At 58.1% G+C, this 57,671-nt stretch carries 45 protein-coding genes, 6 tRNA genes, 3 rRNA genes and 1 pseudogene (2 of these 55 only partly in view); 11 read left to right on the plus strand and 44 right to left on the minus strand.

Features of this window, described 5'->3' with window-relative positions; translation table 11 throughout:
* From rpoC to AC6I7Z_RS18060, 13 genes are all read right to left on the minus strand, one after another.
* Positions 1–2,414, minus strand: the 5' portion of a protein-coding gene (rpoC, locus tag AC6I7Z_RS18000; protein ID WP_497815207.1) for a DNA-directed RNA polymerase subunit beta'. The gene continues 1,810 nt to the left of window position 1, outside the view; 2,414 of the gene's 4,224 nt are visible here — the first part of the coding sequence; the start codon lies at positions 2,412–2,414; its stop codon lies off the left edge, out of view.
* Positions 2,415–2,493: 79 nt separating this feature from the next.
* Entirely contained in the window at positions 2,494–6,522 is a 4,029-nt protein-coding gene (gene rpoB / locus AC6I7Z_RS18005; RefSeq protein ID WP_048786719.1) for a DNA-directed RNA polymerase subunit beta, read from the minus strand.
* 328 nt (positions 6,523–6,850) lie between these two features.
* Positions 6,851–7,213 (minus strand): 50S ribosomal protein L7/L12, encoded by a 363-nt coding sequence (rplL, locus tag AC6I7Z_RS18010; RefSeq protein WP_033755825.1) that lies wholly within the window; start codon positions 7,211–7,213, stop codon positions 6,851–6,853.
* Positions 7,214–7,279: 66 nt separating this feature from the next.
* The gene (rplJ, locus tag AC6I7Z_RS18015) at positions 7,280–7,777 is read right to left on the minus strand and encodes a 50S ribosomal protein L10 (RefSeq protein ID WP_011091858.1); all 498 of its coding nucleotides are present in this window, start codon (positions 7,775–7,777) and stop codon (positions 7,280–7,282) included.
* 352 nt (positions 7,778–8,129) lie between these two features.
* Positions 8,130–8,834, minus strand: coding sequence for a 50S ribosomal protein L1 (gene rplA, locus AC6I7Z_RS18020; protein WP_033755823.1), 705 nt, complete (start codon positions 8,832–8,834; stop codon positions 8,130–8,132).
* Between the two features lie 3 nt (positions 8,835–8,837).
* Positions 8,838–9,266, minus strand: coding sequence for a 50S ribosomal protein L11 (gene rplK / locus AC6I7Z_RS18025; RefSeq protein ID WP_013507401.1), 429 nt, complete (start codon positions 9,264–9,266; stop codon positions 8,838–8,840).
* Between the two features lie 147 nt (positions 9,267–9,413).
* A complete protein-coding gene (gene nusG / locus AC6I7Z_RS18030; RefSeq protein ID WP_012439920.1) occupies positions 9,414–9,959 on the minus strand; it encodes a transcription termination/antitermination protein NusG in 546 nt (181 codons plus the stop codon).
* A gap of 1 nt (position 9,960) precedes the next feature.
* Positions 9,961–10,344: a preprotein translocase subunit SecE gene (gene secE / locus AC6I7Z_RS18035; protein ID WP_033755817.1), complete on the minus strand. Its 384-nt coding sequence runs from the start codon at positions 10,342–10,344 to the stop codon at positions 9,961–9,963.
* A gap of 227 nt (positions 10,345–10,571) precedes the next feature.
* A complete protein-coding gene (tuf, locus tag AC6I7Z_RS18040) occupies positions 10,572–11,756 on the minus strand; it encodes an elongation factor Tu (protein ID WP_033752981.1) in 1,185 nt (394 codons plus the stop codon).
* A 107-nt stretch (positions 11,757–11,863) separates the two neighbouring features.
* Positions 11,864–11,939: transfer RNA gene (locus tag AC6I7Z_RS18045), tRNA-Thr, on the minus strand.
* A gap of 5 nt (positions 11,940–11,944) precedes the next feature.
* A tRNA-Gly gene (locus tag AC6I7Z_RS18050) sits at positions 11,945–12,019 on the minus strand.
* Between the two features lie 192 nt (positions 12,020–12,211).
* Positions 12,212–12,296 (minus strand) — tRNA-Tyr (locus AC6I7Z_RS18055).
* 7 nt (positions 12,297–12,303) lie between these two features.
* Positions 12,304–12,379: transfer RNA gene (locus AC6I7Z_RS18060), tRNA-Thr, on the minus strand.
* A 535-nt stretch (positions 12,380–12,914) separates the two neighbouring features.
* Between AC6I7Z_RS18060 and coaA the strand changes: the two genes are divergently transcribed.
* Complete coding sequence (gene coaA / locus AC6I7Z_RS18065; protein WP_033756003.1) at positions 12,915–13,865, plus strand: type I pantothenate kinase; 951 nt, start codon at positions 12,915–12,917, stop codon at positions 13,863–13,865.
* Between the two features lie 37 nt (positions 13,866–13,902).
* Here coaA and birA read toward each other — a convergent pair whose 3' ends face one another.
* The 11 genes from birA to pepQ all read right to left on the minus strand — a co-directional run bounded on the left by birA (position 13,903) and on the right by pepQ (position 25,655).
* Positions 13,903–14,862, minus strand: a complete 960-nt coding sequence (birA, locus tag AC6I7Z_RS18070) for a bifunctional biotin--[acetyl-CoA-carboxylase] ligase/biotin operon repressor BirA (protein ID WP_497815208.1) — start codon at positions 14,860–14,862, stop codon at positions 13,903–13,905.
* Positions 14,859–15,896, minus strand: a complete 1,038-nt coding sequence (gene murB / locus AC6I7Z_RS18075; RefSeq protein ID WP_497815209.1) for a UDP-N-acetylmuramate dehydrogenase — start codon at positions 15,894–15,896, stop codon at positions 14,859–14,861. Before murB ends, birA begins: the two co-directional genes overlap by 4 nt.
* Positions 15,897–16,054: 158 nt before the next feature.
* Positions 16,055–16,170: ribosomal RNA gene (gene rrf, locus AC6I7Z_RS18080) — 5S ribosomal RNA — on the minus strand.
* A 92-nt stretch (positions 16,171–16,262) separates the two neighbouring features.
* A 23S ribosomal RNA gene (locus AC6I7Z_RS18085) occupies positions 16,263–19,165 on the minus strand.
* 194 nt (positions 19,166–19,359) lie between these two features.
* A tRNA-Ala gene (locus tag AC6I7Z_RS18090) sits at positions 19,360–19,435 on the minus strand.
* Positions 19,436–19,577: 142 nt separating this feature from the next.
* Positions 19,578–19,654, minus strand: a tRNA-Ile gene (locus AC6I7Z_RS18095).
* Positions 19,655–19,725: 71 nt separating this feature from the next.
* Positions 19,726–21,267 (minus strand): 16S ribosomal RNA (locus AC6I7Z_RS18100).
* The 16S, 23S and 5S rRNA genes sit together here with 2 tRNA genes alongside, the layout of an rRNA operon.
* A 407-nt stretch (positions 21,268–21,674) precedes the next feature.
* The gene (hemG, locus tag AC6I7Z_RS18105; RefSeq protein ID WP_497815210.1) at positions 21,675–22,211 is read right to left on the minus strand and encodes a menaquinone-dependent protoporphyrinogen IX dehydrogenase; all 537 of its coding nucleotides are present in this window, start codon (positions 22,209–22,211) and stop codon (positions 21,675–21,677) included.
* 18 nt (positions 22,212–22,229) lie between these two features.
* Positions 22,230–23,681, minus strand: coding sequence for a Trk system potassium transporter TrkH (trkH, locus tag AC6I7Z_RS18110; protein WP_033754677.1), 1,452 nt, complete (start codon positions 23,679–23,681; stop codon positions 22,230–22,232).
* Positions 23,682–23,706: 25 nt separating this feature from the next.
* Positions 23,707–24,324 carry an IMPACT family protein gene (locus AC6I7Z_RS18115; RefSeq protein ID WP_497815211.1) on the minus strand — a complete coding sequence of 206 codons (618 nt, stop codon included), beginning with the start codon at positions 24,322–24,324 and terminating at the stop codon, positions 23,707–23,709.
* Positions 24,324–25,655 (minus strand): Xaa-Pro dipeptidase, encoded by a 1,332-nt coding sequence (pepQ, locus tag AC6I7Z_RS18120; RefSeq protein ID WP_497815212.1) that lies wholly within the window; start codon positions 25,653–25,655, stop codon positions 24,324–24,326. The genes AC6I7Z_RS18115 and pepQ overlap by 1 nt, the downstream gene beginning before the upstream one ends.
* 184 nt (positions 25,656–25,839) lie before the next feature.
* Here pepQ and fadB point away from each other — a divergent pair, with 184 nt between their 5' ends.
* Complete coding sequence (gene fadB, locus AC6I7Z_RS18125; RefSeq protein WP_497815213.1) at positions 25,840–28,023, plus strand: fatty acid oxidation complex subunit alpha FadB; 2,184 nt, start codon at positions 25,840–25,842, stop codon at positions 28,021–28,023.
* Between the two features lie 9 nt (positions 28,024–28,032).
* Complete coding sequence (gene fadA / locus AC6I7Z_RS18130; RefSeq protein ID WP_048786990.1) at positions 28,033–29,196, plus strand: acetyl-CoA C-acyltransferase FadA; 1,164 nt, start codon at positions 28,033–28,035, stop codon at positions 29,194–29,196.
* 71 nt (positions 29,197–29,267) lie between these two features.
* Here the strand turns inward: fadA and fre are convergent, their stop codons facing one another.
* The 3 genes from fre to pepE all read right to left on the minus strand — a co-directional run bounded on the left by fre (position 29,268) and on the right by pepE (position 32,300).
* Complete coding sequence (fre, locus tag AC6I7Z_RS18135) at positions 29,268–29,969, minus strand: NAD(P)H-flavin reductase (RefSeq protein WP_096072400.1); 702 nt, start codon at positions 29,967–29,969, stop codon at positions 29,268–29,270.
* A gap of 41 nt (positions 29,970–30,010) precedes the next feature.
* Entirely contained in the window at positions 30,011–31,495 is a 1,485-nt protein-coding gene (gene ubiD, locus AC6I7Z_RS18140) for a 4-hydroxy-3-polyprenylbenzoate decarboxylase (RefSeq protein ID WP_033754664.1), read from the minus strand.
* A gap of 79 nt (positions 31,496–31,574) precedes the next feature.
* Positions 31,575–32,300 carry a dipeptidase PepE gene (gene pepE, locus AC6I7Z_RS18145; protein WP_497815214.1) on the minus strand — a complete coding sequence of 242 codons (726 nt, stop codon included), beginning with the start codon at positions 32,298–32,300 and terminating at the stop codon, positions 31,575–31,577.
* A gap of 197 nt (positions 32,301–32,497) precedes the next feature.
* Between pepE and rfaH the strand changes: the two genes are divergently transcribed.
* Positions 32,498–32,986 (plus strand): transcription/translation regulatory transformer protein RfaH, encoded by a 489-nt coding sequence (gene rfaH, locus AC6I7Z_RS18150; protein ID WP_033754660.1) that lies wholly within the window; start codon positions 32,498–32,500, stop codon positions 32,984–32,986.
* Here the strand turns inward: rfaH and tatD are convergent.
* The 10 genes from tatD to udp form a co-directional block, all read right to left on the minus strand.
* Positions 32,983–33,765 (minus strand): 3'-5' ssDNA/RNA exonuclease TatD, encoded by a 783-nt coding sequence (gene tatD / locus AC6I7Z_RS18155; protein ID WP_497815215.1) that lies wholly within the window; start codon positions 33,763–33,765, stop codon positions 32,983–32,985. The genes rfaH and tatD overlap by 4 nt on opposite strands.
* A 96-nt stretch (positions 33,766–33,861) precedes the next feature.
* Positions 33,862–34,620: a Sec-independent protein translocase subunit TatC gene (tatC, locus tag AC6I7Z_RS18160; protein WP_033754655.1), complete on the minus strand. Its 759-nt coding sequence runs from the start codon at positions 34,618–34,620 to the stop codon at positions 33,862–33,864.
* A gap of 2 nt (positions 34,621–34,622) precedes the next feature.
* Positions 34,623–35,165 carry a Sec-independent protein translocase protein TatB gene (gene tatB, locus AC6I7Z_RS18165; protein ID WP_497815216.1) on the minus strand — a complete coding sequence of 181 codons (543 nt, stop codon included), beginning with the start codon at positions 35,163–35,165 and terminating at the stop codon, positions 34,623–34,625.
* A gap of 3 nt (positions 35,166–35,168) precedes the next feature.
* Positions 35,169–35,423 carry a Sec-independent protein translocase subunit TatA gene (gene tatA / locus AC6I7Z_RS18170; protein ID WP_033754649.1) on the minus strand — a complete coding sequence of 85 codons (255 nt, stop codon included), beginning with the start codon at positions 35,421–35,423 and terminating at the stop codon, positions 35,169–35,171.
* Positions 35,424–35,535: 112 nt separating this feature from the next.
* A complete protein-coding gene (gene ubiB / locus AC6I7Z_RS18175) occupies positions 35,536–37,173 on the minus strand; it encodes a ubiquinone biosynthesis regulatory protein kinase UbiB (protein WP_497815217.1) in 1,638 nt (545 codons plus the stop codon).
* On the minus strand, positions 37,170–37,775 hold the full coding sequence (gene ubiJ / locus AC6I7Z_RS18180; protein ID WP_033754644.1) for a ubiquinone biosynthesis protein UbiJ: 606 nt from the start codon (positions 37,773–37,775) through the stop codon (positions 37,170–37,172). Before ubiJ ends, ubiB begins: the two co-directional genes overlap by 4 nt.
* A gap of 12 nt (positions 37,776–37,787) precedes the next feature.
* Positions 37,788–38,546, minus strand: a complete 759-nt coding sequence (gene ubiE / locus AC6I7Z_RS18185; protein WP_033754641.1) for a bifunctional demethylmenaquinone methyltransferase/2-methoxy-6-polyprenyl-1,4-benzoquinol methylase UbiE — start codon at positions 38,544–38,546, stop codon at positions 37,788–37,790.
* Between the two features lie 75 nt (positions 38,547–38,621).
* Complete coding sequence (gene rmuC, locus AC6I7Z_RS18190) at positions 38,622–40,121, minus strand: DNA recombination protein RmuC (RefSeq protein WP_497815218.1); 1,500 nt, start codon at positions 40,119–40,121, stop codon at positions 38,622–38,624.
* A 95-nt stretch (positions 40,122–40,216) separates the two neighbouring features.
* Positions 40,217–41,485: a tetratricopeptide repeat protein gene (locus tag AC6I7Z_RS18195; protein ID WP_497815219.1), complete on the minus strand. Its 1,269-nt coding sequence runs from the start codon at positions 41,483–41,485 to the stop codon at positions 40,217–40,219.
* 63 nt (positions 41,486–41,548) lie between these two features.
* Positions 41,549–42,304, minus strand: a complete 756-nt coding sequence (udp, locus tag AC6I7Z_RS18200; RefSeq protein ID WP_033754632.1) for a uridine phosphorylase — start codon at positions 42,302–42,304, stop codon at positions 41,549–41,551.
* A 302-nt stretch (positions 42,305–42,606) separates the two neighbouring features.
* Between udp and AC6I7Z_RS18205 the strand changes: the two genes are divergently transcribed.
* On the plus strand, positions 42,607–43,434 hold the full coding sequence (locus AC6I7Z_RS18205; protein WP_497815220.1) for a dienelactone hydrolase family protein: 828 nt from the start codon (positions 42,607–42,609) through the stop codon (positions 43,432–43,434).
* Between the two features lie 63 nt (positions 43,435–43,497).
* Here the strand turns inward: AC6I7Z_RS18205 and metE are convergent, their stop codons facing one another.
* On the minus strand, positions 43,498–45,768 hold the full coding sequence (gene metE / locus AC6I7Z_RS18210) for a 5-methyltetrahydropteroyltriglutamate--homocysteine S-methyltransferase (RefSeq protein ID WP_497815221.1): 2,271 nt from the start codon (positions 45,766–45,768) through the stop codon (positions 43,498–43,500).
* Between the two features lie 142 nt (positions 45,769–45,910).
* Between metE and metR the strand changes: the two genes are divergently transcribed.
* Positions 45,911–46,837 (plus strand): HTH-type transcriptional regulator MetR, encoded by a 927-nt coding sequence (gene metR, locus AC6I7Z_RS18215; protein WP_048782037.1) that lies wholly within the window; start codon positions 45,911–45,913, stop codon positions 46,835–46,837.
* Between the two features lie 56 nt (positions 46,838–46,893).
* Positions 46,894–47,352 (plus strand): annotated as a pseudogene (locus tag AC6I7Z_RS18220) (YehS family protein); the annotation flags it as partial.
* Positions 47,353–47,544: 192 nt separating this feature from the next.
* Here AC6I7Z_RS18220 and AC6I7Z_RS18225 read toward each other — a convergent pair.
* Positions 47,545–48,399 (minus strand): carboxylate/amino acid/amine transporter, encoded by an 855-nt coding sequence (locus AC6I7Z_RS18225; protein WP_497815222.1) that lies wholly within the window; start codon positions 48,397–48,399, stop codon positions 47,545–47,547.
* A gap of 314 nt (positions 48,400–48,713) precedes the next feature.
* Here AC6I7Z_RS18225 and glpT point away from each other — a divergent pair, with 314 nt between their 5' ends.
* On the plus strand, positions 48,714–50,057 hold the full coding sequence (gene glpT, locus AC6I7Z_RS18230) for a glycerol-3-phosphate transporter (RefSeq protein ID WP_497815223.1): 1,344 nt from the start codon (positions 48,714–48,716) through the stop codon (positions 50,055–50,057).
* Positions 50,058–50,090: 33 nt separating this feature from the next.
* On the opposite strand, the gene yigL is transcribed toward glpT, so the two are convergent.
* Together yigL and pldB are read right to left on the minus strand one after the other, a co-directional pair.
* Positions 50,091–50,891 (minus strand): sugar/pyridoxal phosphate phosphatase YigL, encoded by an 801-nt coding sequence (yigL, locus tag AC6I7Z_RS18235; RefSeq protein ID WP_497815224.1) that lies wholly within the window; start codon positions 50,889–50,891, stop codon positions 50,091–50,093.
* A 51-nt stretch (positions 50,892–50,942) separates the two neighbouring features.
* Positions 50,943–51,926 (minus strand): lysophospholipase L2, encoded by a 984-nt coding sequence (pldB, locus tag AC6I7Z_RS18240; protein ID WP_497815225.1) that lies wholly within the window; start codon positions 51,924–51,926, stop codon positions 50,943–50,945.
* 115 nt (positions 51,927–52,041) lie between these two features.
* Here pldB and rhtB point away from each other — a divergent pair, with 115 nt between their 5' ends.
* Positions 52,042–52,665 (plus strand): homoserine/homoserine lactone efflux protein, encoded by a 624-nt coding sequence (gene rhtB, locus AC6I7Z_RS18245; protein WP_033754609.1) that lies wholly within the window; start codon positions 52,042–52,044, stop codon positions 52,663–52,665.
* Between the two features lie 134 nt (positions 52,666–52,799).
* Here the strand turns inward: rhtB and rhtC are convergent, their stop codons facing one another.
* From rhtC to pldA, 3 genes are read right to left on the minus strand one after another with little or no spacing between them, the layout of a single operon-like run.
* On the minus strand, positions 52,800–53,423 hold the full coding sequence (gene rhtC, locus AC6I7Z_RS18250; RefSeq protein WP_497815226.1) for a threonine export protein RhtC: 624 nt from the start codon (positions 53,421–53,423) through the stop codon (positions 52,800–52,802).
* A gap of 12 nt (positions 53,424–53,435) precedes the next feature.
* Positions 53,436–55,265 carry an ATP-dependent DNA helicase RecQ gene (gene recQ, locus AC6I7Z_RS18255; protein WP_033793114.1) on the minus strand — a complete coding sequence of 610 codons (1,830 nt, stop codon included), beginning with the start codon at positions 55,263–55,265 and terminating at the stop codon, positions 53,436–53,438.
* Positions 55,266–55,290: 25 nt separating this feature from the next.
* Positions 55,291–56,163, minus strand: a complete 873-nt coding sequence (gene pldA, locus AC6I7Z_RS18260) for a phospholipase A (RefSeq protein ID WP_497815227.1) — start codon at positions 56,161–56,163, stop codon at positions 55,291–55,293.
* 186 nt (positions 56,164–56,349) lie between these two features.
* Between pldA and AC6I7Z_RS18265 the strand changes: the two genes are divergently transcribed.
* Positions 56,350–56,820 (plus strand): thioesterase family protein, encoded by a 471-nt coding sequence (locus tag AC6I7Z_RS18265; protein ID WP_033793112.1) that lies wholly within the window; start codon positions 56,350–56,352, stop codon positions 56,818–56,820.
* Positions 56,821–56,865: 45 nt separating this feature from the next.
* Positions 56,866–57,671 carry the 5' portion of an EamA family transporter RarD gene (rarD, locus tag AC6I7Z_RS18270; RefSeq protein WP_497815228.1) on the plus strand. Its footprint extends 103 nt past the window's final position, so only the first 806 of its 909 coding nucleotides appear in the window; its start codon is at positions 56,866–56,868; its stop codon lies beyond the right edge, outside the window.

Raw genomic sequence — 57,671 nt, forward strand, 5'->3', positions numbered from 1 at the left:
TGCGCAACGTCAACCAGACGACGCGTCAGATAACCGGAGTTCGCGGTTTTCAGTGCGGTATCCGCAAGACCTTTACGCGCGCCGTGGGTCGAGATGAAGTACTGGAGTACGTTCAGACCTTCACGGAAGTTCGCGGTAATCGGCGTCTCGATGATGGAGCCGTCCGGCTTCGCCATCAGACCACGCATACCTGCCAGCTGACGAATCTGCGCCGCAGAACCACGCGCGCCGGAGTCAGCCATCATAAAGATGCTGTTAAAGGAAACCTGTTTCTCTTCTTCGCCGTCACGGTTAATCACGGTTTCAGTCGAGAGGTTTTCCATCATCGCCTTCGCTACGCGCTCGTTCGCCGCAGCCCAGATATCGATGACTTTGTTGTAACGCTCGCCCGCGGTAACCAGACCAGACTGGAACTGCTCCTGGATTTCAGCCACTTCCGCTTCCGCTTCGGTGATGATTTCCACTTTCTTCTCTGGGATAACCATGTCGTCGATGCCGACAGACGCGCCTGAACGGGCAGCGTAGGCGAAACCGGTGTACATGGTCTGGTCAGCAAAGATAACGGTCGGCTTCAGGCCCAAAATGCGGTAACAGGTGTTCAGCATTTTGGAGATAGCTTTTTTGCCCAGCGCCTGGTTAACGATAGAGAACGGCAGACCTTTCGGCACGATCATCCACAGGATGGCGCGGCCGATGGTGGTGTCGATGATGCTGGTTTTAGCAACCCACTCATCCTGCTCGTTTTTCTCGTGTTCGGTAATACGTACCTTCACGCGAGCGTGCAGCGATGCGAGGCCAGCGCGGTAAACACGCTCGGCTTCTTTCGGGCCGGTCAGCACCATGCCTTCGCCTTTGGCGTTAACACAGTCGCGGGTCATGTAGTACAGACCCAGTACAACGTCCTGAGACGGAACGATGATTGGCTCGCCGTTCGCAGGTGACAGGATGTTGTTGGTAGACATCATCAGCGCACGCGCTTCCAGCTGAGCTTCCAGCGTTAGCGGTACGTGAACTGCCATCTGGTCACCATCGAAGTCGGCGTTATAGGCCGCACACACCAGCGGGTGCAGCTGAATAGCTTTACCTTCGATCAGAACCGGTTCAAACGCCTGGATACCCAGACGGTGCAGCGTCGGCGCACGGTTCAGCAGAACCGGGTGCTCGCGGATAACTTCATCCAGGATATCCCAGACGACCGCTTCTTCGCGCTCAACCATTTTCTTCGCGGCTTTGATGGTGGTGGCCAGGCCACGCAGCTCCAGCTTGCCGTAGATGAACGGTTTGAACAGCTCCAGCGCCATTTTCTTCGGCAGGCCGCACTGATGCAGACGCAGGTATGGACCTACGGTGATAACAGAACGACCGGAGTAGTCAACGCGCTTACCGAGCAGGTTCTGACGGAAACGACCCTGCTTACCTTTGATCATATCGGCCAAAGATTTCAGCGGACGCTTGTTGGAACCGGTGATCGCACGACCGCGACGGCCGTTATCCAGCAGGGCGTCGACCGCTTCCTGCAGCATACGTTTTTCGTTGCGTACGATGATGTCCGGCGCAGCCAGATCCAGCAGACGCTTCAGACGGTTGTTACGGTTGATAACGCGACGATAGAGATCGTTCAGATCCGACGTAGCGAAACGACCGCCGTCCAGCGGAACCAGCGGACGCAGATCCGGCGGCAGCACCGGCAGCACGGTCAGGATCATCCACTCCGGCTTGTTGCCAGACTGGACGAACGCTTCCAGCAGCTTGATGCGCTTGGTCAGCTTCTTACGCTTGGTCTCGGAGTTGGTTTCGTTCAGCTCTTCACGCAGCTGCTCGCACTCTTGCTCCAGATCCATATTTTTCAGCAGAGCCTGGATCGCTTCGGCGCCCATTTTCGCGTCGAATTCGTCACCGAACTCTTCCAGCGCGTCAAGGTACTGCTCTTCGGTCAGAATCTGACGTTTTTCGAGGTTGGTCATGCCACCTTCGACAACAACGTATGATTCAAAGTAGAGCACGCGTTCGATATCGCGCAGCGGCATATCCAGCAGCAGGCCGATACGGGACGGCAGCGACTTCAGGAACCAGATGTGCGCGGTCGGAGAAGCCAGTTCGATGTGGCCCATGCGCTCACGGCGCACTTTGGTCTGGGTCACTTCGACGCCGCACTTCTCACAGATCACGCCGCGATGTTTCAGGCGCTTGTACTTACCGCACAGGCACTCGTAATCTTTTACCGGTCCGAAAATACGGGCGCAGAAAAGACCGTCACGCTCAGGCTTGAAGGTACGGTAGTTGATGGTTTCCGGCTTTTTCACTTCACCGAACGACCAGGAACGGATCATGTCTGGCGAAGCCAGCGCAATTTTGATCGCATCAAACTCTTCGGTCTTAGTTTGCGCTTTCAGAAACTTAAGTAAGTCTTTCACGGATTAGCTCCCGTCGGAGTGGAACTCTCAGGGGCGCGCAGCCGAAACTGCGCGCCCCATAACCAGTACTTGCGAGTGCTTACTCGTCTTCCAGCTCGATGTTGATGCCCAGCGAGCGAATCTCTTTCAACAGAACGTTGAAGGATTCCGGCATGCCCGGTTCCATCTGATGGTTGCCGTCGACGATGTTTTTATACATCTTCGTACGACCATTCACGTCATCAGACTTAACGGTAAGCATTTCCTGCAGGGTGTATGCCGCGCCGTATGCTTCCAGCGCCCACACTTCCATCTCACCAAAGCGCTGACCACCGAACTGTGCTTTACCACCCAGCGGCTGCTGAGTAACCAGGCTGTAAGAGCCGGTTGAACGCGCATGCATCTTGTCATCCACCAGGTGGTTGAGTTTCAGCATGTACATGTAGCCCACAGTGACCGGACGCTCGAACTGCTCGCCGGTACGGCCGTCAAACAGCGTGATCTGGCCAGAAGTCGGCAAATCGCCAAGCTGCAGCAGCTCTTTGATTTCGCTCTCTTTCGCGCCGTCAAACACCGGCGTCGCGATCGGCATACCTTTTTTCAGGTTCTCAGCCAGACGCAACACTTCGTCATCAGAGAAGGTGTTGAGGTCAACGCGCTGACGCACGTCCGCGCCCAGGTCATAGGCGCGCTGGATGAATTCGCGCAGTTTCGCGACTTCTTCCTGACGCTTCAGCATGGCGTTGATCTTGTCGCCAATACCTTTCGCCGCCATACCCAGATGCGTTTCCAGGATCTGACCGATGTTCATACGCGACGGTACGCCCAGCGGGTTCAGTACGATGTCGACCGGCGTGCCGTTCTCGTCGTAAGGCATATCTTCGATCGGGTTGATCTTGGAGATAACACCTTTGTTACCGTGACGGCCTGCCATCTTGTCGCCCGGTTGAATCTGACGCTTAACGGCCAGATAGACCTTGACGATTTTCAGCACGCCCGGCGCGAGATCGTCGCCCTGGGTGATCTTGCGACGCTTGGCTTCGAGTTTTTTCTCAAACTCGTGCTTCAGTTCGTCGTACTGCTCAGCCAGCTGCTCCAGCGCGTTCTGCTTCTCTTCGTCGGTCAGGCCCAGCTCCAGCCAGCGCTCGCGCGGCAGCTTGTCGAGCTTATCGGCTTCCACGCCGCCGGAGATCAGCACGGCCTGGATACGGCCGAACAGGCCCGCTTCGAGGATCTGCAGTTCTTCAGACAGGTCTTTCTTCGCCTGCTTCAGCTGCATCTCTTCGATTTCCAGCGCACGTTTGTCTTTTTCCACGCCATCGCGGGTAAAGACCTGAACGTCGATAACGGTACCAGAGACGCCGTTCGGCACGCGCAGCGACGAATCTTTCACGTCGGAGGCTTTTTCGCCGAAGATAGCGCGCAGCAGTTTCTCTTCCGGCGTCAGCTGGGTTTCACCTTTCGGCGTTACCTTGCCCACCAGAATGTCGCCGCCGGTGACTTCTGCGCCGATATAAACGATGCCGGACTCATCCAGTTTAGAGAGCGCAGCCTCACCCACGTTCGGGATGTCAGCGGTGATCTCTTCTGGCCCCAGCTTGGTGTCGCGAGACACGCACGCCAGTTCCTGAATATGGATGGTGGTGAAACGATCTTCCTGAACCACACGCTCGGAAACGAGGATGGAGTCTTCGAAGTTGTAACCGTTCCACGGCATGAACGCGACGCGCATGTTCTGGCCAAGCGCCAGTTCGCCCAGGTCGGTTGACGGACCGTCAGCCAGCACGTCGCCGCGCTCGACCGGCTCGCCCAGCGACACACACGGCATCTGGTTGATGCAGGTGTTCTGGTTAGAACGGGTGTACTTAGTCAGGTTGTAGATGTCGATGCCCGCTTCGCCCGGATACATCTCGTCTTCGTTAACTTTGATAACGATACGGGATGCGTCGACGTACTGTACGGTACCGCCACGTTTCGCTACGGCGGTAACGCCGGAGTCGACCGCTACCGCGCGCTCCATACCGGTACCTACCAGCGGCTTGTCAGCGCGCAGCGTCGGTACGGCCTGACGTTGCATGTTCGCACCCATCAGGGCGCGGTTAGCATCGTCGTGCTCCAGGAACGGGATCAGCGACGCACCGACGGAAACCACCTGCTGGGTGGAAACGTCCATGTAGTCAACCTGATCGCGGCTGAACAGGCTCGATTCGCCTTTGCTACGGCAGGTGACGAGATCGTCAACGAAGTGACCTTCATCATCCAGCTGGGCGTTCGCCTGAGCGATAACGTAGTTACCCTCTTCGATTGCAGAGAGGTAATGGATTTCGTCAGAAACCACGCCGTCGATAACGCGACGATACGGGGTTTCCAGGAAACCGTACTCGTTGGTCTGCGCGTACACAGACAGCGAGTTAATCAGACCGATGTTCGGACCTTCAGGGGTTTCGATTGGACATACGCGACCGTAGTGGGTCGGGTGTACGTCTCGAACTTCGAAGCCGGCGCGCTCGCGCGTCAGGCCGCCTGGGCCGAGTGCAGAGATACGACGTTTGTGCGTAATCTCAGACAGCGGGTTGTTCTGATCCATAAACTGTGAGAGCTGGCTGGAGCCAAAGAACTCTTTCACCGCCGCCGAAATCGGCTTGGCGTTGATCATGTCCTGCGGCATCAGCGTGTCGAGGTCGCCCAGCGACAGACGCTCTTTCACCGCGCGCTCTACGCGAACCAGGCCAACGCGGAACTGGTTTTCCGCCATTTCGCCTACTGAACGAATACGACGGTTGCCGAGGTGGTCGATATCGTCCACTTCGCCTTTACCGTTACGGATGTCGATCAGCTTCTTCATCACTTCGATGATGTCTTCTTTGCTCAGGATGCCTGAACCTTCGATTTCATCACGCAGCAGCGAGCGGTTGAACTTCATGCGGCCAACAGCCGACAGATCGTAACGATCTTCAGAGAAGAACAGGTTCTCGAACAGGTTCTCCGCAGCTTCACGCGTCGGCGGCTCGCCAGGACGCATCATGCGGTAGATCTCAACCAGCGCGCTCAGGCGATCGTTGGTTGGGTCGACGCGCAGGGTCTCGGAGATGTACGGGCCGTGATCCAGATCGTTGGTGAACAGCGTTTCAATACGCTTGTGACCCGCCTGGCTCAGCTTGGCCAGCAGATCCATGGAGAGTTCCATGTTCGCCGGAACGATCAGTTCGCCGGTGCTCTCGTCGATGTAATCTTTCGCGACCACTTTGCCCGCAATGTACTCAACCGGGACTTCGATGTGCTGAATGCCATCTTTTTCCAGCTGACGAATGTGGCGCGCAGTGATGCGACGGCCTTTTTCGACGTAGACGTTGCCGTTGGCTTCGATGTCGAAAGAGGCGGTTTCGCCGCGCAGGCGCTCAGGCACCAGTTCCATCTGCAGCTTGTTGTCGCGAATCTCGAACACCACTTTCTCGAAGAACAGATCGAGGATCTGCTCAGTGGTGTAGTTCAGCGCGCGCAGAATGATACTGGCCGGCAGCTTGCGACGACGGTCGATACGTACGAACAGGTTGTCTTTCGGGTCGAACTCGAAGTCCAGCCATGAACCGCGATAAGGAATGATGCGTGCGTTATAGAGCACTTTACCCGATGAGTGGGTTTTACCTTTATCGCTGTCGAAGAAGACGCCAGGACTACGATGCAGCTGAGAAACGATAACGCGTTCGGTACCGTTGATCACAAAGGTACCGTTGTCGGTCATGAGCGGAATTTCGCCCATGTAGACTTCTTGTTCTTTAATGTCTTTTACGGTGCCTTCCGGCGCTTCGCGCTCGTAGATCACCAGACGCAGTTTGACGCGCAGCGGTGCGGAGAACGTCACGCCACGAATCTGACACTCTTTCACGTCAAAGACAGGTTCGCCCAGACGATAGCTGACGTATTGCAGCTCTGAGTTACCGCTGTAACTCTGAATGGGGAAGACGGAACGGAAGGCTGCTTCCAGTCCGTACTGACCTTCCGAATCTTGCTCGATGAACTTCTGAAACGAGTCAAGCTGGATAGAAAGGAGATAAGGTATGTCCAGTACTTGCGGACGTTTACCAAAATCCTTACGAATACGTTTTTTCTCGGTATAGGAGTAAACCATAGGGTTCCTCAGCTAGCTGACAAGTCGACCCACGCTGTCCGTCCTGAAGGACAGTTCATGCAACACTATTTTGTTTGATTCATGCGACACGGAGGCCACATGCAATACATCTTTCTATCACTCTTAAATCATTTCATTGCATTAGCATGGGCAGGGAACCCGCGCAGGAAAGCAGTATATTAAGTCGTCGATAGAAAAAGATATTGAAGAGCAGCGATGGACAAACAGTGCGAAACCCCATCAAGGCTCTTGAGCGCAAAAAGGCTGGTGACCCAAAAGCCACCAGCCATCAGCCTGATCTTACTCAGGCTGCAACCCAAAGGTTGTCTTACTTAACTTCAACGTCAGCGCCAGCTTCTTTCAGAGCAGCTTCAAGTGCAGCTGCGTCGTCTTTGCTGATGCCTTCTTTGATCACGCCAGTTGCTTCAACCAGGTCTTTGGCTTCTTTCAGGCCCAGACCAGTTGCGCTACGTACGGCTTTGATTACAGCTACTTTGTTCGCGCCAGCAGATTTCAGTACGACGTCGAATTCAGTTTTCTCTTCAACAGCTTCAGCCGGGCCAGCAGCAACAGCTACAGCGGCAGCAGCAGAAACGCCGAATTTTTCTTCCATAGCAGAAACCAGCTCAACTACTTCCATTACGGACATAGCGGCAACGGCTTCCAGAATTTGGTCTTTAGTGATAGACATGACAATTGTTCCTAAGAATCAGAAAAAGTTTATACGTTAGCAAGTGCGAAAGAAAAGAATTTGGCCTTAAGCCGCTTCTTTTGCATCGCGAACAGCAGCCAGAGTGCGGACCAGTTTGCCAGCAGCGGCTTCTTTCATGGTCGACATCAGACGTGCCAGTGCTTCTTCGTAAGTCGGCAGCGTTGCCAGACGGTCAATTTGTGCCGCCGGGATCAGCTCACCTTCAAAGGCTGCAGCTTTGACCTCAAATTTTGCATTCGCTTTCGCGAAATCTTTGAACAGACGAGCAGCAGCGCCCGGGTGTTCCATAGAGTATGCAATCAGGGTCGGACCAACAAACGTGTCTTTCAGGCACTCGAACTGAGTACCTTCAACGACGCGGCGCAGCAGGGTGTTACGAACAACACGCATGTAAACGCCAGCTTCACGACCTGCTTTACGCAGTTCGGTCATTTTATCAACGGTAACGCCGCGAGAATCCGCAACAACCGCTGACAGCGCGCCTTTGGCTACTTCGCTGACTTCAGCAACAATCGCTTGTTTGTCTTGAAGATTTAATGCCATTAGCTTTTGCTCCTGGATTTTGGCCGGAGATGAATTTCTCCGGAACTCACTTCACCTACCGACCCGAGGGAAGGTAAGCGCTAAAACACGGTGAGCAGAATCCAGTTAAGAAAAAATTCTTTTTGGCTCTGTCACCGTCTACGCAGGGGATTAAGCGTCGCATCCGAAGATGGGCCGCGCCTGCGGTCTTGGACGGAGGCCAGGAAAGGCCTGGCTCCAACCTACCCCGCCGTTTCCGTCGTCTCGCCGAAGCGAATGCGACAGTCACAGCGGGATATAAATTCAGTGTCTGTTTTACCAGAACAACGGGCGTAAGATTCTAGGTGAATTTTTCGCCCGTTTCAAGCAGCAATTAGTTTGCTGCTGCGTTCAGACCCGCCTGGTCGATGGCAACGCCAGCGCCCATGGTGGTAGACAGGCTGATTTTCTTGATGTAAACGCCTTTCGCCTGAGCAGGTTTCGCTTTTTTCAGCGCAACCAGCAGAGATTCCAGGTTTTCTTTCAGCTTGTCAGCGTCGAAGTCCACTTTACCGATGGTAGTGTGGATGATGCCGTTTTTGTCGTTACGGTAACGAACCTGACCCGCTTTAGCGTTTTTAACCGCTTCAGCGACGTTCGGCGTTACGGTACCGACTTTCGGGTTTGGCATCAGGCCACGCGGACCCAGAACCTGGCCCAACTGGCCAACAACGCGCATCGCATCCGGAGAAGCGATAACCACGTCAAAGTTCATTTCGCCTTTTTTGATCTGGTCAGCCAGATCTTCCATACCTACCAGCTCAGCGCCAGCTGCTTTAGCAGCTTCAGCGTTTGCGCCCTGGGTAAAGACGGCAACGCGTACTGAACGGCCAGTACCGTGCGGCAGAACGGTCGCACCACGAACGTTCTGGTCAGATTTACGTGCGTCGATGCCGAGGTTAACGGCAACGTCCACGCTCTCTACAAATTTAGCGGTAGCCAGTTCTTTCAGCAGAGCAACGGCTTCAGTAACGTCGTACTGTTTGGTCGCATCAACTTTGTCACGGATCACGCGCATGCGCTTGGTCAGCTTAGCCATTTCTTAGTCCTCCACTACCAGGCCCATGGAACGAGCGGTACCTTCGATAGAGCGAGTCATCGCTTCTACGTCAGCACCAGTCATGTCCGCAGCTTTGGTCTCTGCGATTTCACGTACCTGAGCACGGGTTACTTTACCGACTTTATCTTTGTTCGGCTTACCAGAACCAGACTTGATGCCCGCTGCTTTTTTCAGCAGAACGGCGGCCGGCGGAGTTTTGGTAACGAAGGTGAAAGAACGGTCGCTGTATACGGTGATAACAACCGGAGTAGGCAGACCTTTCTCCAGGGATTCCGTTTTGGCGTTGAACGCTTTACAGAATTCCATGATGTTAACGCCCTGCTGACCCAGAGCCGGACCTACCGGTGGGCTCGGGTTAGCCATACCCGCTGCAACCTGCAGCTTGACGTAGGCTTGTACTTTCTTGGCCATGATTTTTCCTCAGTTGGGTATAACGCCTGAAAAACAGGCTTCCCGTGATAACAGTTCACACGCTGTTGCCAGCGCATAAAAACAAAAGGCGCGAAATTATAGTTAAATTTCGCGCCTGCTGCAAGAGTCAAAATCTGAGCAAGGTGATTAACCTTTCTCCACCTGTCCGAAGTCCAGTTCGACCGGCGTTGCGCGGCCAAAGATTGAAACGGAAACTTTCAGGCGGCTCTTCTCGTAATCCACCTCTTCGACCACACCGTTGAAGTCGGCGAACGGGCCGTCGTTGACGCGCACCATTTCGCCCGGTTCGAACAGCGTTTTCGGACGCGGCTTATCACCCACCTGCTGCAGGCGGTTCATGATCGCATCCACTTCTTTATCGCTGATCGGCGCAGGGCGGTCAGAGGTGCCGCCGATGAAACCCATCACGCGCGGCACGCTGCGCACCAGGTGCCAGCTGGCGTCATTCATCACCATCTGCACCAGCACGTAGCCAGGGAAAAATTTGCGTTCGCTTTTACGACGCTGTCCGCCGCGGATCTCTACCACTTCTTCAGTAGGAACCATGACGTCGCCGAAAAGCTCTTCCATGTTGTGCAATTTGATGTGCTCGCGCAGCGACTGTGCTACGCGGCCTTCAAAGCCGGAAAACGCCTGCACGACGTACCAGCGTTTTTTTGGAGCTTCAGACATCTCAGAACCTCAGGCCAGTGATAAACGATACCAGACGGACCAGAATACCATCCAGCCCCCACAAAATCAGTGACATCACGGCGGTAACCGCGGCAACGATTAACGTGGTATGCAGCGTTTCCTGGCGAGTCGGCCAAATGACCTTACGCATTTCGGTGCGTGCTTCACGCGCAAAAGCCACGGTTGCTTTGCCTTTGACCGTCAGCAGCGCAATGCCGCCCGCGGCCGCAATCAGCACCACGACGGCCAGCGCGCGTAATGGCAGCGTCACATCGCGATAGATATAATTGCCTACGATGGCTACCAGCAGCAATGCAACAACAGCCAGCCACTTTATCGCTTCCAGGCCGCGCCCGCTCCCTTGAGCTTCGGTATTCGCACTCATAAACCAACCTGCCACAATAATTCAGAAACTATTTTGCCCCGCAAGGCGAGGCATCCAAACCGAATGAGCTTTTGGGCGTAACTCGGTATCCTACGCCGCGCAACAGAGCCTGTCTCAGCAATGATTATGATCGATAATCACTGATGAGCCAGGTTCTATATAACAGCGTGCAAAAAGGGCATCAAATGATGCCCTTTCCGTATGCATTGCGTCAAATGTTATCGTAATTAAGCGATAACTTCAGCAACAACGCCCGCGCCAACGGTACGGCCGCCTTCGCGGATTGCGAAGCGCAGACCCTGGTCCATCGCGATCGGATGGATCAGAGTAACGGTCATTTTGATGTTGTCGCCCGGCATTACCATCTCAACGCCTTCCGGCAGTTCGATGTTGCCAGTCACGTCAGTTGTACGGAAGTAGAACTGCGGACGGTAGCCTTTGAAGAACGGAGTGTGACGACCGCCTTCTTCTTTGGACAGAACGTAAACTTCTGACACGAAAGTGGTGTGCGGCTTGATTGAGCCCGGCTTAGCCAGTACCTGGCCACGCTCGATCTCTTCACGCTTGATACCACGCAGCAGAACGCCGACGTTCTCACCAGCCTGACCCTGATCCAGCAGTTTGCGGAACATTTCAACGCCGGTACAGGTTGATTTCGCGGTGTCTTTGATGCCCACGATTTCAACTTCGTCGCCGACTTTCACGATACCGCGCTCAACACGACCGGTAACAACGGTACCACGGCCAGAGATTGAGAATACGTCTTCGATCGGCAGCAGGAACGGCAGGTCGATTGCGCGAACCGGATCCGGGATGTAGGTATCCAGGTGGCCAGCCAGCTCAACGATCTTCGCTTCCCACTCAGCGTCGCCTTCCAGCGCTTTCAGCGCAGAACCGCGAACGATCGGGGTGTCGTCGCCCGGGAAGTCGTACTGTGACAGCAGGTCACGCACTTCCATCTCAACCAGCTCCAGCAGCTCTTCGTCATCAACCATGTCGCACTTGTTCAGGAACACGATGATGTACGGAACGCCAACCTGACGACCCAGCAGGATGTGCTCACGGGTCTGCGGCATCGGGCCGTCAGTCGCAGCAACAACCAGGATAGCGCCGTCCATCTGCGCAGCACCGGTGATCATGTTTTTCACATAGTCGGCGTGGCCCGGGCAGTCAACGTGCGCGTAGTGGCGAGACGGGGTTTCATACTCAACGTGAGAGGTGTTGATGGTGATACCGCGTGCTTTCTCTTCCGGCGCGTTATCGATCTGGTCGAATGCGCGAGCCTGGCCGCCGTAGGTTTTAGCCAGAACGGTGGTGATTGCTGCAGTCAGGGTGGTTTTACCGTGGTCAACGTGACCGATGGTGCCCACGTTTACGTGCAGTTTGTTACGTTGAAATTGCTCTTTAGCCATCGCTTGTCCCTCTAAGACACGGATATATCAAAGATATCATCACATCAACCAGGCTTTGCCTGAATGCAGGATTTACAGAGAGAGAATCAGGGAGGAGATAAAGGAAGTGGTGCTGATACCCAGAGTCGAACTGGGGACCTCACCCTTACCAAGGGTGCGCTCTACCAACTGAGCCATATCAGCACATCTGGAGCGGGCAGCGGGAATCGAACCCGCATCATCAGCTTGGAAGGCTGAGGTAATAGCCATTATACGATGCCCGCATCCTGGAACTCGGCTACCTGTTCTTTCTGTAGCTTGTGAATAATAAGAGATGTTCCCCTACTATTCGAAGTCTGCCAGCGTTGCTGACCGACTTTAACTGTGCCGAAGCGCAGTTTGAATTTGGGGTGAGAGAAGTGACTCACCGACAGACAAACAGGTTGTTTATCTGCTCCCAACCGACAAGGTTGAGATGGTGGTGGGAGAAGGATTCGAACCTTCGAAGTCTGTGACGGCAGATTTACAGTCTGCTCCCTTTGGCCGCTCGGGAATCCCACCTACTTGATGGTGCCGGCTACCGGAATCGAACTGGTGACCTACTGATTACAAGTCAGTTGCTCTACCAACTGAGCTAAGCCGGCATCAAGTGACGCGCATTCTAGGAAGGTCGGGGACAGGATGCAACAAAAAAATCGCTGAAATAACTCTATCGCTTACTATTTGTGCAAATCCTCGCATTTTAGCGTTTTAGTGAAGGAAATTTAGACGATTCCGGCGAATTTCATTTAGCTGCGACCCTGTTTTCATCGCGTAAAATCAGCAAGCCCGAAGGCAGCCGCGCGTTTTTTTTGCACGCTTGACGAGGGTAGAAATAAAAAAATTTTTGCGGCGGCGCATTTTTCCCGCGGCCAGCAAAAAAGATTACGCATAAGTCAGGGACTCTGCCGAGCGAGTTTGTAAAATCCCTGGCGTGCCGAAGCCGGGCTTATGCGCAGCCGCTTGCGAAAGCGTGCGCGTATTTATCATTTTTCTTCTTTTTATTATCACACTGATGTTAACCTCCAGCCCATTGTTCTCAGTAAAGACCTTGTGACATGCCGCTATGGTTCTCATATCGCTACAGGTTTTTAATCTGCGTGATATGAATCAGCCCTGGTAGCAGTCAGACGCATACTTATGAATAAAAAGAATTCACCTCTGACCACGCCCTATTTAGAGTTCACGCGTAAGCAGTGGGCCGCCCTACGTAATTCTGTGCCGATGACCTTAACGGAAGAGGAGATCGCGCAGCTGAAAGGCATTAATGAAGATCTGTCTCTGGAAGAGGTCGCAGAGATCTACCTGCCTTTATCGCGCCTGCTTAACTTCTATATCAGCTCTAACCTGCGTCGTCAGGCAGTGCTGGAGCAGTTTCTGGGTACTGACGGCCAGAAGATCCCTTACATTATCAGCATCGCCGGCAGCGTGGCCGTGGGGAAAAGCACCACCGCGCGCGTCTTGCAGGCGCTGCTGAGCCGCTGGCCCGAGCATCGCAAAGTAGAGCTTATTACCACCGATGGCTTTCTGCATCCTAATGCGGTGCTGAAAGAGCGCGGCCTGATGAAGAAGAAAGGCTTCCCTCAGTCTTATGATATGCATCGGCTGGTTAACTTCGTTTCCGCGCTGAAATCAGGCGCCAGTCAGGTCACGGCGCCGGTTTATTCTCATCTGGTGTATGACGTTATCCCGGACGGCGATAAAGTGGTGCATCAGCCCGATATACTGATTCTCGAAGGCCTGAATGTTCTGCAGAGCGGGATGGATTATCCTCACGATCCACATCACGTTTTTGTGTCAGACTTCGTCGATTTCTCTATCTATGTAGATGCGCCTGAAGATCTGCTGCAGCGCTGGTATATCAATCGCTTTTTAAAATTCCGTCAGGGCGCTTTTACCGATCCCGATTCCTATTTCCATCACTATGCGCAGCTCTCTGAAGAGGAGGCCGTGCAGATCGCTACTGGGCTATGGAAAGAGATCAACTGGCTGAATTTAAAAGAGAACATATTGCCGACCCGCGAGAGAGCCAGTTTGATTATGACCAAAGGCGGCAACCATGCCGTCGACAGGGTCAGACTCCGGAAATAGCATTAAAAAAGCCTGCATCGCGCAGGCTTTTTATTTATTACTGTGGGCGAAGGGATATTTCGCCGCCTACCCAGGACTTCACCTCGCCATCCTGTTCAAGCAGCAGCCCGCCCTGCTTATCTATGCCGCGCGCGATGCCGTGAATCTCGCGTTCGCCGATTAATAGCTTAACAGGACGATTAAAGAAGTTATCCAGCGCTTTCCAGCGCTCGGTGAAAGGCGCTAACCCTTCACGTTCAAAGAGCGGCAGCGCCTCGCGCAGGCTGTTTATCAGCTTTGCGGCCAGATCGTTTCGGTCAATCGCAATCCCTGCCTCCTGCAGATTGATCCAGCCCTGATTGATCTGCGCCGCCTCCGCGCCGCGCATCGCCAGATTGATACCGGCGCCCATCACAATTTGCGCGGCGTCGCCTGTTTTTCCCGTTAGCTCAACCAGAATGCCCGCCAGCTTGCGATCCTGTAGGTAGAGATCGTTAGGCCACTTCACGCGTACGTCGTGCGCGCCCAGCTGCTGCAGGGTTTCGGCAATGATAATGCCGATCACCAGACTCAGTCCCATCGCTGCCGCAGGGCCCTGCTCGAGACGCCAGTACATCGACATATAGAGATTAGCGCCGAAAGGTGAGAACCATTGCCGTCCTCGACGTCCTCGGCCCGCCTGCTGGTATTCGGCGATACAGGCATCGCCTGATTGCAGCTCGTTCATCCGCTCCAGCAGGTACTGGTTGGTTGAGTCGATAACAGGAATGATCGCCAGGTTAGGCTGATGCAGCTGCGCCAGTATCGCCTCTTCATTCAACAGCTGCATCGGCGCCGGCAGGCTATAGCCTTTGCCCGTGACCGTATAGATATCCAGACCCCAGCTTTTAAGCGTCTGGATATGTTTGTTGATCGCCGCCCGGCTCATTCCTAGTGATTCGCCAAGCTGTTCGCCGGAATGAAACTCGCCGTCAGAGAGTATTTCGACCAGCTTTAACGGGATGCTATGGTCTTTCATCGGATTGCCTCTACAGCGTTGCACTCGCCCTGTGCCGCGATGAAGCGAACTTCGGGTTCAAGCCATACATTGAATTTTTGTCCGACGCGGGCGCGTACGGCTTTCGCCAGCGCGACGATATCCTGAGAGGTGGCGTGTTCGGCGTTAATCAGCACCAGCGCCTGCTGCTGATGCACTGCCGCGCCGCCGACGCGAAACCCTTTCAGCTGGCACTGATCGATTAACCAGCCCGCCGCCAGTTTTACCTCGCCCTCTTTCTGCGGATAGAAAGGCATTTCCGGATAGGTAAGCTTCAGCTGCTCTGCCTGCTCGCGGCTTATCAGCGGATTTTTAAAGAAGCTGCCAACATTACCCGTCACGCGCGGATCGGGCAGCTTGCTCTGACGCATATGGCATACGGCGTGAAAGATTTCCCAGGCGGTCACCGTGGCGGGATTGAGACGCGTCAAATCACCATAGGTCAGCACCGGCTGCCAGCTTTTTTTCAGCCTAAGCCCCACGGCGATAATGGCATATCCCTGCTGGTACTGATGCTTAAAGATGCTGTCGCGATAACCGAATGCGCACGCTTCGCGTGACAGACGCTGCGTCGCCCCCGTCTCCAGGTTTAGTACATCGACATAGTCGCAAACATCTTTGAACTCAACGCCATAGGCGCCGATATTTTGTATCGGCGCCGAGCCTGACATACCGGGGATCAACGCCAGGTTTTCGAGTCCAGCGATCCCCTTTTGGAGGGTCGCCTCAACAAGGGCGTGCCAGTTTTCACCGGCACCGACGTGCAGCTTCCAGACGTCTTCCTGCTCCTGAATTTCGATGCCTTTAATGCGGTTAAGCACAACAGTGCCGGCAAAATCGTCCAGAAAAAGTACGTTACTGCCTTCGCCCAGCAGAATAAATGGCTGATGCGCGGCTCTGGCATCTCGCCAGGCGTTGAGGATCATTTCCGGCGTCTCAGCGAGAATGCGATCGCGTGCGTAGATCGCCAGACCAAGGGTGTTGTCAGCTTGCAGAGAAGGATACTGGTGGGACATTATGCGGCCTTTACGAAATTATCTGCGCGTAGTTTACCGCATCAGTTCAGGCTTGTAGGGAAGTTTTGATGGCGTTGCGCCGGGAAATGAAGCTTTTTTCGCCGATCGCCAGACGTAAAAAAGCCCTCTGCGTCAGCAGAGGGCTTTTTTGTTTGGATGCCTGGCAGTTCCCTACTCTCGCATGGGGAGGCCCCACACTACCATCGGCGCTACGGCGTTTCACTTCTGAGTTCGGCATGGGGTCAGGTGGGACCGCCGCGCTAAGGCCGCCAGGCAAATTCTGTCTCCGCGCCGCCCGCAGGCCGCGCAGAATATATCCGTCACAAGCTGAAAATCTCGCGTCTCACAAAACGCCTCTGGCGTTGTAAGGTTAAGCCTCACGGGTCATTAGTACCGGTTAGCTCAACGCATCGCTGCGCTTACACACCCGGCCTATCAACGTCGTCGTCTTCAACGTCCCTTCAGGACCCTCAAGGGGTCAGGGAAAACTCATCTCGGGGCAAGTTTCGTGCTTAGATGCTTTCAGCACTTATCTCTTCCGCACTTAGCTACCGGGCAGTGCCATTGGCATGACAACCCGAACACCAGCGGTGCGTTCACTCCGGTCCTCTCGTACTAGGAGCAACCCCCCTCAGTTTTCCAGCGCCCACGGCAGATAGGGACCGAACTGTCTCACGACGTTCTAAACCCAGCTCGCGTACCACTTTAAACGGCGAACAGCCGTACCCTTGGGACCTACTTCAGCCCCAGGATGTGATGAGCCGACATCGAGGTGCCAAACACCGCCGTCGATATGAACTCTTGGGCGGTATCAGCCTGTTATCCCCGGAGTACCTTTTATCCGTTGAGCGATGGCCCTTCCATTCAGAACCACCGGATCACTATGACCTGCTTTCGCACCTGCTCGAGCCGTCACTCTCGCAGTCAAGCTGGCTTATGCCATTGCACTAACCTCCTGATGTCCGACCAGGATTAGCCAACCTTCGTGCTCCTCCGTTACGCTTTGGGAGGAGACCGCCCCAGTCAAACTACCCACCAGACACTGTCCGCAGCCCGGATTACGGGCCTACGTTAGAACACCAGCCATTAAAGGGTGGTATTTCAAGGACGGCTCCACGCAGACTGGCGTCCACGCTTCAAAGCCTCCCACCTATCCTACACATCAAGGACCAGTGTTCAGTGTCAAGCTGTAGTAAAGGTTCACGGGGTCTTTCCGTCTTGCCGCGGGTACACTGCATCTTCACAGCGATTTCAATTTCACTGAGTCTCGGGTGGAGACAGCCTGGCCATCATTACGCCATTCGTGCAGGTCGGAACTTACCCGACAAGGAATTTCGCTACCTTAGGACCGTTATAGTTACGGCCGCCGTTTACCGGGGCTTCGATCAAGAGCTTCTCCTTACGGATAACCCCATCAATTAACCTTCCGGCACCGGGCAGGCGTCACACCGTATACGTCCACTTTCGTGTTTGCACAGTGCTGTGTTTTTAATAAACAGTTGCAGCCAGCTGGTATCTTCGACTGGCCTCGGCTCCGGGAGCAAGTCCCTTCACCTACGCGCCAGCGTGCCTTCTCCCGAAGTTACGGCACCATTTTGCCTAGTTCCTTCACCCGAGTTCTCTCAAGCGCCTTGGTATTCTCTACCTGACCACCTGTGTCGGTTTGGGGTACGATTTCGTGTTGCCTGGAGCTTAGAGGCTTTTCCTGGAAGCAGGGCATTTGTTGCTTCAGCACCGTAGTGCCTCGTCGTCACGCCTCAGCCTTAAGCATCCGGATTTGCCTGGATGCTCAGCCTACACGCTTAAACCGGGACAACCGTCGCCCGGCCAACATAGCCTTCTCCGTCCCCCCTTCGCAGCAACACCAAGTACAGGAATATTAACCTGTTTCCCATCGACTACGCCTTTCGGCCTCGCCTTAGGGGTCGACTCACCCTGCCCCGATTAACGTTGGACAGGAACCCTTGGTCTTCCGGCGAGCGGGCTTTTCACCCGCTTTATCGTTACTTATGTCAGCATTCGCACTTCTGATACCTCCAGCATGCCTCACAGCACACCTTCAACGGCTTACAGAACGCTCCCCTACCCAACAGTATCGCTACTGCTGCCGCAGCTTCGGTGCATGGTTTAGCCCCGTTACATCTTCCGCGCAGGCCGACTCGACCAGTGAGCTATTACGCTTTCTTTAAATGATGGCTGCTTCTAAGCCAACATCCTGGCTGTCTGGGCCTTCCCACATCGTTTCCCACTTAACCATGACTTTGGGACCTTAGCTGGCGGTCTGGGTTGTTTCCCTCTTCACGACGGACGTTAGCACCCGCCGTGTGTCTCCCGTGATAACATTCTCCGGTATTCGCAGTTTGCATCGGGTTGGTAAGCCGGGATGGCCCCCTAGCCGAAACAGTGCTCTACCCCCGGAGATGAGTTCACGAGGCGCTACCTAAATAGCTTTCGGGGAGAACCAGCTATCTCCCGGTTTGATTGGCCTTTCACCCCCAGCCACAGGTCATCCGCTAATTTTTCAACATTAGTCGGTTCGGTCCTCCAGTTAGTGTTACCCAACCTTCAACCTGCCCATGGCTAGATCACCGGGTTTCGGGTCTATACCCTGCAACTTAACGCCCAGTTAAGACTCGGTTTCCCTGCGGCTCCCCTATACGGTTAACCTTGCTACAGAATATAAGTCGCTGACCCATTATACAAAAGGTACGCAGTCACCCCACAAAGAGGCTCCCACTGCTTGTACGTACACGGTTTCAGGTTCTGTTTCACTCCCCTCGCCGGGGTTCTTTTCGCCTTTCCCTCACGGTACTGGTTCACTATCGGTCAGTCAGGAGTATTTAGCCTTGGAGGATGGTCCCCCCATATTCAGACAGGATACCACGTGTCCCGCCCTACTCATCGAGCTCACAGAATGTGTGTTTTCGTGTACGGGAGTGTCACCCTGTACCCTGCGACTTTCCAGACGCTTCCACTAACACACAAGCTGATTCAGGCTCTGGGCTGCTCCCCGTTCGCTCGCCGCTACTGGGGGAATCTCGGTTGATTTCTTTTCCTCGGGGTACTTAGATGTTTCAGTTCCCCCGGTTCGCCTCGCAACACTATGTATTCATGTTGCGATAGTGTGTCGAAACACACTGGGTTTCCCCATTCGGACATCGCCGGCTGTTGCGGTTCATATCACCTTGCCGGCGCTTTTCGCAGATTAGCACGTCCTTCATCGCCTCTGACTGCCAGGGCATCCACCGTGTACGCTTAGTCGCTTAACCTCACAACCCACAGGCGTCTTGCGACGTCGCGGATGTGATTATTGAGAGACTCGAACGCGCCGCCTTTACTCCCTGTTACCGGGGAATAACGCCGCGCGTCGTTTCAATTTTCAGCTTGTTCCGGATTGTTAAAGAGCATAATACTTCGCAGCCCACCGTTTCCGGTACGCTCTGAAGTATTTCAGAAAACAGTATGGTGGAGCTAAGCGGGATCGAACCGCTGACCTCCTGCGTGCAAGGCAGGCGCTCTCCCAGCTGAGCTATAGCCCCATACAGTTACTGCAGAGACCGTCTACTACCAGGAGTGGCATTCTTCGTGCGAGGAATGCGATTTTTTCTCAGGCAAGGCGTGGCGATGCGAAGCATAGTTCACTATGCGAGCCGTCGTCACAACGCAGCATGAGGGAAAATCTGGTAGGCCTGAGTGGACTTGAACCACCGACCTCACCCTTATCAGGGGTGCGCTCTAACCACCTGAGCTACAAGCCTGTAGAGGTTTTTCTGCTCGTTACTTTCTATCAGACAATCTGTGTGAGCACTTCGAAGGCAGTATCTTCAGGTAAGGAGGTGATCCAACCGCAGGTTCCCCTACGGTTACCTTGTTACGACTTCACCCCAGTCATGAATCACAAAGTGGTAAGCGCCCTCCCGAAGGTTAAGCTACCTACTTCTTTTGCAACCCACTCCCATGGTGTGACGGGCGGTGTGTACAAGGCCCGGGAACGTATTCACCGTGGCATTCTGATCCACGATTACTAGCGATTCCGACTTCACGGAGTCGAGTTGCAGACTCCGATCCGGACTACGACGCACTTTATGAGGTCCGCTTGCTCTCGCGAGGTCGCTTCTCTTTGTATGCGCCATTGTAGCACGTGTGTAGCCCTACTCGTAAGGGCCATGATGACTTGACGTCATCCCCACCTTCCTCCGGTTTATCACCGGCAGTCTCCTTTGAGTTCCCGACCGAATCGCTGGCAACAAAGGATAAGGGTTGCGCTCGTTGCGGGACTTAACCCAACATTTCACAACACGAGCTGACGACAGCCATGCAGCACCTGTCTCACGGTTCCCGAAGGCACTAAGGCATCTCTGCCGAATTCCGTGGATGTCAAGAGTAGGTAAGGTTCTTCGCGTTGCATCGAATTAAACCACATGCTCCACCGCTTGTGCGGGCCCCCGTCAATTCATTTGAGTTTTAACCTTGCGGCCGTACTCCCCAGGCGGTCGACTTAACGCGTTAGCTCCGGAAGCCACTCCTCAGGGGAACAGCCTCCAAGTCGACATCGTTTACGGCGTGGACTACCAGGGTATCTAATCCTGTTTGCTCCCCACGCTTTCGCACCTGAGCGTCAGTCTTTGTCCAGGGGGCCGCCTTCGCCACCGGTATTCCTCCAGATCTCTACGCATTTCACCGCTACACCTGGAATTCTACCCCCCTCTACAAGACTCTAGCCTGCCAGTTTCGAATGCAGTTCCCAGGTTAAGCCCGGGGATTTCACATCCGACTTGACAGACCGCCTGCGTGCGCTTTACGCCCAGTAATTCCGATTAACGCTTGCACCCTCCGTATTACCGCGGCTGCTGGCACGGAGTTAGCCGGTGCTTCTTCTGCGGGTAACGTCAATCGACGCGGTTATTAACCACATCGCCTTCCTCCCCGCTGAAAGTACTTTACAACCCGAAGGCCTTCTTCATACACGCGGCATGGCTGCATCAGGCTTGCGCCCATTGTGCAATATTCCCCACTGCTGCCTCCCGTAGGAGTCTGGACCGTGTCTCAGTTCCAGTGTGGCTGGTCATCCTCTCAGACCAGCTAGGGATCGTCGCCTAGGTGAGCCGTTACCCCACCTACTAGCTAATCCCATCTGGGCACATCCGATGGTGTGAGGCCCGAAGGTCCCCCACTTTGGTCTCGCGACGTTATGCGGTATTAGCTACCGTTTCCAGTAGTTATCCCCCTCCATCGGGCAGTTTCCCAGACATTACTCACCCGTCCGCCACTCGCCACCCAAAGAGCAAGCTCTTCTGTGCTGCCGTTCGACTTGCATGTGTTAGGCCTGCCGCCAGCGTTCAATCTGAGCCATGATCAAACTCTTCAATTTAAGTTTGATTTGCTTAAACCAGTTAAGCGGTGCTCATCTGTAAAACGTCATAATGAATGTCATTATGTGTCCACTCGTGAGGCTTGATATTTTTTAAGCCCGAAGGCTTTGATATCTGCTCTCGAGTGCCCACACAGATTGTCTGATAAATTGTTAAAGAGCGGTGCAGTCAGCGGCTCAGCCTGCTGCTGCGAGGTGGCGTATATTACGCTACTCTCCTTCGGAGTCAACCCCTTTTTTCAGGGATTTTATCCGGCGACTCAGCGAACCGAATCTCCTGAACACCGCATTCCGTAAGCCGTTGTGCCGTGTCAGTGGAGGCGCATTATAGGGAGTTCTTCCGGGCTGACAAGCGCTAATTTAAAAAAAATTCGCGTTCGCACTAATTTTCAGCAGATCGCTGTTAATCACGCCGATTTGGCGGGCAATTGAGCGAATTCCTGCGCAAAGCGCCCTACCTGATGCCAGTCGGTATACTCTACTTCTTTTGTCTTATCCGTTTCCCCGCCGGTCATGCGCATAATCAGCTGGATCATTACCCGGTCGAACCAGCGGTAGCGCGGATAGCGCAGCGCGCCGGCGAACACGGCGCAGCAGTCAGGCTGCCACGGCGACTGCTGTAAAAACTTGCGCGTATAGGCATTGGTCTGCGGCGAGCGCTTCTCCGGCTTGCGCGCCGTCAGGTTCACGCAAAAGAAGCCGCTTACGCGCGTTTGCAGCTCGCGCAGATGCCTCTTGACGAATTTCGCCACCGCCGGATGGAAATTGCCGTAGCGGATCGAGGCGCCGATCAGCACCCGATCGTATTGCGTCCAGTCCACCGAGTCGGCATGCAGAATATTGAGGACGTCGCACGCCTGCCGCGCTTTCATCTCATTGGCGATATAAGAGGAGATTTCGCGCGCTTGCCCGTCGCGGCTGGAAAAGAGAATTAACGCTTTCATCGTGACTTCCTGTTTTGCTTATTCACGCCAGAAGGTCGGCGTAAAGAGGACTAGTAAGGTAAAGACTTCAAGACGCCCGAACAGCATGGTCGAGATCAAAATCCATTTCGCCACGTCATTCATCGATGTAAAGTTATCCGCCACTACCCCCAGGCCAGGGCCCAGGTTGTTCAGGGTCGCCGCAACCGCCGCAAAGGCAGAAAAGTCATCGACGCCGGTAGCGATAATCGCCAGCATGCTGACCAGAAACACCAGCGCATAAGCCGAGAAGAATCCCCACACCGCTTCCAGAATACGCTCCGGCAGCGCGCGGTTGCCGAGCTTAATGGTATAGACCGCGTTCGGGTGCACCAGACGCTTCAGCTCGCGCGAGCCCTGCTTGCAGAGCAGCAGAATGCGAATCACCTTCAGGCCGCCGCCGGTCGAGCCCGCCATGCCGCCGATAAACGCGGAACAGAGCAGCAGCACAGGCAGGAACAGCGGCCAGCGCGCAATGCTGTCGGTGGTGAATCCCGCCGTGGTCGCCATTGAAACCACCTGGAAGAAAGCCTGATTAAGCGTTTGCCAGCCGCTGGCGTAAACGTTATGAAACCAGAGCACCAGCGTGCAGATGACCACCAGCGTCAGCTGCACGCCGATAAAGGTGCGAAATTCGGGGTCGCGCCAGTAGACGCGCAGGTTGCGATTGCTGAGCAGCGAGAAGTGCAGGCCGTAGTTACAGCCGGAGATCAGCAGAAAGACAGCGATAATGGTATTGATGGTGCCGCTGTTGAAATAGCCGATGCTGGCGTCATGCGTTGAAAAGCCGCCGATGGCGATGGTGGAGAAGCTGTGCCCTATCGCATCGAACAGCGGCATGCCCGCCAGCCAGAGCGCTACCGCGCAGGCGACCGTCAGCAACACATAGATCAGCCACAGCGTTTTAGCCGTTTCCGCAATTCGCGGGCGCATCTTATTGTCTTTTAGCGGCCCTGGCATTTCCGCGCGGTAGAGCTGCATGCCGCCGACGCCCAGAATAGGAAGAATCGCCACCGCCAGCACGATGATCCCCATCCCGCCCAGCCATTGCAGCATCTGCCGGTAAAAGAGAATGGCTTTCGGCATGCTGTCGAGTCCCACCAGCGTAGTCGCGCCGGTGGTGGTCAGGCCGGAAAAGGATTCAAAGAACGCATCGGTCACGGAGAGATGCGGCTGTTCGGCGAAGATAAAAGGCATCGCCCCCACGCTGCCGAGCACCGTCCAGAACAGCACGACGATCAGAAAGCCTTCGCGCGGCTTCAGCTCGGTACGCTGTTTGCGGTTCGGCCACCACAGCAGCGAGCCGATCGCCAGCGCCATCAAAAAGGTCTGGCTAAACGCGCGCCCGGCGCCGTCGCGATAAATTAAAGCCACCAGTCCCGGCACAATCATGGTGACGGAAAAGAGGATCACCAGCAGACCGACAATGCGAGTAATGGCGCGAAAATGCATTCAGCCGTTCCTTAGAAAAGAGTTGTCAGGGTGTTAACGGGTCGAGGCTCAGCGCGCCCCGGCTAAAGTCAGAAAGCGTTTGTTTGAACGCCTCGATGTGCGCATAGGGCAGCGCCAGCGTCAGCGCGATGCGGTCAAGGTAGACAATCTCATCGATGCGGCCATCGAACCTGCCCAGCAGGCGTTCGATATCGCCGAGCTGAGCATAGTCGCACTGTAGCGTATAGCGTTTCATCGGCACTTTGCGCGTGCGCGCCAGCTGCCTGAGTCCTTGCTGTACGCCGCCACCGTAGGCTTTTACCAGCCCGCCGGTGCCGAGCATAATGCCGCCGTAGTAACGCACCACAACTGCGGTAATCTCGCCGATATCCGCGCCCATCAGCTGCGCCAGCATCGGTTTTCCCGCCGTGCCGGAGGGTTCGCCGTCATCGGAGAAGCCCAGCTGCTGCGAATCGTGCGGCGCGCCCGCAACCCAGGCCCAGCAGTGATGACGCGCGTCGGGATGCTCGCTTTTCACCTGCTGAACAAAGGCGCGCGCCGCCTCTACGCCGTCGGTATGGGCCAGCAGCGTAATAAAGCGGCTTTTCTTAATCGTCTCCTCGCTGACGCTGACGGCATCAGCGGGAATATCGTAAGCATCCATCAGGCAAGGTGCAGATCGCGCGTCATGTTCTCAATGCGGTTGGCATGCACCACCACGTTGTCTTCAATGCGGATGCCGCCATAAGGCTTCAGCGCGTCAATCGCCTGCCAGTTAAGATACTGGCTGAACGGGCCTTCACGCAGCGGCGCCAGCAGCGACTCGATGATATAGAAGCCCGGCTCGATGGTCAGCACCATGCCCGGCTCCAGCACGCGCGTGCAGCGCAGATAAGGATACTGCGCCGGCGCCGCGAGATGGGTGCCCGCTTCATCCTGCATAAAGCCTGCGACGTCATGAACCTGCAATCCAAGCGGATGGCCCAGTCCGTGCGGCATAAAGGGCCCGGTAATATTTTCCGCCACCAGCGCCTCTTCGCTTATGCCTTGCGCCAGGTCGAACTTCAGCAGCAGCTTCGCGATGCGCTGATGCATCTGCAGATGATAGTCGGTGTAGCGCACGCCCGCTTTCAGCGTGCCGATTAGCGCCAGCTCTTCGCTGTTCATCGCCGCGACCAGGCTGGCGTAAAGCGACTCTTTCTGCGCTGCGTAGCTGCGGGTTAAATCAGCGGCGTAGCCGAGGTATTCCGCTCCCGCGTCGATAAGGAAGCTGTGACGCTTCGCCGGCGGCTGGTGATCAAGCCGGGTGTAATGCAGCACGGCGGCATGCTCGTTAAGGGCGACGATATTGCCGTAGGGCACGTCGATATCGCGATGGCCGGTCGCCGTCAGGTAAGCCTGATTGATATCGAACTCGCTCAGACCAGAGAAAAAGGCCTCTTTCGCGGCGCGGTGTCCGGCGACGGCCAGCTTTTGCGCCTCGCGCATGCAGGCCAGTTCGTAATCGGTTTTGATGCTGCGGTGGTAGTGAAGAAAATCGATCACCGCTTTCGGGTTGATATTGTCGGCGCTGATGCCGAGCTGCGCGGCGCGCTGCACCACCGGTCCGATATAGGCGACATTTTCGCGCTGCGCGGGCAGCAGTTGCCCAATCTCGTCGGCGCTTTTCAGCCCGATCACGTCGACGGCGTCGGTCCAGAAACTGTTCGGCAGCGGCTCGACGTTATGCCAGTAATCAACCGGCGAGTAGAACCAGAGTTTCGGCTTATTGACGCCGTCGATCAGGAGCCAGCAGTTCGGCACCTGCGTGACCGGCACCCAGGCTTTGAACTGAGGATTCACCTTAAAGGGATAGTCATGATCGTCGAGAAAAACCGTTAGCAGTTCGCCGGAATGAATCAACATCGCATCCAGTTTATTGCGCGCCAGCACCTGCTGCGCCCGCTGTTGCAGCGTGGCGATATGCGTCTGATACAGCGTTTTCAGTGAATCCATTGCTCGCTCTCCCGTGTCGCGAAAATCGCCGCAGTGTAGCACAGCCGCCGCCTGAACGCCGCGTTCCCGACGCTGTGATCCTGTTAGCAAATAAGCAAACTTTGGTTTGCAAAAAATTAACACGAATCCCACACTCCTGATCATCTGGTATGACCAGATCCCCTTTCGCGATCAGGAGACGCACATGCTCTACCAAGGCGATACCCTTTCCCTGCGCTGGCTCGAAGACGGCGTCGCTGAGCTGCAGTTCGACGCCCCCGGCTCAGTCAATAAGCTCGACACCCGCACCGTCGCCAGCCTTGGCGAAGCGATTGGCGTGCTGGAGCAGCAAACCTCGCTGCGCGGCGTACTGCTCAGCTCGGCTAAGCCCGCCTTCATCGTCGGCGCCGATATTACTGAATTTCTCTCGCTGTTCGACGCGCCGACGGAAAAGCTCAGCCAGTGGCTCGCTTTCGCCAACAGCATCTTTAACCGGCTGGAAGATCTGCCGGTGCCGACCATCGCCGCGATAGACGGCTACGCGCTGGGCGGCGGGTGCGAATGCATTCTGGCGACCGATCTGCGCGTCGCCACGCCTGGCGCGCGCATCGGTCTGCCGGAAACGCGGCTCGGCATTATGCCGGGCTTCGGCGGCAGCGTACGCCTGCCGCGCCTGCTGGGCGCCGACGCCGCGCTGGAGATTATCGCCGCCGGAAAAGATGTCGACGGCGCCAGCGCGCTTAAGCTCGGGCTGGTCGATGCGGTGGTCAGCAGCGATAAGCTGCGCGCCGCCGCGCTCGCCATGCTGAAGGAAGCTATCGCGCAGGGCGACTGGCAGGCGCGCCGCGCGCCGAAGCTGGCGCCGCTGCGCCTTAGCCCGATTGAAGCCGCCATGAGCTTTACCGTGGCTAAAAACCTGGTGCTGCAAACCGCAGGCAAACACTATCCCGCACCGATCGCTGCGGTCAAAACCATCGAGGCCGCCGCCGTGCTGGGGCGCGACGATGCGCTGAAGCTGGAAACCGCCGCCTTCGTGCCGCTGGCGCAGAGCGATGAAGCGCGGGCGCTGGTCGGCATCTTCCTTAACGATCAGTACGTCAAAGGGCTGGCGAAAAAGTACGCCAGCGCCAGCAGCGCGCCGGAGCAGGCGGCGGTGCTGGGCGCAGGCATTATGGGCGGCGGCATCAGCTATCAGTCGGCGTGGCAAGGCGTGCCGGTGCAGATGAAGGATATTCAGCCGCAGGCGCTGACGCTGGGCATGAACGAGGCGAGCAAACTGCTGAATAAACAGCTGGAGCGCGGCAAGATCGACGGCGCCAGGCTGGCCAGCACCATCGCCATGATTCAGCCTACGCTCGACTATGCCGGTTTCGAGCGCGCCGATATCGTGGTCGAAGCGGTGGTCGAGAATCCGCAGGTCAAAGCGAAAGTGCTGGCGGAAACCGAACAGCATCTGCGCGCGGATGCGATACTCGCCTCCAATACCTCGACGATCCCCATCAGCCAGCTCGCCCAGGCGCTGCAGCGTCCGGAAAATTTCTGCGGCATGCACTTCTTCAACCCGGTGCCGCGTATGCCGCTGGTAGAGGTGGTGCGCGGCGAGAAAAGCAGCGACGCCACCCTCGGCAAAGTGGTGGCCTGGGCAAGCAAAATGGGCAAGACGCCGATCGTCGTCAATGACTGTCCCGGCTTCTTCGTCAACCGTGTGCTCTTCCCCTACTTCGCCGCCTTCAGCCTGCTGCTGCGCGACGGCGCGGACTTTCGGCAGATCGATAAAGTCATGGAGAAGCAGTTCGGCTGGCCGATGGGCCCGGCGTGGCTGCTGGATGTGGTCGGCATCGATACCGCGCATCACGCGCAGCGCGTGATGGCGGAAGGGTTTCCGACGCGCATGCAGAAGGATTACCGCGACGCTATCGACGTCCTGTTCGATGCGGGACGCTATGGCCAGAAGAACGGCAAAGGCTTTTACCGCTGGGAGACGGATCGCAAAGGCAAAGCGAAAAAAGCGCCCGATCCCGAGGTGGACGCGCTGCTTAACCCGGTTTGCGCCGCGACGCGCCTCTTCAGCGACGAAGAGATCCTCAATCGCATGATGATCCCGATGCTGAACGAAGTCGTGCGCTGTCTGGAGGAGAAGATCGTCGCCTCGCCGGCCGAAGCCGATATGGCGCTGGTCTACGGCCTCGGCTTTCCGCCGTTCCGCGGCGGCGCGCTGCGCTATCTCGACACGCTCGGCAACGGCAACGTGGTGGATCAGGCCAGACGCTACGGCGACCTTGGCCCGCTCTACCAGCTGCCTGACCTGCTGCTGCAGAAGGCGCATCAGCGCGAAAGCTGGTATCCGGCGGTTCAACCTATCGACGAAGCGGCGCTGCAAAGCGCCTGAGGACAGAAGATGGAAAATGTGGTGATTATTGACGCGGTCCGCACGCCGATGGGCCGTTCCAAAGGCGGCGCCTTTCGTCAGGTGCGCGCGGAAGATCTCTCCGCGCATTTGATGCGCGAGCTGTTAAGCCGCCATCCGGCGCTTAATCCCGCCACGCTGGACGACATCGTGTGGGGCTGCGTGCAGCAGACGCTGGAGCAGGGCTTTAATATCGCGCGCAACGCCGCGCTGCTGGCGGAAATTCCCCATCGCGTGCCGGCGACCACCGTCAATCGCCTGTGCGGATCGTCGATGCAGGCGCTGCACGATGCGGCGCGCGCCATTATGGTCGGCGACGCGCACGCCTGCCTGGTCGGCGGCGTCGAACATATGGGTCACGTGCCGATGAGCCACGGCGTCGATTTTCATCCCGGACTGGGCCGCACGGTAGCGAAAGCGGCGGGCATGATGGGGCTGACCGCCGAGATGCTGGCGCATATGCACCATATCGGCCGCGAACAGCAGGACGCCTTTGCGCTGCGCTCTCATCAGCGCGCCTGGGCCGCGACGCAGCGCGGCGATTTTCGCCGGGAGATCGTGCCAACCTACGGTCACGACGCCGACGGCGTGCTGAAGCGCTACGATTTTGACGAGGTGATCCGCGAGGAGACCAGTCTCGAAGGGCTGGCGGCGCTGAAGCCGGCGTTCGATCCGGTGAACGGCACGGTCACGGCGGGCAGCTCTTCGGCGCTCTCTGACGGCGCCGCCGCGCTGCTGGTCATGAGCGAAAGCCGCGCGCGCGAACTGGGGCTGACGCCGCGCGCGCGCGTCAGAAGCATGGCGGTCATCGGCTGCGATCCGTCGATCATGGGCTACGGTCCGGTGCCCGCCAGCAAGCTGGCGCTGAAGCGCGCCGGATTAAGCGTGGAGGATATCGACATATTCGAGCTGAACGAAGCGTTCGCCGCGCAGACCCTGCCCTGCATTAAAGATCTCGGTTTGCTGGATCGGCTGGACGATAAGGTGAACCTGAACGGCGGCGCAATCGCGCTCGGTCATCCGCTCGGCTGCTCCGGCGCGCGCATCAGCGCCACGCTGCTGAACATTATGGAACGACGCGATGCCCAGTTCGGCCTTGCCAGCATGTGCATCGGCTTAGGCCAGGGCATCGCAACCGTATTTGAGCGTCTGTAATACGTTAATACGTTGGATCACGTTGGAAGTCAGTTCCCGCCCGTCAGAGGCGGGTTTTTTCCGCCTGACGCCTAAATAAAGGCGAACGCGTCACCGAACATCTGCGCTTCTTTGGCGCCACGCTCGGCGCAGAAGCGGTCGCGCGCGATCTTCGCCATCTCGAAGCGGCCAGCGATATAGATATCGTGCTCCGCCAGGGTGGCGAAATCCTGCATCACTGCCGTCAGCACCGTGCCGGAACGTCCCTGCCAGCCCTCTTCCGGTTGTTCAACCACCGGCACCACGCGCAGATTAGGGTGCTTCACCGCCAGCGCATTGAGCTCGTCGAGATCGTAGAGGTGCTGCAGTTCGCGGCCGCCCCAGTAAATAGCGATTTCGCGATCCGGCTGCTGCGCCAGCGCGGTCAGCAGGATAGAGCGCGCATAGGAGAAGCCGGTCCCGCCAGCGATCAGGACGATCGGACGCGTGCTCTCTTCCCGCAGCCAGGCGTCGCCGTGCGGAATATCCACGGTGATCTGCCGGTCGTCGCGGATGCGATCCATGACCGCCATGGCGTAGAGATTGAGATCGGAGGCGCCGATATGCAGCTCGATAATCTCTTTTTCCATCGGGGTCGAGGCGAGCGAGAACGGACGCTTGTCGCGCTCGTCCATCACCACCATCAAATATTGCCCGGCGCGAAAGGTAAAATCCGCTTCGGGTATCAGGCGGACGCGATATACGGTATCGGTAATCGCTTCAACCGAAGTTACTTTACAGCTTAAAATCGTCATGCGTTCCCTCTGTCGGGTCGTCATTAGGGTTGTGCGCGCCGTCAGCGCTGCGGCGGCTGAGTAAAGATGCCTAAGTCATCCCAGATCGCGTCAATGCGCGCCGTTACGGCGGGATCTTTCACGATCGGTCGTCCCCACTCGCGCTGGGTCTCGCCCGGCCATTTATTGGTGGCGTCCAGTCCCATCTTGGAACCCAGGCCGGAAACCGGCGAGGCGAAGTCCAGATAGTCGATAGGCGTATTTTCCACCAGCACCGTGTCGCGTGCGGGATCCATACGGGTAGTAATGGCCCAGATCACGTCGTTCCAGTCGCGTGCGTTTACATCGTCGTCACATACAATAACAAATTTGGTGTACATGAACTGCCGCAGGAATGACCAGACGCCGAACATCACGCGCTTTGCATGTCCGGCGTACTGTTTTTTCATCGTCACCACCGCCAGGCGATAAGAGCAGCCCTCCGGCGGCAGATAGAAATCCACAATCTCCGGGAACTGCTTAATCAGGATCGGCACCAGCACTTCGTTCAGCGCGACGCCCAGCACCGCCGGCTCATCGGGCGGACGGCCGGTATAGGTGGAGTGATAGATGGCGTTCTGCCGTTGCGTCACGTGCGTGACGGTGAAAACCGGAAAGTTATCCACTTCATTGTAGTAGCCCGTATGGTCGCCATAGGGCCCTTCCGGCGCCATATCGCCCGGCTCGATATAACCTTCCAGCACGATCTCCGCGCTGGCGGGCACTTCCAGGTCGTTGGAGAGACACTTCACCACTTCGGTTTTGTTGCCGCGCAGCAGACCAGCGAAGGCGTACTCCGACAGCGTATCCGGCACCGGCGTTACCGCGCCGAGAATGGTGGCGGGATCGGCGCCGAGGGCGACGGAAACCGGGAAGCGTTCGCCAGGATGGGTTTGGCACCACTCCTGATAGTCGAGCGCGCCGCCGCGATGGGAGAGCCAGCGCATAATCAGGCGGTTTTTGCCAATCACCTGCTGGCGATAGATGCCCAGATTCTGCCGCTCTTTGTGCGGCCCGCGCGTAACGGTCAGTCCCCAGGTAATCAGCGGCGCGGCGTCGTCCGGCCAGCACTTCATCACCGGAATGCGCGACAGGTCGACCTCATCGCCGCTGAACACCACCTCCTGACAGGGCGCGTTGCGCAGCCGTTTGGTGGGCATGTTCAACACCTGTTTGAACTGCGGCATCTTGTCGAACAGATCGCGAAAGCCTTTCGGCGGCTCCGGCTCTTTCAGAAACGCCAGCAGCTTGCCGACTTCGCGCAGCGCGCTGACCTCTTCCTGGCCCATGCCCATCGCCACGCGTTTCGGCGTGCCGAACAGGTTGCACAGCACCGGCATGTCATAGCCTTTGGGATTTTCAAACAGCAGCGCCGGTCCGCCGGCGCGCAGCGTGCGGTCGGCAATTTCCGTCATTTCCAGCTCAGGATCGATAGAGTGGCTAATGCGCTTTAACTCGCCGCGCTGTTCCAGCAGCGTGAGGAAGTCTCGTAAATCGTGATATTTCATGCGGCCTTCGCTTCCAGCCAAAGTGAATCGGCCATTATAGGGCCGATTCCTGAGGCGTGTTGGATTTTATGCAGCAACTTCAGTCGCAGCGAAAGGGAACCAGCGCCTGCAGCGCTGTGGCGTCGCGGCAGGCCTGAATCGGCTGATTATGGCGGAAAACTTTAAAATCCTCGCCGCGCACGCTGAAGTAAGAGAGCTGGTTTTCATGCACATGCAGAAAACTGCCTTCGCGCAGCGCAATCACCGACTCCTCGGGATTGACGGCGCAAAATTCCGCCAGGCGTTCGTCGCGGGTTTCGCCCATATGGCCGCTGGCGTGCGCGTCAAGGTAGTGCGGGTTGATCTGAACCGGAAACAGGCCCAGCGCAGGCAACACCACGCTGCTGCGTACCGGCATATCGTTGGTGGTGCGAATCGAGGGCGTCGCGACGTTGCAGCCCGCGCTCCATCCGACGTAAGGCACCGCCCGTTCGCGCACGGCGCGCTGGATCGCCACAATCAGACCGTTCTCGTGCAGCATCTGATTCAGCAGCCAGGTATTGCCGCCGCTGACCAGAATCAGCTCCGCCTGCTCAATGGCCGCCACCGGCGTGGCGAAATCCTGCACGCAGCGCACGGTAACGCCCAGCGACGCGCTCAGCTCGGCGGCGCGCTGCTGATAGTCGCCGCGAATAATGGCGTAAGGCACCAGCACCGCCGAACGGATGCCGCGCTGGGCGATCATCGCATGCAGCTGCGGCTGCGCGTAACCCAGCAGCGGCGCGTCGTCGGCCAGCTTGCCGTTGCTTAATAAAAACAGTTCCATCAGCAGATCCTTTTCGCAAACGTTATGAGCCACGAGTCTGAACCAGCGCACCGCTGCTCGTCAATTTTCCCGCTTGCGTCGGGCAGTTTGCGGAAACCTCAGCGACTTTGTCCGCCTCGGCATCTTTCCACGCTGCGATGCGCTATAACTCTGGCAGCAGGTTTGCTATTCTTAGCGTCCATTCAATGGGAGCATTTATGGAATCCTGGTACTTACTCTATTGCAAACGTGGACAGCTGCTGCGCGCGAAAGAGCATCTTGAGCGGCAGGAGGTGCATTGCCTCAGCCCGATGATCGCTCTGGAAAAAGTGGTGCGCGGCAAACGGACCACCGTGAGTGAGCCCCTGTTTCCTAACTATCTCTTTATCGAATTCGATCCGGAAGCGATTCATACCACCACGATTAGCAGCACGCGCGGCGTCAGCCACTTCGTGCGCTTTGGCACGCTGCCTGCGACGGTGCCTTCCGCCGTTATCGAAGCGCTGCAAACCGACGTGCCGCAAACGCTGATCGATCCGGAAACGCCGCAGGTCGGCGATGAGGTCATCATCACCGAAGGGACCTTTGAAGGCCTGCGCGCCATTTTCGCCGAGCCCGACGGCGAGACGCGCTCGATGCTGCTGCTTAACCTGCTGAATAAACAGGTGATGCGCAGCGTCGACAACAAGCAGTTCCGCAAGCTTTAGGCCAGCCGAAACAGCGCGCGCGCGTTGCGATCTACCTGCTCCGCCAGCGCCTCCTGCTCCTCTCCACGCCACTTCGCCACCTGCTGCACGATATGCGGCAAAAAACAGGGTTCGTTGCGACGCGACGTCGGCCGCGGATGCATATCGCGCGGCAGCAAATAGGGCGCGTCTGTCTCCAGCAGCAGCCGCTCCGCCGGGATCAGCGGCAGCATCTCACGCAGCGCCATACCGCGACGCTCATCGCAGACCCAGCCGGTAATGCCTACCGACAGCCCCATCGCCAGACAGGCTTCCAGCTCGTCGCGCGTGCCGGTAAAGCAGTGCACCACCGCGCCCGGCAGCTTCGGCAGCCAGGGCGCCAGCACCGCCGCAAAGCGGTCGTGCGCTTCACGACAGTGAAGGAAGACCGGCATATTCAGCTCGGCGGCCAGCGCCAGCTGCGCGTCGAAGGCGTACTCCTGCTGCTCGTGCGCGGCAAGGTTGCGGTTGAAATCGAGGCCGCATTCGCCAATCGCCACCACCTGCGGCCGCTCTGCCAGGCGCCGCAGCGTATTGGCCGTCTCATTCGACCATTCGCTGGCGTGATGCGGATGCACGCCCGCCGTCGACCAGCAGAAGTCGGGCTGACGCTCGGCCAGCCGCTGCGCCTGCTGGCTCTCCAGCGCATTGGTCCCGGTGATTAACATGCCGGTGACGCCCGCTTCGCGCGCACGCTTTACCACCTTGTCGCGGTCGGCGGCGAACTGCGTGCTGGTCAGGTTTACACCGATATCAAACATAATCTTTCCCATAGCTTATTAAACAAAAAACCGCCCAGATGGGCGGTTCGGTAACAGGGTCTACCCGCCAGGCGCGGGAAACGTACTGATAACGGGTCAGGAGTCGGTATGCTGTTCCTCTTCCTGCGCCCGCCGTCCCTTCCCGACGTAGTAACGGGAAAAGAATACGCCGACTTCAAACAGGCAGTACATCGGAATAGCGAGCAAAGTTTGCGAGAAAACGTCCGGCGGTGTGAGCAGCATCCCAACAACGAACGCGCCGACCAGAATATAGGGGCGTTTCTTTTTCAAATCTTCCGGCGTGGTGATGCCGGTCCAGCAGAGCAGCACGATCGCCACCGGCACCTCGAACGCCACGCCGAACGCCATAAACAGCGTCATGACGAAGTCGAGGTAGTTGGTGATATCGGTCGCGATAGTCACGCCCTGCGGCGCGGTTTTGGCGAAGAAGCCGAACGCCAGCGGAAAGACAATAAAGTAAGCGAAGGCGACGCCGACGTAAAACAGCAGGGTGCTGGAGAACAGCAGCGGCATCACCAGCCTGCGTTCGTGGCGGTAGAGCGCCGGCGCGACAAAAGCCCATACCTGATAAAGGATCACCGGCACCGCGAGAAAGACCGACACGATGATGGTGAGCTTAATCGGCGTGAAAAACGGCGAGGCGACATCGGTGGCGATCATGCTGGCGCCGGCCGGCATCTGACTGATCAGCGGCGAAGCGACCATGTGATAGATGTCGTTGGCGAAATAGATCAGCGCCATGAAAATCGCAAACACCGCGACAATGCAGTACAGCAGACGCTTACGCAGCTCAATCAAGTGGCTGATAAGCGGTTGGGTATCTTCAACGGCCATGGTTATCGTTCATCACTTGCAGAAGAGGTTGTTGTCGGACTGCGCGGCGCGGCCGGCGCAGGATTAACAACCGCCGCTTGCGGGTTGGCATCGGTTTTAGCGGTTTCAGCGGCTTCTGCCGCCGCTTCCGGCGCCTGCGCCGGCGCGCTGGCCTGCGTGTGGGCCGTTGCCGGCGTCACGGATTCCGCCGCGCGCTGCTGCGGCGCATGAATGGTATTGGCTTCGTCCTCAGCTTTTTCAATGTCGATGCTCTGCTGAACCGAACGCTTCATTGAATCGGCGGTTTTGCGCAGCTCTTCCATTGACTCTTTCAGCTCCGGCGACATGGCGCCGCGGCTCGCCTCTTCCACCTTTTTCAGGCTGTCCTGCAGCTCCTGCAGTTTCAGCTCCTGCGCCAGCTCATGCTGCACGTTGGCGGCCAGCGAGCGCATCGCTCGGATCCAGCCCACTACGGTTTTTACCGCAACCGGCAGTCGCTGCGGGCCGAGAACAATCAGCCCGATCACGAACACCAGTACCAGTTCACTAAAACCAATGTCGAACACGGTTTACACCTGCTTGTCGTTTTTAACGTCTTCTTTGTTAGCCGAAGTTTGCTGTTTATCCGCCAGCGTTTTGGCATTGAAATCAGCGTCCTGCTGGTTTGGATGATCCTTTTTCTCATCCTCATCGCTCATGGCTTTTTTAAAGCCCTTGATAGAGGAACCGATATCGGAACCCAGGTTTTTTAACTTATTAGTGCCAAACAGGAGTACAACGATGACGGCAATAATTAATAATTGCCAGATACTGATACCGCCCATGAGATAGTGCCTCTGATGTTGCGAGAGATTGAGAAGAGTAATGTCAGCCAAAAGCCCTGATGACGCCGGGCTTAAGGCTGCGACATTACCGCGATTCAGGCGTGGCTGACAATTAGTTTGTCTTACGCCAGCCGATTAGCCAGGTGACAAAACCCGCCGCCATTAACAGGGCCGGAAAGAAATCCCAGTCCGGGCGGCTCAGCAATACGGCGGTGCCGCTCAACAGCAGGGTCGCGCCGACGCCGAACAGATAGCGCGCTTTATGATGCTGCGTGCGCTGGGCGTGCATATCCTTAGTCAGCTTATCGACGCTGTGCTGCAAAAGTTTATGATGCCGCATGCTTTCATAAAACAGCTCCGGCAGCTCCGGCAGCTTCTCCGCCCAGAAGGGTGCTTTTTCTTTTACCGCGCGCAGGATAGCCGGCAGACCAATCTGATCTTTGATCCACTCTTCCAGGAACGGCTTAGCGGTTTTCCACAGATCGAGCTGCGGATAGAGCTGACGGCCGATGCCTTCGACGTAGAGCAGCGTTTTTTGCAGCAGCACCAGCTGCGGCTGCACTTCCATATTGAAGCGGCGCGCGGTGCTGAACAGGTTAAGCAGCACATGGCCGAAAGAGATCTCCGCCAGCGGCTTCTCGAAGATAGGTTCGCACACGGTACGGATAGCGAACTCGAAATCTTCGACGTTGGTATCGGGCGGCACCCAGCCTGAATCAACGTGCAGCTCCGCGACTTTGCGGTAGTCGCGGTTGAAGAAGGCGATAAAGTTTTCCGCCAGATAGCGCTTATCCTCTTTGTTCAGCGAGCCGACGATGCCGCAGTCGATGCCGATATATTGCGGATCTTCCGGATGATCGTAGCTGACAAAGATATTGCCGGGATGCATATCGGCATGGAAGAAGCTGTCGCGGAACACCTGGGTAAAGAAGACCTGCACGCCGCGCTCGGCCAGCAGCTTCATGTTGACGCCGTGCTGCTCCAGCGTGGCCACGTCGGAGATGGGAATACCGTAAATGCGCTCCATCACCAGCATGGTTTCGCTGCAGTAGTCCGAATAGACTTCCGGCACGTAGAGCATGGGGCTATCTTCGAAGTTACGGCGCAGCTGAATGGCGTTGGCCGCTTCGCGCAGCAGGTTCAGCTCGTCGATCAGGGTCTTTTCGTAGTCGCGCACCACTTCCATGGGACGCAGACGACGTCCGTCCGGCAGCAGGCGCGCCACCCAGCGCGCCAGGCGATAGATAAGCTTCATATCCGCGCGGATCACCGGCAGGATGTCCGGGCGAATCACCTTGATCACCACTTTCTTGCCGGTGGCTTTCAGGGTGGCGGTATGCACCTGCGCGATTGACGCCGACGCCAGCGGTTTAATATCGAAATCATCGAACCAGGTTTCTACCGGGCCGCCGATCGATTTTTCAATCTGCTCTTTAGCCTTTACGCCGTCGAAGGGCGCGACGCGATCCTGCAGGATGGCGAGCTGGTCGGCGATCACGGGCGGAAAAAGGTCGCGACGCGTAGAGAGCATCTGGCCGAACTTAATCCAGACCGGACCGAGCTGCTCCATCGCCAGGCGCATACGCACGCCGATCTCTTCGTCTTTATGGCGGTTAGGCAGCCAGAAAATCGTACGGCGCCAGAGGCGCAGCGGAATGGTAAGGCGCATGCGGGGGATCAGCTCATCAAGACCGTAGGTCAAAAAGATCCTGATGATGAAATATAAACGGCGAATCTCTCCAAACGTCATTTCGCCTCCAGCTGCGCTAAACGCGCCGTGAGCGCATCAAGCGAACGTTCCATCGCGTCTACCTCCTCAGAAAACCACGCCAGTTCCAGCGCGCCCGGCGCGACGCGCCACTCTTCGGTGAGTGCCTGTCCCAGATAATCCTGACGACGCGCGACCTCGCCGCGTAGCAGCCGCAGAGCGCGCTGCGCCGCCTGGCTGACGCCCTGCGCGGCGATATCGCCGATCCAGGGCGCAAGATATTCGGCCGGGTCCAGCTCCGCCAGATCGATCAGCGCGGAAAAGCGCTGCACTACCTGCAAATCGCCTTCGACCTGCAGCTCGCCGCTGCGGATCAGGCTGGTCAGCTGCTGCCGATCGCGCAGCTTCGGCAGGGTTTTCAGCTGCGTAATCACGGTGCAGTCGCTGCTGTCCTGCCAGTCGCTCAGCACGTCGAGCTGCTGTTCGCTGAACACCAACACCAGCGGATGGGAAAGCTCCTCGAGACGCAGCGTCAGCACCTGTCCCACCAGTCGCTGGCGCGCGGCTTTCAGGCTGCGATCGCGATAGAGCATGCGGTTTAGCGCGGTCTCAAGACCGGCGGTAATCAAGGGCGTCAAGCGCATCACCATATCCGGTTAAAACTTAAATCCACGATGCAGCGCGACGATGCCGCCGGTCATGTTGTAATAAGTGGTGTTCTCGAATCCGGCGTCGTTCATCATCGCCTTCAGGGTCTCCTGATCGGGATGCATGCGGATCGACTCTGCCAGATAGCGGTAGCTTTCGGCGTCCTGCGCCACCAGCTGACCGACGCGCGGCAGAATATGGAACGAATAGGCGTCGTACGCTTTGCTGAGGGGATCGAGCACCGGTTTGGAGAACTCCAGCACCAGCAGGCGTCCGCCCGGCTTAAGCACGCGGAACATCGACGCCAGCGCCTTCTCTTTGTCGGTCACGTTGCGCAGGCCGAAAGAGATGGTGATGCAGTCGAAATAGTTATCCGGGAAGGGCAGCGCTTCGGCGTTGGCCTGCACGTAGCTGACGTTGCCGACCACGCCGAGATTGCGCAGCTTGTCGCGGCCCATTTTCAGCATGGAGCTGTTGATGTCCGCCAGCACCACCTGACCGGTGTCGCCGACCAGACGGGAAAACTTCGCCGTCAAATCGCCGGTGCCGCCCGCCAGATCCAGCACGCGCTGACCGCGACGCACGCCGCTGCTGTCGATGGTAAAACGCTTCCAGATGCGATGGATGCCAAAGGACATCAGATCGTTCATCAGGTCATATTTCGCCGCTACGGAGTGAAACACGTCCGCGACTTTGTCAGCTTTTTCGCTTTTGGCGACCGTCTGAAAGCCAAAATGGGTAGTTTCCTGCTGTGATTCATCTGCCATCGGTTTTACCTGTTCCACAAACAATACTTCCCGAAGTGTATCAGAGTCAGGGTAGTCAGGCACGCAACGACCCGCTTATTCGTGGAGCCGCCTCACGCGCGCCTCCAGGGTGTCGGCGACGTCGTCAGGCGTCTCCTCGTCGTCCCATGCCTTTTCCGGCATCGCCTGCTCGACTAACTGCGGATTGATTGAGCGTTTAACTTCAACGCCCAGGGATTTAAACGCCTCGCTCTGCGCGATCAGGTTGCCGCGCCCTTCCGCCAGCTTTTTCATCGCCTCGCGGTAGCTGTTGTGCGCCTTATCCAGATTATGGCCGATGCCGCTCATATCATCGACGAACAGCCGCATCTTGTCATAGAGGCGCGCCGCGCGATCGGCGATGCGCTGCGCGTTGCGGCTCTGATGCTCGTAGCGCCACAGGTTGTTGATGGTGCGCAGCGCCACCAGCAGCGTCGTCGGACTCACCAGCATGATGTTCTGCTGCAGCGCCTCGCTGATCAGCTCTGGCTGCCGGTCGATCGCCAGCAGAAAGGCCGGCTCGACCGGAATGAACATCAACACATAATCGAGCGAGCGTAAACCGGCCAGTTGTTGATAATCTTTACGGCTCAGCAGGCGGATATGGCTGCGCACCGCGGCGACATGCTCCTGAAGCGCCTGCTCGCGCGTCACTTCATCTTCCGCGTTGAAGTAGCGCTCATAGGCCACCAGCGTCATCTTGGCGTCGACCACCACATCTTTGCCCTGCGGCAGACGCACGATCACATCCGGTTGCATTCTGCCCTGCTGTTCCGACTGCAAACTGACCTGCGTCTGATATTCATGGCCTTCGCGCAGGCCTGACGCCTCCAGGACGCGGCTCAGCACCACTTCGCCCCAGTTGCCCTGAATCTTGTTGTCGCCTTTCAGCGCTTTGGTGAGGTTGATCGCCTCCTGCGCCATCTGCGCATTCAGCTGCTGCAGCTGGCGGATCTCGTGCGCCAGCGTATGACGCTCGCGCGCCTCCTGGCCGAAGCTGTCATGCACCTGGCGGCGAAAACCGTCCAGCTGCTCGCGCAGCGGAGCGATCAGGCTGTTCAGGCTCTGGCGGTTCTGCTCGTCGACGCGGCGGCCGCTGTTTTCAAAGATGCGGTTGGCGAGATTTTCGAACTGCGCGCTGAGGCGCTGTTCGCTGCTGGTGAGCAGGCGCTGCTTCTCTTCGGCGGCGAAGCGCGTCTCTTCAAGGCGGATGGTCACCTCGCGCAGCTCGGCCTCCTGCGCGCTGTTGATCTCTAGCTGGTTGCGCAGCTCGCGGTTGAGCTGTTCGCATTCGCCGCGCCAGTAATCGAGCTGTTGCAGCCGCTCCTGCGCGCCGCTCAGCGCGCCGTGCAGCTGGCGCAGCTCCTGTTCGCGCTGCTGTAGCTGTTGCTGGAGCTGTTCAAGCTGCTGCTGCTGGCGCTGCTGCGCCTCCTGCTGCAAACGCCGCTCGGTGGCATAACTGGCGGCCTGATGGCCAGCGCGCAGCTGCGCCAGCATCCAGCCGATGCCGAGTCCGGCGAGCGCCAGACAGGCGCTGATAATAATCTGCTGATCCATGATTCCCTCGCGACGCGCATTGCTCGGGAAAAGGTAAAGTCGGCCTGTATGAATGTCCAGACTATTTTCGGGCGGTTTTCACCCCCGAGCAGGCGCTACAGCGCTTTGACCTGCAGCTCGCCCGCTTTCCACGCGTCGGTGAGAAAAAACGGCATCGGCATCAGCCATTCGTCCCCTTTTACCCGCGCCGGATAAACAAAGACGTTGCCGCCCCAGGTGAGCTCCACGGACTGCGTCTCTCCCTCTTTCACCGTCGCCTTGCCCGCCATGCTGGCGAAGCCGGCGTTGCTGCCGACGTGGAAGTTCTCCATGCGCCAGCGCACCGGCGCGTGCGGCGGCCAGGGCTGCGCCTGATGAAAATGGAAAATCTCATCGTGGCTCAGCAGGCTTTCGCGCACCGTCGGCCACAGCGCGGCCTTCAGGAAATATTGATCGGTAAAGCGCGCGTTGCCGCTGTAGCGGGCGATAAAGTCGCGCATCGCCTGCGCCATGTTGCTGAAGACGCCGTTGCAGCCGCCCCACATGCCCGCCAGCAGCAGCTCGGTATGGGAAAAGTAGTCGCGCATATGGTGGAACCAGTACGGCGAGGCGAGCCAGGCGTCGACCGCCGCCGCTTCGCGCTCCGACAGCAGCGAGTCGGCGTCGCGGATAATAAAGCGTTTGACGCCGGGATCGTCCATCACCAGAAAACGCCATAGCGTCGGGTAGATCGCCTTTTCCTGCGACATATCGATCAGCTCGACGTGCGGCTGGTTGAGGCGCTGCCACACGTGCTGCGGCACGCTCTGATCCAGATAAATGCGGCAGCGCCAGCCAGGATAGAGTTGCTGCGCCACCTCGACGTTTTTAATCAGCGTTTCGCAGTAGCGCGGCTGACCGCCGTAGAGGCTGAAGGCGATCACGTTCTGTTCCGGTTTCGTCAGATCGATCGGTTCCGGCCGCGCCGCCGGAAAGGAGTAACGCTGCCCCTGGCGAAAACGCGCGTCTGCGCCGTTTAGCGCTTCCAGGCCATATTTCGCCAGCTCCTCTCGCTTGCCCATCCAGCCGCACAGCTCCGCCAGTCCATCCAGCCAGGTTTCCGAAGCGGTCGCGCGCACGGCGGGCGGCGCCTGATAGATTTTCTGATAGACGCGGTAAGACTTGCTGTAGTGGCCGAGACGCAGCAGGCAGAGCGCGTAGTCGCTCAGCACCTGCATCTGACTGGGCATGGCGCGCAGCACCTCTTCGCAGCAGCGGGCGGCGGCGGCGTAATCCTGCTGCGCCATATGCTGGCGAAAACGCGCGGCGGCGTTTTCAAGGCGCGCCTGCATGGCGGCGGGAGAAGCGGTTAAGGCGGATTTTTGTCGTGGCGGCGTATGGCGCATCGGGCGATCCTCGCTTTTGCTGTAAAGAGCAGAGGCAGCGCGCAGAGGCGCTGCCTGAAAGCGTTATAACAAACGGCGCGCCGCTTCGACCACAATTTTTACCGCATCGCTCTCGGTCTGCTTCATGGCGGCCGCATCCGGGATCTCTTTCTGGGTACGGTTAACGATGACGCCCGCCACCATGCCCGCGCGCAGCCCCTGGCTGGCGCACATCGTCAGCAGCGTCGCAGACTCCATCTCATAGTTAAGCACGCCCATCTGCTGCCACTCCTTCATCGAGCCCTGAAAGCGGCTGACCACGCGGCCGGAGAAGGTGTCGTAACGCTCCTGGCCTGGATAGAAGGTGTCAGACGACGCGGTGACGCCGATATGGGTGGTCGCGCCGCTCGCTTCTGCCGCCGCGACCAGCGCGGTGGTGCAGGCGAAATCCGCTACGGCAGGGAATTCCAGCGGCGCGAAATGCTGGCTGGCGCCGTCGAGGCGTACTGCGCCAGTGGTGACCAGCACGTCGCCGACGTTAATGTGCGGCTGAATCGCGCCGGTGGTGCCGACGCGCAGGAAGGTGCGCACGCCAAGCTGCGCCAGCTCTTCTACCGCGATAGAGGTCGACGGGCCGCCGATGCCGGTGGAGCAGACCACCACAGGCTTACCGTCCAGCTTCGCCAGCCAGGAGGTGAATTCCCGGTGCGACGCCAGCGGCTGGGCGTCCGCCATCAGTCCGGCAATTTTCTTTACGCGCTCCGGATCGCCGGGAACGATAGCCAGGGTCGCGCCCTGCAGATCGGCTTTGGTCAGGCCAAGGTGGAAAACGTCAGACATAGCAAACTCCTGAACAGGGAAGTGAAGCGCGCCACTCTACGTCAGCGCAGCGCAAATTTGTGTGATAACAATCACTATCAAAAATGAATGTTACATTTTACATGGATAACAATGCGATCTAAGTCACATAACCAAGCCATTCAGAATGCCATTGCTACAAGCTGTGTGCGTCGGGCTTCGCAGCAATGTTAAAGAGGAGAGTGTTTTTGCTTGCTCCCTACTCTGTTCCCGGTCTCTGGTCCAGACGTCATCTGGCCAGGCTATAGTTACGTGATTGCGCTACTGCCAGCACGGAGAAAAAAATGAAAACCGAAGACAATATGGCACAAAAATCATCGACGGGCGGCTTTGCACCTGCAGTACAGCCGACCGCCTCAACCACGATTCATACCGATAGCCAGGATATTCAGGCAGGCGAAACCTCGGTGCCGAGCCAGGGCGAAAATATGCCCGCTTACTACGCCAGACCGAAAGAGGCGAACGGTCCGCTGCCGGTAGTGCTGGTGGTGCAGGAGATCTTTGGCGTGCACGAGCATATTCGCGATATTTGCCGCCGGCTGGCGCTTGAGGGCTATCTGGCCGTGGCGCCGGAGCTCTATTTCCGCGAAGGCGACCCGAACGATTACCACGATATCCCTACCCTGTTCAGCGAGCTGGTCAGCAAAGTGCCGGACAGCCAGGTGCTTTCCGATCTCGACCACGCCGCTAACTGGGCCGGCCGCAACGGCGGCGATATTCGCCGCATGGGCATTACCGGCTTCTGCTGGGGCGGCCGCATCAGCTGGCTTTACGCCGCGCACAATCCGCAGCTGCGCGCCGCCGTCGCCTGGTACGGTCGCCTCATCGGCGAGAAAACCATGAAGCAGCAGAAGCATCCGATCGATATCGCCGTGGATTTAGGCGCGCCGGTGCTGGGCCTCTACGGCGGCCAGGACGATAGCATTCCGCTGGAGAGCGTGGAGCAGATGCGTCAGGCGCTGCACGCCGCTAACGCCAAAGCGGAGATTGTCGTCTATCCCGACGCGGGCCACGCCTTTAACGCCGACTATCGTCCGAGCTATCACGCCGAATCGGCGCAGGATGGCTGGGCGCGCATGCTGACGTGGTTTAGGCAGTTCGGCGTCGTCTGATTACGCACGCGATAAAAAAGGGGCGCCGCAGCGCCCCATCTTCAACAGCACGACACCCTAAACTCAGGCGTTTTCGCCGCGCAGTTTCTTCGCCGCCTCCACCATGTTCGCCAGCGCCTGACGGGTTTCCGTCCAGCCGCGCGTTTTCAGGCCGCAGTCCGGGTTGACCCACAGACGCGCTTCCGGGATGCGCTGCGCCGCTTTACGCAGCAGATTCTCCATCCATTCGACGCTCGGCACGTTCGGCGAGTGAATATCGTAAACGCCGGGGCCGATTTCGTTCGGATATTCAAATGCCTTAAAGGCTTCCAGCAGATCCATATCGGAACGCGAGGTTTCGATGGTGATGACGTCGGCATCCAGCGCCGCGATGGACGCCATGATGTCGTTGAATTCGCAATAACACATATGGGTGTGGATCTGGGTGTCGTCTTTCGCCACCGCGGCGTTAAGGCGGAAGGCGTCTACCGCCCACTTCAGGTAGGCGGCCCAGTCGGACTGGTGCAGCGGCAGGCCTTCGCGCAGCGCCGGCTCGTCAATCTGGATAATACCGATGCCGGCTGCTTCAAGATCCGCGACCTCGTCGCGCAGCGCCAGCGCGATTTGCTTCGCGATGGTTTCGCGCGACACGTCTTCGCGCGGAAAAGACCAGCAGAGAATGGTGACCGGGCCGGTCAGCATCCCTTTCACCGGCTTGCTGGTCAGCGACTGCGCATAGGTCGCCCACTCTACGGTAATCGGCCGCGGACGGCTGACGTCGCCGATAATCACCGGCGGCTTGACGCAGCGCGAGCCGTAACTCTGCACCCAGCCGTTCTGGGTAAAGACGAAACCCTCCAGGTTTTCGCCGAAGTACTCCACCATGTCGTTACGCTCCGCTTCGCCGTGCACCAGCACGTCGAGGCCCAGGCGCTCCTGTTCGGCGATCGCCTGTTTGATATGCTGCGCGATGCCGGTGCGGTAGCTGGCGCCGTCGATATTGCCTTTTTTGAAATCGAGGCGCAGGCCGCGGATCTCGGTGGTCTGCGGGAAGGAGCCGATGGTGGTGGTCGGCCAGGCTGGCAGATGAAAGCGGCTGCGCTGGGCGCGGGCGCGGACGGCGTAAGCGCTGGCGCGCTCGGTATCCTGCGCGGAGATCGCCGCCAGACGCCTGCCGACCGCCGCGTTGTGGACGCGGCTGGAGTGGGCGCGATGGCGAACTGGCGCGCTCCAGGCCTCCAGCGAGGCCGCGTCGTTACGGTTGAGCGCATCGCTCAACAACCTGAGTTCGCCGCATTTTTGCAGCGCGAAGGCGAACCAGCTTTTGACTTCGTCATCGAGGCGGGTCTCTGCGTTCAGATCGATCGGGCTGTGCAATAGCGAACAAGAGGTGCCGATCCACAGCCGTTCGCGCTGACCGATCAGCGGCTGCAGGCGTTCGAACCAGCGGCTCAGGTCGGCACGCCAGACGTTGCGTCCGTTGATAACGCCAAGCGACAGCAGCCACGCCGCCGGCAGCTGCTGGTTGAGCTGCGCGAGGTCGTCGCGGCCGTGCACCAGATCGACATGCAGCCCCTGCACCGGCAGCGCGCGAATAACGTCAAGGTTCTGGCCGATGCTGTCGAAATAGGTGGTCAGCAGCAGCTTCACGTTGCCCTGCAGCGCCTGGTAAGCGGGCCTGAATGCTTCGCGCCACGCCTGCGGCAGCTCCAGCGACAGCGCCGGCTCGTCGATCTGCACCCACTCGACGTCGCGCTTTTTCAGCTCGGCCAGCACCTGCTGGTACACCGGCAGAAGGTCATTCAGCAGCGACAGGCGGTCGAACGGCTCGCCCTTAACTTTGCCCAGCCAGAGATAGGTCACGGGGCCGAGCAGCACCGGCTTCACCTTGTGGCCCAGCGCCAGCGCTTCATCCACCTCGTCCAGCAGTTGGGTCCAGGCGAGTCTGAACGGCTGGCCTTTGGTGAACTCCGGCACGATGTAGTGATAGTTGGTATTAAACCATTTGGTCATTTCGGCGGCGGCGGCAGGTTCGCCGGTCGGCGCCCGACCGCGCGCAATGCGGAACAGCGTATCGAGGTCGATAGCCCCGTCTTGATTCTGATGGCGCGCCGGAACGTTGCCGAGCATCAGGCTGGTGGTCAGCACATGATCGTACCAGGCGAAGTCGCCCACCGGCAGCAGATCCACGCCCGCCGCTTTCTGCTGCTGCCAGTGGCGCGCGCGCAGTTCGCGTCCGGTCGCCAGCAGCTCTTGCTGCGTCGCCTTGCCCGCCCAGTAGCTCTCCTGCGCTTTTTTCAGTTCGCGACGCAGGCCGACGCGGGGAAAGCCGAGGCTGTGATTCAGAATGGTCATACGCTGTTCTCCCGATGATTTCTCTTTGGCTTCGTCTGGCAGCCAAAGATGTTTAGCCGTCCAGATGTTTACACCGCTATATTCTGCGGGTAGTGTATGTTCCTCAAGCGCAAATTGTTCAATCTCCATGTGAAGGACGCTCATGATCGAACTTAAGCATCTGCGGACGCTTCAGGCTCTGCGTAATACCGGCTCGCTGGCCGCCGCCGCCGCGCAGCTTCATCAGACGCAATCCGCGTTGTCGCATCAGTTCAGCGATCTCGAACAGCGGCTGGGATTCCGCCTGTTCGTACGCAAAAGCCAGCCGCTGCGCTTCACGCCGCAGGGCGAAATTCTGCTGCAGCTGGCGGAGCAGGTGCTGCCGCAGATCCAGCAGGCGCTGCAGGCGTGCCACGAGCCTTATCAGGCGACGCTGCGCATCGCCATTGAGTGCCACAGCTGCATTCAGTGGCTGACGCCGGCGCTGGACAACTTTCGTCAGAGCTGGCCGCAGGTGGTGATGGATTTTAAATCGGGCGTGACCTTCGATCCGCAGCCCGCGCTGCAGCAGGGCGAACTGGACGTGGTGCTGACCTCCGATATCCTGCCGCGCAGCGGCCTGCACTACACGCCGATGTTCGACTTCGAAGTGCGCCTGGTGCTGGCGCCCGATCATCCGCTGGCGCAGGTTGAGCACATTACCCCCGAGGACCTGGCGCAGGAGGTGTTGATGATCTATCCGGTGCAGCGCCAGCGGCTGGATATCTGGCGGCACTTTCTTCAGCCGGCAGGCGTCAGCCCGGCCCTGAAGAGCGTCGACAACACGCTGCTGCTGATTCAGATGGTGGCGGCGCGCATGGGCATCGCCGCGCTGCCGCACTGGGTAGTAGAGAGTTTTGAAAAGCAGGGATTGATCGTGACAAAAACTCTGGGCGAAGGGCTGTGGAGCCGCCTCTATGCCGCCGTGCGCGACGGCGAGCAGCGTCAGCCGGTGCTGGAAGCCTTTACCCGCTTTGCGCGGCAGCACGCCTGCGAACATCTGCCGTTCGTACGCGATGCGGCGCTTCCTGGCGCGATTTTGCAACGCTGAGCCGCAAATTCCCCTATAATGCGCAGCCTGTTAAACGACCATGAGAAAATCTCACCATGACTAATAACGATATTTTGCGCAGCGTGCGCTTTATGCTGAATTTAAGCGATGCCAAAGTGGTGGAGATTTTCGCACTGACCGACTGCGAAGTCGCGCTGAGCGACGTGCAGGCCTGGCTGAAAAAAGAGGATGACGCGGCGTTTAAACCGCTGCCGGACGTGCTGATGGGCTATTTTCTCAACGGCCTGATTTTCTTCCGTCGTGGCAAAAGCGAAGAGATGCCAGCGCCCTCGATCGAACGCCGCATGAACAACAACATTTTTATGAAAAAACTGCGTATCGCGTTCGATCTGAAAACCACCGATATTCCGGCGGTGCTGGCTAAGGCGAACTTCTCGGTTTCGCAGGCGGAAATCGGCGCCATTTTCCGCAAGCCGGATCATAAAAACTACCGCGAATGCGGCGATCAGATTATGCGCAACTTTTTGAAGGGCCTGACCCTGACGCTGCGCCCGACGCAGCCGGCAAAAACCAGTCCGACGCAGGCGGCGAAGAGCGCGCCGTCGCAGGCCACGAAAACCAGCCCAGCGCAGGCGGCGAAACCCGCCTCGTCGAAGACGGCGAAACCTCGCCCGGCCCAGCCGCCGAAAGCCAAAAAATAGTTCCGCCGTCAGGACGACCGTCGTCGCCCTGACGGGATACACGCCTCAGCGACTGCGCAGCACCCAGCGCTTATGCACATATAGCGAGGCGAAAATCACCAGCGCGCCAGCGATAAAACTGGGCCAGTGCGGCTTCTGCTGCCAGATTGCCAGATTCACCAGCAGCCCCGCCGGGACATGCATATTGTTCATAATGCCCAGCGTGCCCGCATCGACCTGCGTGGCGCCGTAGTTCCACATAAAGTAGCCCAGCCCCGACGCCGCCACGCCCAGCCATACCAGAATGCCCCACTGCAGCGAGGTGGTCGGCAGTTTCGCCGGATTGCCCCACAGGCACCAGGCGATAATCGCAATCAGCACCGCGCCGAGATAAAACCAGGAAAATGCGGTGTGCTGCGGCATCGGCCGGGTTTCCTGCAGTCGTTTATAGCCCACCATGCCCACGGCAAAGCAGATATTCGCCAGCTGCACCAGCAGCAGGCCGAACCAGAAATGATCGCTGACCTTGTCGTAGCGAATAATCGCCGCGCCTGCCACCGCCAGCAGCGCGCTGAAGGCGTAGCCGATGCGCAGCGGCCGTTTGCTAATCAGGTCATAGATCAGGGTGACATAGAGCGGCGTCATCACGGTAAACAGCAGGAACTCGGAAACGCTGAGGTAGAGATAGGCCTCGAAGCTAATCAGATACATGATGCCGAGCTGCAGCATCCCCACCAGCATATAGAGCAGCAGCGTCGACGGACGATAGCCGCGCCAGCGCAGAAAAGGCAAAAACACCAGCGCCGCCAGCGCCAGGCGCATCAATACCGAGAACCAGGTGTCCACCTGCCCCGCCAGATATTCTCCGATCAGGCTAAAGGAGAACGCCCAAAGAATAGTGGTAACGATCAGTAACAGCACAGCGTCAATCCTGCAAAAGAGAGAGGTCGCTAGTGTAATCAATGTACTGCGGCGACGCGGCGCTTTCTGGTTGACAACTGCTCACAAAAGAAACGCTCAGCGCAGGCATCGGCGAATGTTTTATAAACGATGCGCGTTTAGCGTCATTTGGTGACATTAACCTGCCGTAATTGTCATAAAAGTGTAACAAATGTGTCAACTATCACAGCCAGCATGCGCGAAAAGCGCCATTATAGACGCGAAAAGGAACATGGCGGCGACCTCTGGAATGCGTCGCCCATTTCCACAACGACAACATGCCTGGGAGGGCAGCTATGCTGAGCATTTTTAAACCCGCACCGCATCGACCGCCGGTGGCGGAAGATCAGGTTGATCCTTTATATCGTCGCCTGCGCTGGCAGATCTTCTTCGGTATCTTCTTCGGCTACGCCGCCTACTATCTGGTGCGCAAAAACTTCGCGCTGGCGATGCCCTATCTGGTCGAGCAGGGCTTTTCGCGCGGCGACCTCGGTTTTGCGCTTTCCGGTATCTCGATTGCGTACGGCTTCTCAAAATTTATTATGGGTTCGGTTTCGGATCGCTCGAATCCGCGCGTGTTTCTGCCTGCCGGCCTGATCCTCGCCGCCGCGGTGATGCTGTTTATGGGCTTCGTGCCCTGGGCGACCTCCAGCATTATGGTGATGTTCGCGCTGCTGTTTGCCTGCGGCTGGTTTCAGGGCATGGGCTGGCCGCCTTGCGGGCGCACCATGGTGCACTGGTGGTCGCAGAAAGAGCGCGGCGGCATCGTGTCGGTGTGGAACTGCGCGCATAACGTCGGCGGCGGCCTGCCGCCGCTGCTGTTCCTGCTCGGCATGGCCTGGTTCAACGACTGGAAAGCGGCGCTCTATATGCCCGCTTTCGCCGCTATCGCCGTGGCGCTGATCGCCTTCGCGCTGATGCGCGATACGCCGCAGTCCTGCGGCTTGCCGCCCATCGAGGCGTATAAAAACGACTATCCGCCCGACTACAGCGCCACGCACGAAGAGGAGCTGACGGCGAAACAGATCTTCACCCAGTATGTGCTGCCCAACAAGCTGCTGTGGTATATCGCGCTGGCGAACGTCTTCGTCTACCTGCTGCGCTACGGCATTCTCGACTGGTCGCCCACCTACCTGAAAGAGGTGAAGCACTTCACGCTGGATAAATCCTCCTGGGCCTACTTCCTGTACGAATATGCCGGCATTCCCGGCACGCTGCTGTGCGGCTGGATGTCGGACAAGGTGTTCAAGGGGAACCGCGGCGCGACCGGCGTCTTCTTTATGACGCTGGTGACCATCGCCACGGTGGTCTACTGGTTTAACCCGGCGGGCAATCCCGGCGTGGATATGGCCTGCATGATCGTCATCGGCTTTCTGATTTACGGCCCGGTGATGCTGATCGGCCTGCATGCGCTGGAGCTGGCGCCGAAAAAAGCGGCGGGCACCGCCGCAGGCTTTACCGGCCTGTTCGGCTATCTCGGCGGTTCGGTCGCGGCCAGCGCCATCGTTGGCTATACCGTCGATTTCTTCGGCTGGAACGGCGGTTTTCTGGTGATGGTGGTGGGCTGCGTGCTGGCGGTGATCCTGCTGCTGTTGACCATGATTAACGAACGCAAGCACAAGCAGCAGCTGGCGTCATAAAGAAAGAGGCCGGCATCGCGCCGGCCTCTTGCGTCAGGATAAAAACAGCGTGCGCAGCGTATGCGGCACGGCATCGTCGGCATTGCTGCCGATCACGTCCAGTTCCGGCAGAGCATCTTTCAGACGCTGATGGGCGTTGCGCATAATGCAGCCCTTGCCCGCCATGCTCAGCATCTCTACGTCGTTCATGCCGTCGCCGAAGGCGATGCACGCCTTGAGCGAATGTCCCAGCTGTTTCGCCACCGCTTCCAGCGCGTGTCCCTTCGACACGCCGCCCGCCATCACTTCCAGACAGGTCGGCAGCGAAAAGCTGACGTTAACGCGATCGCCCCAGCGCGCCTGCAGCGCCAGTTCGAGTGGGATCAGCGCCTCGGGATCGTCGCTGGTGAAAAAGACCTTGCTGATATTGTCGCCCGGCAGCATGCCTGGCTCATACACCTGATAAGTGAATACTGACTCGCGAAAATAGTCCTGCTCCGCCGGATGGGTGCGGCTCATAAACCATTCGTCGTCGCGATAGACGTGCGTCAGGATGGCAGGATTGGCGTAGTGCAGCCCGTAAAGCTCCAGCGCGATATCTTCGTCGAGGTTATGGCTGAACACCAGCTCGCCCTCGGCGTTGTGCACGCGCGCGCCGTTAGAGGTGATCATATAAGCGGGAATGCCCAGCTTGTCGCGCATCTGCCCCACGTCGATGTAATGACGGCCGGTGGCGAAAACAAAGTGGATATCGCGCGCCACCAGCTGTTGCAGTATATCGTGGGCATAAGGCGTGAGCCGATGTTCGGGAGAGAGCAGCGTGCCATCCAGATCGGATGCGACGATTTGAAACATGAAAACCTCAGGTATTGTTTTAGGCCGAAGCCGGTAAGGTAAGAATTCGAATTAAGGGTGCGCCTCAAAGAAATCGACCAGCGCATTCAGCGCTTCGGCGCGCATGGCATCTTTTTCAAACAGAATTTCGTGGCGCGCCTCTTTGATGACGCGCGTCTCGCAGGGATGGCCCGCCTGCGCCATCGCCGCGCAAAAGAGATCCTGCGAACGGTTGTCCACCACGCGATCCTCGCCCGCCTGCAGCAGCAAAAGCGGCGTGGTAAGGGTGCTGGCCAGGCTCAGGATATTGCGCCCGGCGTGAATGCCTTCGCGCACCCAGTGATAGGTCGGTCCGCCGACGCGGATCGCGGGATCGTCGGCGTAAAAACGCAGGCTGCGGCGATAGCGCTCCGCGCTGTGCGTCAGGCGATTGATGCCGAACGGATGCGCGCGCCAGCGTCCGGTGCCGAGCGCATAGCCATCGCGGATCGCCGGGCGCTTCTCCGCCCAGTCGAGGATACGGTTCGCCAGGAAAGAGGGCATCGGCAGCGCGATGCCGAACATCGGCGCCACCAGCGTCACGGCATGAAACGCCTGCGGCTGGCGCGCCAGAAACAGCGTCAGGATCGCGCCGCCCATCGAATGCGCCAGCGCGTAGCGGCGCTGGTAGTGACCGCCGACGATCTCTTTCAGATAGAGCGTCTCTAAATCGTCAACGTAGTGCGCGAACTCCACCACATGACCGCGGTGGGTATCCTGCAGCAGCCGATCGGATCGCCCCTGTCCGCGATGGTCGAGGATCACCACGTCAAAGCCGCAGTGAAACAGGTCGTACGCCAGTTCAGGGTATTTGACGTAGCTTTCGATGCGCCCAGGCACGATCAGAATCACGCGCTTATGGTGCGGCGCGGTGAAGCGCACATAGCGCAGCGTGACGTTTTCCACGCCGACGAATTCACGCTCTTCGCGCCGGTGCCAGAAGTCGAGCAGCGGACCGTGCGCAAAGGCGGCAAAGGCTTTTTCCCGATTGAGCCAGCTCGCTTTATGTCGTTCCATCTATCCCCCTGCAGACGCGCGGTAAGCCTGTCGCGAGCCGCGCATGCGGCCCGTAGCGTCACGCTTGTTTCTGGCGTATTGTGTCATATTTCCGCCCAGACAGGGAGCGCAACCCATGACCACTGAATGGTGGCTGACCTACCTTCTCACCACCACTATCCTCAGCCTTTCGCCCGGTTCCGGCGCGATTAATACCATGAGCACCGGCATCAGCCACGGCTATCGCGGCGCAGCGGCCTCGATCAGCGGTCTGCAGCTTGGCCTGGCGATCCATATCGTGCTGGTGGGGATCGGACTCGGCGCGCTCTTTTCCCAGTCGCTGCTGGCGTTTGAAGTGTTGAAGTGGGCGGGCGCGGCCTATCTGGTGTGGCTCGGCATTCAGCAGTGGCGCTCTGCGGGCGCGATCGATCTTGACGCGGTGGCGAAAGCGACGCCGCGCCGCCGCCTGTTCAAGCGCGCGGTGCTGGTCAACCTCACCAACCCCAAAAGCATCGTGTTCCTCGCCGCACTGTTTCCGCAGTTTATTCTGCCGCACCAGCCGCAGGCGATGCAGTACCTGGTGCTGGGCGCCACCACTATTGTCGTCGATATCATCGTGATGATCGGCTACGCCACGCTGGCGACGCGCATTGCGGCCTGGATTAAAGGGCCGAAGCAGATGAAGCTGTTGAACCGGATCTTTGGCGGGCTGTTTATGGCGGTCGGCGCGCTGTTAGCCAGCGCCCGGAGAATAGCCTGAAAAGCACGCCGATGTTTAGAGCCGTCGGCGGCGCAGCCAGATTGCGGGCGGCCAGCGCGCAGTCACCGCAGCGTACTGTAGTACGTGAGGATGACGAGCACTGCCCAACCACAAGCTGGCAAGTAAGCCAGGCCTTAACGAGTAAGGATGAGGTGGATGCCGAAACCGGCGAATAGCACTCCCGCTACGCCATCGACCCACTTCGCCGCGCGCTGATACTTATCGCGCATCCACGGCAGAGCGAAAATCGCCGCCACCAGCGTGAACCATGCAAAGGTCTCGCCGACAATCAGCAGAAACAAGCCCCAACGCTCCAGCGCGCCGATGTCGTTGCCGACGAACAGCGAGAAGACGCTGCCGAAATAGATAATCGCTTTCGGGTTAGAGAGATTGGTGAGAAAACCTTTAAAAAAGCTTCTGCCCTTTTTCGGCAGATCCACCACCGGCGCATCCTGTACCGGCTGCTTATGGCGCTGACGCGCCGAGCTGAGCAGCTGCCAGCCCATCCACAGCAGGTAAAGGCCGCCGCCGACCATAATGATCTGATGCAGCCACGCCATCTTCTCCAGGATCAGATGCAGCCCCATCAGCGCAACGCCCGCCCAGATAACGATCCCCAGCGTAATGCCAAGCACGCCCATCATCGCCTCTTTGCGCGAGCGGCTGGCGGCGGTTTGCGAAACAAAAAAGAAGTCCGGGCCGGGACTCATCAGCGCGACCAGATGCACCAGCGCGACCGTGGCAAATAACATCAGCATAGGTAGTATCCTTTACTCTTCATCATCAAGATGCTCTTTGATCATCACCAGGAAAGGCTTGCCAAAGCGCTCCAGTTTGCGGTGGCCGACGCCGTTGACGCTCAGCATCTCCGACGCCGTTACCGGCATCTGCTCCGCCATCTCAATCAGCGTGGCGTCGTTAAATACCACGTAAGGCGGGATATTCTCTTCGTCGGCAATCGCTTTACGCAGCTTACGCAGCTTGGCGAACAGCTTGCGATCGTAATTGCCGCCGTAAATTTTCGGCGAGCTGCTGCTTTTCGGCTTCGCCGCGTTAAGGCGCGGCACCGCCAGCATCAGCGGCACTTCGCCACGCAGCACCGGACGCGCCGCTTCCGTCAGCTGCAGCGCGGAGTGCATGGCGATATTCTGCGTCACCAGCCCAAGGTGGATAAGCTGACGCAGCACGCTGACCCAGTGTTCGTGACTCTGCTCGCGGCCGATGCCGTAAACCGGCAGCTTGTCATGGCCCTGGTCGCGGATACGCTGGTTGTTGGCACCGCGCAGCACCTCGACCACATAGCCCATGCCGAAACGCTGCCCGACGCGATAGATGCAGGAGAGCGCTTTCTGCGCTTCCACCAGGCCATCGTAACGCTTCGGCGGATCGAGACAGATGTCGCAGTTGTCGCACGGCTGCTGACGCCCTTCGCCGAAATAGTTAAGCAGCACCAGACGTCGGCAGGTTTGCGCTTCGGCGAAGGCGCCCATGGCGTTGAGCTTATGACGTTCAATATCCTGCAGCGGGCCGGGCGCTTTCTCTTCCAGACATTTGCGCAGCCACGCCATATCCGCCGGGTCATAGAGCATCATCGCTTCGGCCGGCAGCCCGTCGCGCCCGGCGCGACCGGTTTCCTGATAGTAGGATTCGATATTGCGCGGTATGTCGAAGTGCACCACGAAGCGCACGTTGGGCTTGTTGATGCCCATACCGAACGCCACCGTCGCAACCACGATTTGCAGATCGTCGCGCTGAAACGCCTCCTGCACCCGGGCGCGCTGCGCGCTGTCGATGCCGGCATGATAGGCGCCGACGCTCAGCCCGCGGCTCTGCAGACGCGCGGCGGTGTCTTCGACCTTGGCGCGGCTGTTGCAGTAGATAATGCCGCTTTTGCCGCGCTGATCCTGAACGTAGCGCAACAGCTGCTCGGTGGGTTTGAACTTCTCCACCAGCGTATAGCGAATGTTAGGACGGTCGAAGCTGCTGATCTGAATCAGCGGGTCCTGCATATCCAGCAGGTGAACGATATCGTTGCGCGTGGTTTCGTCGGCGGTGGCGGTCAGCGCCATGACCGGCAGCTGCGGGAAACGCTGACGCAGCTGCCCCAGCGCGCCATATTCCGGCCGGAAGTCGTGGCCCCACTGCGAAATACAGTGCGCTTCATCGACCGCCAGCATCGCAGGCTGCCAGTGCGCCAGGCTCTCGAGGAAGTTATCCATCATCAGACGTTCAGGCGCGATATAGAGCAGCCTGACGCGGCCGGTGCGGCAATCCGCCATCACCTGCTGCTGCTGCTCGCGCGTCATGGTGGAGTTGAGGCACGCCGCCGCGACGCCGTTCGCCAGCAGCTGATCCACCTGATCTTTCATCAGCGAAATCAGCGGCGATACCACCAGCGTCAGGCCTTCCTGCACCAGCGCGGGGATCTGGTAACAGAGCGATTTGCCGCCGCCGGTAGGCATAACGACCAGACAATCCCGTCCGCTCAGCGCCGCATTGATGATGGTTTGCTGACCGGGACGAAAATGCTGATAGCCGAAGGTATCCTGCAATACCTGCTGCGCCAGCGCTTCCTGATTATGTACTACCGAGATTGCCACTGTATTCCTGTTGTTTTCCGGAGAGTCAGAACAGATCGTTCAGCATGACGCCGACGCCGAGACGCGTCTGACGATGGTTATAGTCGATAAGCGACTCGCCATAACCGCTAAACACCTGGGTATAGAAACGAACGTGCTCGCTGATCGGATAGCTCCAGCCCAGCGTCGCGCCGCCAAAACCGGTATTCCAGTTGTAGTTGCCTTCCACGCTGAAGATATTCTGGCCGGCGACATAGCCCAGCTTCAGACGGTAATAGCCCATATATTTGGTGATATCCGGGTTATCGTCTTCGCTGTCCGGTATGCGGTACCAGGGTTTTACTTCGGCGAGGAAGTTGCCGTTCTGCGCCATCAGGCGCGCATAGACGCGGTTCCAGCTGCGCGAAGTCGGGTCGCTGCGGCCGTTGGACTGGTGGTTAAAGCCCACTTCCACATCGCGCAGCGTCCAGCCGGCGAAGTCGTAATCCGTGGCCCAGCCGAGGAAAATCTGCGGCTCGTAGTTGGTCTCGCGAAACGGCGACGACTCGCCGCGGTTCGACAGCTGCCACCAGGAACGCTGCGTATAGGAGGCGGCCAGCACGGAGTTGTCACCCAGAATACCGCGCCACAGCGGAAATGCCAGACTGAGCTGAAATTTCACTTCATCTTTGCGCGCGTTGTCAGCCCAGTTATAGGAGGAGATCGCCTCTTTATTGATGTCGCTGGTGTAGGTATAGAGCAAGTAGTTGCTCTCATACGGATAGAGCACAAACGGATTGTCGTGCTTCTCCAGCAGGTTGGCGATAATGCTGCCGCGCACCTGAGGGGTATCGTGTACCTCTTTAACGGTGGCTTCCTCTGCCTGCGCGAGCGCAGGGAGTAACAGGGCGGCTGCTAACAAGGCGCGATGCTTGCGCATAACTTTCTCCGATGAAGGCTGCGTGTCAAATGAACGGGGAGTCATAAAAAGGAGGCCATTCTACACGCAAAAGGCGGTGAAGATGAGCGCTGATTTCCGAAACTGGAAACCCTCTCGCGCGCGGCTTAGAATACACAACTCGTTAACATTTCACGCCGTCAAAGGCGTATTCGCAGGATTGCCGCTATGTCATCACTGCTGCTGTCTCAGCAGGAAGCCCGCCAGATGGTGGGCGAAATTTTTGTTTACCATATGCCCTTCAATCAGGCGCTCGGCCTGGAGCTGGATCGGCTGGAGAGCGACTATGCCGAAATTAGCTTCGCCAGCAAAACCATGCTGGTCGGCAACGCGGCGCAGCAGATTCTGCATGGCGGCGTGATCGCCTCGGTGCTGGACGTCGCCGCCGGCATGGTCTGCGTCAGCAACGCCCTGACGCGCGCGGAGAGCATCAGCGAAGAGGAGCTGCGTCAGCGCCTGTCGCGCATGGGCACCATCGATATGCGCGTCGATTATCTGCGGCCCGGCCGCGGCGAGCGCTTTACCGCCACCAGCAGCCTGCTGCGCGCCGGCAACAAAGTGGCGGTGGCGCGCGTCGAGCTGCATAACCAGCAGGGCGACTATATCGCTACGGCGACGGCGACCTATTTGATTGGTTAATCGCCCACGCCGTGCGAAAATCAACTTTTTCCGGACGCTCTCTCTATGGATACGCAACAAACTCGCCAGGGTATTGGCTTCGCGCTCGGCGCCTACTTTATCTGGGGCATCGCCCCGGCCTATTTCAAGCTGGTTAAAACCGTTCCGCCGACGGAGATCATGACGCACCGCGTTATCTGGTCGGCGCTTTTTATGCTGGTGCTGATTAGCCTGAGCCGCAGCTGGTCGCAGGTGCGCAGCGTGCTGGCGCAGCCGAAGAAAGTGCTGTTGCTGGCGCTGACCGCTGTGACTATCGGCGGCAACTGGCTGCTGTTTATCTGGGCGGTGAATAACCAGCATATGCTGGAAGCGAGCCTCGGCTACTTTATTAACCCGCTGATTAACGTGGTGCTCGGCATGCTGTTTCTGCGCGAACGCTTTCGCCGGCTGCAGTGGCTGGCGGTGCTGCTGGCGGCGATCGGCGTGCTGGTGCAGCTGTGGCAGTTCGGCTCGGTGCCGCTGATCGCGCTCGGCCTGGCGCTGAGCTTCGCCTTTTACGGGCTGGTGCGCAAAAAGATTCAGGTCGATGCGCAGAGCGGCATGCTGATTGAGACGCTGTGGCTGTTTCCGCTGGCGGCGATCTATCTCTTTGGCGTCGCCGATACGCCGACCAGCCATCTGAGCGCCAACCCGCTGAGCCTGAATCTGAAGCTGGTGGCGGCGGGCATCGTGACGACGATTCCGCTGATGCTGTTTGCCGCCGCCTGCACGCGGCTGCGCCTCTCTACCGTCGGCTTTTTCCAGTATCTTGGCCCGACGCTGATGTTCCTGCTGGCGGTGCTGTTTTACGGCGAGACCATTACGCCCGACAA

It is taken from the genome of Pantoea sp. X-Soil-MYKO-1289 (genome assembly GCF_059730625.1).

Coding starts and splice junctions, on each gene's coding strand:
- metE (WP_497815221.1), bottom strand. CDS start 45,768: ATGACCATTCTGAATCACAGCCTCGGCTTTCCCCGCGTCGGCCTGCGT.
- trkH (WP_033754677.1), bottom strand. CDS start 23,681: ATGCATTTTCGCGCCATTACTCGCATTGTCGGTCTGCTGGTGATCCTC.
- tatD (WP_497815215.1), bottom strand. CDS start 33,765: ATGTTTGATATCGGTGTAAACCTGACCAGCACGCAGTTCGCCGCCGAC.
- rplK (WP_013507401.1), bottom strand. CDS start 9,266: ATGGCCAAGAAAGTACAAGCCTACGTCAAGCTGCAGGTTGCAGCGGGT.
- rplJ (WP_011091858.1), bottom strand. CDS start 7,777: ATGGCATTAAATCTTCAAGACAAACAAGCGATTGTTGCTGAAGTCAGC.
- glpT (WP_497815223.1), top strand. CDS start 48,714: ATGCTGAGCATTTTTAAACCCGCACCGCATCGACCGCCGGTGGCGGAA.
- ubiD (WP_033754664.1), bottom strand. CDS start 31,495: ATGAAATATCACGATTTACGAGACTTCCTCACGCTGCTGGAACAGCGC.
- fadB (WP_497815213.1), top strand. CDS start 25,840: ATGCTCTACCAAGGCGATACCCTTTCCCTGCGCTGGCTCGAAGACGGC.
- AC6I7Z_RS18265 (WP_033793112.1), top strand. CDS start 56,350: ATGTCATCACTGCTGCTGTCTCAGCAGGAAGCCCGCCAGATGGTGGGC.
- tatC (WP_033754655.1), bottom strand. CDS start 34,620: ATGGCCGTTGAAGATACCCAACCGCTTATCAGCCACTTGATTGAGCTG.
- pldB (WP_497815225.1), bottom strand. CDS start 51,926: ATGGAACGACATAAAGCGAGCTGGCTCAATCGGGAAAAAGCCTTTGCC.
- hemG (WP_497815210.1), bottom strand. CDS start 22,211: ATGAAAGCGTTAATTCTCTTTTCCAGCCGCGACGGGCAAGCGCGCGAA.
- ubiJ (WP_033754644.1), bottom strand. CDS start 37,775: ATGCGCTTGACGCCCTTGATTACCGCCGGTCTTGAGACCGCGCTAAAC.
- rplA (WP_033755823.1), bottom strand. CDS start 8,834: ATGGCTAAGCTGACCAAGCGCATGCGCGTGATCCGTGACAAAGTTGAT.
- tuf (WP_033752981.1), bottom strand. CDS start 11,756: ATGGCTAAAGAGCAATTTCAACGTAACAAACTGCACGTAAACGTGGGC.
- fre (WP_096072400.1), bottom strand. CDS start 29,969: ATGACGATTTTAAGCTGTAAAGTAACTTCGGTTGAAGCGATTACCGAT.
- rplL (WP_033755825.1), bottom strand. CDS start 7,213: ATGTCTATCACTAAAGACCAAATTCTGGAAGCCGTTGCCGCTATGTCC.
- pepE (WP_497815214.1), bottom strand. CDS start 32,300: ATGGAACTGTTTTTATTAAGCAACGGCAAGCTGGCCGACGACGCGCCG.
- secE (WP_033755817.1), bottom strand. CDS start 10,344: ATGAGTGCGAATACCGAAGCTCAAGGGAGCGGGCGCGGCCTGGAAGCG.
- tatA (WP_033754649.1), bottom strand. CDS start 35,423: ATGGGCGGTATCAGTATCTGGCAATTATTAATTATTGCCGTCATCGTT.
- ubiE (WP_033754641.1), bottom strand. CDS start 38,546: ATGGCAGATGAATCACAGCAGGAAACTACCCATTTTGGCTTTCAGACG.
- AC6I7Z_RS18115 (WP_497815211.1), bottom strand. CDS start 24,324: ATGGATGCTTACGATATTCCCGCTGATGCCGTCAGCGTCAGCGAGGAG.
- nusG (WP_012439920.1), bottom strand. CDS start 9,959: ATGTCTGAAGCTCCAAAAAAACGCTGGTACGTCGTGCAGGCGTTTTCC.
- ubiB (WP_497815217.1), bottom strand. CDS start 37,173: ATGACGTTTGGAGAGATTCGCCGTTTATATTTCATCATCAGGATCTTT.
- udp (WP_033754632.1), bottom strand. CDS start 42,304: ATGTCTGACGTTTTCCACCTTGGCCTGACCAAAGCCGATCTGCAGGGC.
- pldA (WP_497815227.1), bottom strand. CDS start 56,163: ATGCGCAAGCATCGCGCCTTGTTAGCAGCCGCCCTGTTACTCCCTGCG.
- AC6I7Z_RS18205 (WP_497815220.1), top strand. CDS start 42,607: ATGAAAACCGAAGACAATATGGCACAAAAATCATCGACGGGCGGCTTT.
- rhtB (WP_033754609.1), top strand. CDS start 52,042: ATGACCACTGAATGGTGGCTGACCTACCTTCTCACCACCACTATCCTC.
- rpoB (WP_048786719.1), bottom strand. CDS start 6,522: ATGGTTTACTCCTATACCGAGAAAAAACGTATTCGTAAGGATTTTGGT.
- fadA (WP_048786990.1), top strand. CDS start 28,033: ATGGAAAATGTGGTGATTATTGACGCGGTCCGCACGCCGATGGGCCGT.
- metR (WP_048782037.1), top strand. CDS start 45,911: ATGATCGAACTTAAGCATCTGCGGACGCTTCAGGCTCTGCGTAATACC.
- pepQ (WP_497815212.1), bottom strand. CDS start 25,655: ATGGATTCACTGAAAACGCTGTATCAGACGCATATCGCCACGCTGCAA.
- yigL (WP_497815224.1), bottom strand. CDS start 50,891: ATGTTTCAAATCGTCGCATCCGATCTGGATGGCACGCTGCTCTCTCCC.
- rhtC (WP_497815226.1), bottom strand. CDS start 53,423: ATGCTGATGTTATTTGCCACGGTCGCGCTGGTGCATCTGGTCGCGCTG.
- coaA (WP_033756003.1), top strand. CDS start 12,915: ATGAATAAAAAGAATTCACCTCTGACCACGCCCTATTTAGAGTTCACG.
- murB (WP_497815209.1), bottom strand. CDS start 15,896: ATGTCCCACCAGTATCCTTCTCTGCAAGCTGACAACACCCTTGGTCTG.
- birA (WP_497815208.1), bottom strand. CDS start 14,862: ATGAAAGACCATAGCATCCCGTTAAAGCTGGTCGAAATACTCTCTGAC.
- rfaH (WP_033754660.1), top strand. CDS start 32,498: ATGGAATCCTGGTACTTACTCTATTGCAAACGTGGACAGCTGCTGCGC.
- rmuC (WP_497815218.1), bottom strand. CDS start 40,121: ATGGATCAGCAGATTATTATCAGCGCCTGTCTGGCGCTCGCCGGACTC.
- AC6I7Z_RS18195 (WP_497815219.1), bottom strand. CDS start 41,485: ATGCGCCATACGCCGCCACGACAAAAATCCGCCTTAACCGCTTCTCCC.